At 69.8% G+C, this 57671-nt stretch carries 48 protein-coding genes, 1 pseudogene and 2 riboswitches (2 of these 51 cut by a window edge); of the genes and pseudogenes, 11 read left to right on the top strand and 38 right to left on the bottom strand.

The features are described 5' to 3' along the window. From P3H15_RS21930 to P3H15_RS55785, 26 genes are all read right to left on the bottom strand, one after another. On the bottom strand, window positions 1-233 hold the beginning of the coding sequence (locus P3H15_RS21930) for a 3-hydroxyacyl-CoA dehydrogenase family protein (RefSeq protein ID WP_276139186.1). It extends 625 nt beyond the left edge of the window; only the first 233 of its 858 coding nucleotides appear in the window; its start codon is at window positions 231-233; the stop codon falls past the left edge of the window. Further along, entirely contained in the window at window positions 230-4660 is a 4431-nt protein-coding gene (locus tag P3H15_RS21925; RefSeq protein ID WP_276139185.1) for a condensation domain-containing protein, read from the bottom strand. The genes P3H15_RS21930 and P3H15_RS21925 overlap by 4 nt, the downstream gene beginning before the upstream one ends. A 17-nt stretch (window positions 4661-4677) precedes the next feature. Then, a complete protein-coding gene (locus P3H15_RS21920) occupies window positions 4678-13812 on the bottom strand; it encodes a non-ribosomal peptide synthetase (protein WP_276139184.1) in 9135 nt (3044 codons plus the stop codon). Beyond that, on the bottom strand, window positions 13799-15373 hold the full coding sequence (locus P3H15_RS21915; RefSeq protein WP_276139183.1) for an amino acid adenylation domain-containing protein: 1575 nt from the start codon (window positions 15371-15373) through the stop codon (window positions 13799-13801). The genes P3H15_RS21920 and P3H15_RS21915 overlap by 14 nt, the downstream gene beginning before the upstream one ends. Next, window positions 15370-16422, bottom strand: a complete 1053-nt coding sequence (locus tag P3H15_RS21910; RefSeq protein ID WP_346348793.1) for an HAD-IIIC family phosphatase — start codon at window positions 16420-16422, stop codon at window positions 15370-15372. Before P3H15_RS21910 ends, P3H15_RS21915 begins: the two co-directional genes overlap by 4 nt. Then, on the bottom strand, window positions 16419-17429 hold the full coding sequence (locus P3H15_RS21905) for a 3-oxoacyl-ACP synthase (protein WP_276139181.1): 1011 nt from the start codon (window positions 17427-17429) through the stop codon (window positions 16419-16421). Before P3H15_RS21905 ends, P3H15_RS21910 begins: the two co-directional genes overlap by 4 nt. Next, window positions 17426-18523, bottom strand: coding sequence for an acyl-CoA dehydrogenase family protein (locus P3H15_RS21900; RefSeq protein ID WP_276139180.1), 1098 nt, complete (start codon window positions 18521-18523; stop codon window positions 17426-17428). Before P3H15_RS21900 ends, P3H15_RS21905 begins: the two co-directional genes overlap by 4 nt. Further along, the gene (locus P3H15_RS21895) at window positions 18520-18819 is read right to left on the bottom strand and encodes an acyl carrier protein (protein WP_072947118.1); all 300 of its coding nucleotides are present in this window, start codon (window positions 18817-18819) and stop codon (window positions 18520-18522) included. The genes P3H15_RS21900 and P3H15_RS21895 overlap by 4 nt, the downstream gene beginning before the upstream one ends. Before the next feature lie 45 nt (window positions 18820-18864). Next, window positions 18865-20007, bottom strand: a complete 1143-nt coding sequence (locus P3H15_RS21890) for an LLM class flavin-dependent oxidoreductase (RefSeq protein ID WP_276139179.1) — start codon at window positions 20005-20007, stop codon at window positions 18865-18867. Next, a complete protein-coding gene (locus P3H15_RS21885; RefSeq protein ID WP_276139178.1) occupies window positions 20004-20918 on the bottom strand; it encodes an LLM class flavin-dependent oxidoreductase in 915 nt (304 codons plus the stop codon). The genes P3H15_RS21890 and P3H15_RS21885 overlap by 4 nt, the downstream gene beginning before the upstream one ends. Window positions 20919-20920: 2 nt before the next feature. Beyond that, entirely contained in the window at window positions 20921-21718 is a 798-nt protein-coding gene (locus tag P3H15_RS21880; RefSeq protein ID WP_276139177.1) for a DUF1684 domain-containing protein, read from the bottom strand. After that, a complete protein-coding gene (locus P3H15_RS21875; RefSeq protein ID WP_276139176.1) occupies window positions 21715-23079 on the bottom strand; it encodes an NtaA/DmoA family FMN-dependent monooxygenase in 1365 nt (454 codons plus the stop codon). Before P3H15_RS21875 ends, P3H15_RS21880 begins: the two co-directional genes overlap by 4 nt. 4 nt (window positions 23080-23083) lie before the next feature. Further along, window positions 23084-24220 carry an LLM class flavin-dependent oxidoreductase gene (locus tag P3H15_RS21870; RefSeq protein ID WP_276139175.1) on the bottom strand — a complete coding sequence of 379 codons (1137 nt, stop codon included), beginning with the start codon at window positions 24218-24220 and terminating at the stop codon, window positions 23084-23086. Continuing rightward, entirely contained in the window at window positions 24213-25871 is a 1659-nt protein-coding gene (locus P3H15_RS21865) for an ABC transporter ATP-binding protein (RefSeq protein WP_276139174.1), read from the bottom strand. Before P3H15_RS21865 ends, P3H15_RS21870 begins: the two co-directional genes overlap by 8 nt. Then, entirely contained in the window at window positions 25868-26788 is a 921-nt protein-coding gene (locus P3H15_RS21860; RefSeq protein WP_276139173.1) for an ABC transporter permease, read from the bottom strand. Before P3H15_RS21860 ends, P3H15_RS21865 begins: the two co-directional genes overlap by 4 nt. After that, on the bottom strand, window positions 26781-27773 hold the full coding sequence (locus tag P3H15_RS21855; protein WP_276139172.1) for an ABC transporter permease: 993 nt from the start codon (window positions 27771-27773) through the stop codon (window positions 26781-26783). Before P3H15_RS21855 ends, P3H15_RS21860 begins: the two co-directional genes overlap by 8 nt. A 3-nt stretch (window positions 27774-27776) precedes the next feature. Next, entirely contained in the window at window positions 27777-29408 is a 1632-nt protein-coding gene (locus tag P3H15_RS21850) for an ABC transporter substrate-binding protein (protein WP_276139192.1), read from the bottom strand. 156 nt (window positions 29409-29564) lie between these two features. Continuing rightward, window positions 29565-29648 (bottom strand): putative leader peptide, encoded by an 84-nt coding sequence (locus P3H15_RS55530; protein ID WP_310794466.1) that lies wholly within the window; start codon window positions 29646-29648, stop codon window positions 29565-29567. A 4-nt stretch (window positions 29649-29652) separates the two neighbouring features. Then, window positions 29653-29746: riboswitch (SAM riboswitch) on the bottom strand. Window positions 29747-29792: 46 nt separating this feature from the next. Continuing rightward, complete coding sequence (locus tag P3H15_RS21845) at window positions 29793-31187, bottom strand: NtaA/DmoA family FMN-dependent monooxygenase (RefSeq protein WP_276139171.1); 1395 nt, start codon at window positions 31185-31187, stop codon at window positions 29793-29795. A gap of 15 nt (window positions 31188-31202) precedes the next feature. Then, complete coding sequence (locus tag P3H15_RS21840) at window positions 31203-32261, bottom strand: LLM class flavin-dependent oxidoreductase (RefSeq protein WP_276139170.1); 1059 nt, start codon at window positions 32259-32261, stop codon at window positions 31203-31205. Then, entirely contained in the window at window positions 32258-33319 is a 1062-nt protein-coding gene (locus P3H15_RS21835) for an LLM class flavin-dependent oxidoreductase (RefSeq protein ID WP_276139169.1), read from the bottom strand. Before P3H15_RS21835 ends, P3H15_RS21840 begins: the two co-directional genes overlap by 4 nt. After that, a complete protein-coding gene (locus P3H15_RS21830; protein ID WP_276139168.1) occupies window positions 33316-33852 on the bottom strand; it encodes a GNAT family N-acetyltransferase in 537 nt (178 codons plus the stop codon). The genes P3H15_RS21835 and P3H15_RS21830 overlap by 4 nt, the downstream gene beginning before the upstream one ends. Before the next feature lie 11 nt (window positions 33853-33863). Further along, window positions 33864-34832 carry an ABC transporter substrate-binding protein gene (locus P3H15_RS21825; RefSeq protein WP_276139167.1) on the bottom strand — a complete coding sequence of 323 codons (969 nt, stop codon included), beginning with the start codon at window positions 34830-34832 and terminating at the stop codon, window positions 33864-33866. 36 nt (window positions 34833-34868) lie between these two features. Beyond that, window positions 34869-35651, bottom strand: a complete 783-nt coding sequence (locus P3H15_RS21820) for an amino acid ABC transporter ATP-binding protein (protein ID WP_276139166.1) — start codon at window positions 35649-35651, stop codon at window positions 34869-34871. Beyond that, a complete protein-coding gene (locus tag P3H15_RS21815; protein WP_219459329.1) occupies window positions 35648-36640 on the bottom strand; it encodes an amino acid ABC transporter permease in 993 nt (330 codons plus the stop codon). Before P3H15_RS21815 ends, P3H15_RS21820 begins: the two co-directional genes overlap by 4 nt. 146 nt (window positions 36641-36786) lie before the next feature. Next, entirely contained in the window at window positions 36787-36861 is a 75-nt protein-coding gene (locus P3H15_RS55785; protein ID WP_369426197.1) for a putative leader peptide, read from the bottom strand. A gap of 7 nt (window positions 36862-36868) precedes the next feature. Beyond that, a riboswitch (SAM riboswitch) is annotated at window positions 36869-36965 on the bottom strand. A gap of 212 nt (window positions 36966-37177) precedes the next feature. On the opposite strand from P3H15_RS55785, the gene P3H15_RS21810 reads away from it, so the two are divergent. Beyond that, a complete protein-coding gene (locus P3H15_RS21810; RefSeq protein WP_276139165.1) occupies window positions 37178-37945 on the top strand; it encodes a sulfite exporter TauE/SafE family protein in 768 nt (255 codons plus the stop codon). A 37-nt stretch (window positions 37946-37982) separates the two neighbouring features. Beyond that, complete coding sequence (locus P3H15_RS21805; protein ID WP_276139164.1) at window positions 37983-38813, top strand: HAD-IIA family hydrolase; 831 nt, start codon at window positions 37983-37985, stop codon at window positions 38811-38813. Window positions 38814-38957: 144 nt separating this feature from the next. On the opposite strand, the gene P3H15_RS21800 is transcribed toward P3H15_RS21805, so the two are convergent. From P3H15_RS21800 to P3H15_RS21790, 3 genes and pseudogenes are all read right to left on the bottom strand, one after another. After that, a complete protein-coding gene (locus P3H15_RS21800; RefSeq protein WP_276139163.1) occupies window positions 38958-40358 on the bottom strand; it encodes an IS1380 family transposase in 1401 nt (466 codons plus the stop codon). Between the two features lie 145 nt (window positions 40359-40503). Continuing rightward, window positions 40504-41022, bottom strand: coding sequence for an LppA family lipoprotein (locus P3H15_RS21795; protein WP_276139162.1), 519 nt, complete (start codon window positions 41020-41022; stop codon window positions 40504-40506). Between the two features lie 11 nt (window positions 41023-41033). Beyond that, window positions 41034-42703, bottom strand: a pseudogene (locus tag P3H15_RS21790) (alpha/beta hydrolase). A 93-nt stretch (window positions 42704-42796) separates the two neighbouring features. On the opposite strand from P3H15_RS21790, the gene P3H15_RS21780 reads away from it, so the two are divergent. Next, window positions 42797-43117 carry a type VII secretion target gene (locus P3H15_RS21780; RefSeq protein WP_219459333.1) on the top strand — a complete coding sequence of 107 codons (321 nt, stop codon included), beginning with the start codon at window positions 42797-42799 and terminating at the stop codon, window positions 43115-43117. A gap of 11 nt (window positions 43118-43128) precedes the next feature. Here the strand turns inward: P3H15_RS21780 and P3H15_RS21775 are convergent, their stop codons facing one another. The 3 genes from P3H15_RS21775 to P3H15_RS21765 are packed head-to-tail and all read right to left on the bottom strand — an operon-like array spanning window position 43129 to window position 45269. Next, window positions 43129-44352 carry an O-succinylhomoserine sulfhydrylase gene (locus tag P3H15_RS21775; RefSeq protein WP_276139159.1) on the bottom strand — a complete coding sequence of 408 codons (1224 nt, stop codon included), beginning with the start codon at window positions 44350-44352 and terminating at the stop codon, window positions 43129-43131. Next, window positions 44349-44768 carry a rhodanese-like domain-containing protein gene (locus P3H15_RS21770; RefSeq protein WP_072947168.1) on the bottom strand — a complete coding sequence of 140 codons (420 nt, stop codon included), beginning with the start codon at window positions 44766-44768 and terminating at the stop codon, window positions 44349-44351. Before P3H15_RS21770 ends, P3H15_RS21775 begins: the two co-directional genes overlap by 4 nt. 48 nt (window positions 44769-44816) lie before the next feature. After that, on the bottom strand, window positions 44817-45269 hold the full coding sequence (locus tag P3H15_RS21765) for a hypothetical protein (protein ID WP_276139158.1): 453 nt from the start codon (window positions 45267-45269) through the stop codon (window positions 44817-44819). Window positions 45270-45482: 213 nt separating this feature from the next. Here P3H15_RS21765 and P3H15_RS21760 point away from each other — a divergent pair, with 213 nt between their 5' ends. Continuing rightward, window positions 45483-46874 (top strand): FAD-dependent oxidoreductase, encoded by a 1392-nt coding sequence (locus P3H15_RS21760; RefSeq protein WP_276139157.1) that lies wholly within the window; start codon window positions 45483-45485, stop codon window positions 46872-46874. A 145-nt stretch (window positions 46875-47019) separates the two neighbouring features. Further along, complete coding sequence (locus tag P3H15_RS21755) at window positions 47020-47775, top strand: amidohydrolase (protein WP_276139156.1); 756 nt, start codon at window positions 47020-47022, stop codon at window positions 47773-47775. A gap of 15 nt (window positions 47776-47790) precedes the next feature. Here P3H15_RS21755 and P3H15_RS21750 read toward each other — a convergent pair whose 3' ends face one another. The 5 genes from P3H15_RS21750 to cobF all read right to left on the bottom strand — a co-directional run bounded on the left by P3H15_RS21750 (window position 47791) and on the right by cobF (window position 52062). After that, window positions 47791-48555 (bottom strand): hypothetical protein, encoded by a 765-nt coding sequence (locus P3H15_RS21750; RefSeq protein WP_276139155.1) that lies wholly within the window; start codon window positions 48553-48555, stop codon window positions 47791-47793. A 96-nt stretch (window positions 48556-48651) separates the two neighbouring features. Then, window positions 48652-49134 (bottom strand): DUF456 domain-containing protein, encoded by a 483-nt coding sequence (locus tag P3H15_RS21745; protein ID WP_276139154.1) that lies wholly within the window; start codon window positions 49132-49134, stop codon window positions 48652-48654. Beyond that, entirely contained in the window at window positions 49131-50342 is a 1212-nt protein-coding gene (gene purT / locus P3H15_RS21740) for a formate-dependent phosphoribosylglycinamide formyltransferase (RefSeq protein WP_276139153.1), read from the bottom strand. The genes P3H15_RS21745 and purT overlap by 4 nt, the downstream gene beginning before the upstream one ends. Window positions 50343-50399: 57 nt before the next feature. Then, the gene (locus P3H15_RS21735) at window positions 50400-51266 is read right to left on the bottom strand and encodes an Fpg/Nei family DNA glycosylase (protein WP_276139152.1); all 867 of its coding nucleotides are present in this window, start codon (window positions 51264-51266) and stop codon (window positions 50400-50402) included. A 55-nt stretch (window positions 51267-51321) separates the two neighbouring features. Next, on the bottom strand, window positions 51322-52062 hold the full coding sequence (gene cobF, locus P3H15_RS21730) for a precorrin-6A synthase (deacetylating) (protein WP_072947156.1): 741 nt from the start codon (window positions 52060-52062) through the stop codon (window positions 51322-51324). Window positions 52063-52193: 131 nt separating this feature from the next. Here cobF and P3H15_RS21725 point away from each other — a divergent pair, with 131 nt between their 5' ends. The 5 genes from P3H15_RS21725 to P3H15_RS21705 all read left to right on the top strand — a co-directional run bounded on the left by P3H15_RS21725 (window position 52194) and on the right by P3H15_RS21705 (window position 55637). Continuing rightward, window positions 52194-52952, top strand: a complete 759-nt coding sequence (locus P3H15_RS21725; RefSeq protein WP_276139191.1) for a thymidylate synthase — start codon at window positions 52194-52196, stop codon at window positions 52950-52952. Continuing rightward, complete coding sequence (locus P3H15_RS21720) at window positions 52952-53443, top strand: dihydrofolate reductase (RefSeq protein ID WP_276139151.1); 492 nt, start codon at window positions 52952-52954, stop codon at window positions 53441-53443. The genes P3H15_RS21725 and P3H15_RS21720 overlap by 1 nt, the downstream gene beginning before the upstream one ends. 75 nt (window positions 53444-53518) lie before the next feature. Beyond that, window positions 53519-53845 (top strand): cupin domain-containing protein, encoded by a 327-nt coding sequence (locus tag P3H15_RS21715; protein ID WP_012689167.1) that lies wholly within the window; start codon window positions 53519-53521, stop codon window positions 53843-53845. Beyond that, the gene (locus P3H15_RS21710) at window positions 53842-54912 is read left to right on the top strand and encodes a tellurite resistance/C4-dicarboxylate transporter family protein (protein WP_276139150.1); all 1071 of its coding nucleotides are present in this window, start codon (window positions 53842-53844) and stop codon (window positions 54910-54912) included. Before P3H15_RS21715 ends, P3H15_RS21710 begins: the two co-directional genes overlap by 4 nt. Continuing rightward, on the top strand, window positions 54909-55637 hold the full coding sequence (locus P3H15_RS21705) for an SRPBCC domain-containing protein (RefSeq protein WP_276139149.1): 729 nt from the start codon (window positions 54909-54911) through the stop codon (window positions 55635-55637). The genes P3H15_RS21710 and P3H15_RS21705 overlap by 4 nt, the downstream gene beginning before the upstream one ends. 12 nt (window positions 55638-55649) lie before the next feature. Here P3H15_RS21705 and P3H15_RS21700 read toward each other — a convergent pair whose 3' ends face one another. Then, window positions 55650-56273, bottom strand: coding sequence for a Tat pathway signal protein (locus P3H15_RS21700; RefSeq protein ID WP_276139148.1), 624 nt, complete (start codon window positions 56271-56273; stop codon window positions 55650-55652). A gap of 117 nt (window positions 56274-56390) precedes the next feature. Here P3H15_RS21700 and P3H15_RS21695 point away from each other — a divergent pair, with 117 nt between their 5' ends. After that, window positions 56391-57671 carry the 5' portion of a GAF domain-containing sensor histidine kinase gene (locus P3H15_RS21695; RefSeq protein ID WP_276139147.1) on the top strand. Its footprint extends 366 nt past the window's final position, so 1281 of the gene's 1647 nt are visible here — the first part of the coding sequence; its start codon is at window positions 56391-56393; the stop codon falls past the right edge of the window.

The following is a 57671-nucleotide window of genomic DNA, read 5'->3' as shown; positions in this document are numbered from 1 at the left end:
TGCGCGGTCCACTGCACCCGCGCGGTGACCTCGGCGGGTTTCGGGCCGCCGGTCCGGCCGAGGAGTATCGCCAGCCGCAGTGAGTCGCGCATCCGGGAGCGGGCCTGTTCGACGGCCTGCTGGTCGGAGTCGACGACGGTGACGTCGTGGCCGGCCCGAGCCAGACTTTCGGCCACCCCGGCGCCCATGGTTCCCGCCCCCACCACACCGATGCTCAGCGCATTTCCGCTCATCGCACTGCCCCCGAGGTGAAGCCGGTGGTGAAGCCGGTGGTGAAGCCGGTGTCGTCCTGATGCACGTACTCCATTGCCACCTCCTGGGTGGGCAGGTCGGGGTGAGCCACCAGCCCGGCGTGCAGCCGGCGGAGGTCGGCGAGCATCGCCCCGGCGGTGCTCGCGTCGAACAGGTCGGTGGCGTAGTCGAGTTGGAGGGTGAGCGCCGAAGGACCACGGGTCCACGACAGCCCGAGTTCACCTTGTGACGGGCCCGCCGGGACGTCGCCGCCTGCGCGTTCGCCGTCGCAGCGCACCGGGAAGTGCTGCGCCGCCGGGTCTGCCGCGCCGCGGTCCGAAGACAACTCCCGGCGTACGGTCTCCACCAGTTCCGGGTAGGTGGGTTCCGCGGACAGGTCCACGGCCACGATCCGCGGCGCGGCCACCGCCACCTCGTCCTGGGCGGTGTACCAGGCGAGCAGCGTGAGCCAGGCGGCGAGCAGTTCCGGGAGGTCGGGGTGTCCGTCGAGTGTCGCCGTCACCCGTGCCACGGAATAGCTCGGCGGCCCGGCGTCGGCGGGCTGCCGGGGCCGGTCGGCCGGGACCAGTGGTGGCGCGACCGGAGAGGGTGCAGGCGCGGGCGCCGGTGACGAGCCGGTGAGAAACACCGAAATCGTCTGCGTGCTAGACGATCCCACGATGCCTTCCAGGATGCGGACGTATTCGTCGCACAGCCCGGCGGCGGTCTGCTCGGTGAACAGTTCCGTGCTGAATTCGAGTCCCGCGGCCATGTCGTCCTCCCCGCCCCGTTCCGTGGTGACGAGCGTGAGATCGAATTTGGCCGTGCCGGACGGCACCCCGCCGAACGCGATGGCGGCGGGGTCGTCCTGGTCGAACAGCGTCTCGGTGAGTCCGTGCTGCGACTGCAACGCCGGCAGTTCCTGGTGGACGTGGCAGACGTCGAACAGTGGAGTCCGGCTCAGATCCCGGTCGCCGGTGAGTGCGGTGACGACGCGGTCGAACGGGATCTCCTGGTGTTCGAGGGCGCCGAGCACGACGTCGCGCACCCGTCCGCACAGTTCCGCGATGCTCGGTTCCCCGGACAGGTCGGCGCGCAGGGCCACCGTGCTGTTGAAGTACCCGATCATGCCGGACAGTTCCGGCCGGTTGCGTCCGGTCGTCGGTGTCCCGACCACGAGGTCGCGCTGGCGGCTGCGGCTCGCCATGAGGAGGTAGAACGCGGACAGCAGCACCACGAACAGCGACACGGACTCCCGCCGCGCCACGTTCCGCAGGCTCCGGGTCAGTTTCTCGGAGACGGTGAACGTGTGGAACGCCCCGGTGAAGTTCTTCCGCTCCGGGCGCGGGAAGTCGGTGGGCAGCCGCAGCAGCGGAACGTCGTGCAGAACTGTTCTCCAGTAGTCGAGTTCGCCGTCGAGCGCGGCGCTCGCGATCAGTTCCCGCTGCCACAGGGCGTAGTCCCAGTACTGGACGGGGAGCGGCGCGAGGCCGGCGGGGCGACCGGCGCGGCGGGCCGCGTACAGGGCGGGCAGTTCCTGCTCGAAGATCCTCGGCGAACCCCCGTCGTTGACGGAGTGGTGGGTGGTGACCTGCAGGACGTGCTCGTCCGGGCCGAGCCTGATGAGCAGTGCCCGCACGAGCGGGTCGGTGGCCAGGTCGAACGGCGCCGCCGCGGCCTCGTGTACCAGTGCGCGGGCCGCGGCCACCGGATCCGGTTCGCCCGACACGTCGGCGGTGCGGAAGAAGTCGCCGAGACAGTCGCGGATCCGCAGTTCCGGCTCCCCGTCGATCTCGACGTAGTTGGACAGCAGCACCCGGTGCCGTGCGGCGAGGTCGTCCCACATTCCACGGACGGCGGATTCGTCGATCGGACCGTGGAGGTCGCTGACCATCGGGAGGTTGTAGATGGTGGTGGCGGCGTCGAGCTGATGATGGAACCACATGCGTATCTGGCCGAACGACATCACGTGCCGCCCCCGCGGTGTGATCGGAGGCAGCCCGCCGGCCGCGGATGTGCCGTCGGCGAGGAGGGCGGCGAAGTCCGACACCTTCGGCCGCTCGTAGAGGTCGATGAGTTTGGGCCGGACCCCGTACCGGTCCGACACCCGGTCGACGAGTTGCATGCCGATGAGCGAGTTTCCGCCGAGGTCGAAGTAGTCGTCTTCGGCATCGACGTCCCTCTCGGTGTGGAGGAGCTCGCGCAGCGTGGTCCGCAGCCAGTCGAGGCTGTCTTCCGGCGCCGGCGTCACCGGCTGCGGGCTCGGCTCCGCCGACGGAACATCGGGTGTGCCGGTCCAGTCGGGTCTGCCGGGAAGGTCGAACCAGCACCGCGAACCGCGCAACGGGTGACCGGGCAGGCGCACGCGCCGGGCGGACTCGTCGCTCGCGCCGACGGCCGCCCACACGAGGTCGACGCCACGCTCGTACAGACCGGCGAGGAGGTCTGTGACCGCGTCGGACGTGTCTGGCGCACGGAGTATGTCGGCGTCGCGGAGCGCGTCGGCGAGTAGTGCCCCGAGGCGCCCCGCCGGGCTCGGCTCGACGAAGACGACGGGCCCGTCCGCGAGCATTCCCTTCGCGACGGCGACGAGCCTGTCGGTGTCGATCGCGGGGTTCGCGGCCGCGGCGGCGAGGTCGGCCGCGTCCACCGCCGCCAGTGGATCCCGCAGATGCCGGACGGCGTAGCGGGACACTCCGCCGCTGAGGACGGCGTCGACGGTGACACCGGCGGCGCGGAGTTCCCCATGTACGGCGATCTGCCCGGCGAGGAGATCCGCCTCGTCGCCGGTGGCGGGAAGCTCCGGAGGCAGGTCACGGCCGCGCAATGCGGCAGGCATTCGGTCGGGCGACAGCAGCAACGCCACGGCCGGGCGCGGACGAGTGGCCGGTGCGGGGTTCTCGCCGCGGCCGCCGAGTTCGGCGGCACGTACGGCGAGTGACCGCGAGAGTTCGGCGGTGCTGCGCGCCCGCACGGCCACCCGGTGGTCGTGGTGCGGCCGGCCCCGGTTGAGGGTGAAGGCGACGTCGTCAAGGTCGTACGCGCGCACGGCCGTTGCCAATTCGGCGCACAGCGTCGCCAGCGCGCCCACGCTCTTCGCCGACACCCCCACCAGCCGCGTGGTGCCGGTGTCGGGTCGGACGGCGACGGCGCGCTCCGGTGGCTGTTCCACCACGCAGTGCGCGTTGATGCCGCCGAGGCTGAACGAACTCACTCCCGCCCGCCGCGGCCCGGTGTCGTCGCTCCACGTCCGAGACCCGGTGACCACCTCGATACCGCTGCCCGCCAGATCGACTCCGCCGGTGGGGTGTTCGAAGTGCAGCGACGGGTACAGCTCGCCGTGCTCGACGGCCAGGATCGCCTTCACGAGGCCGGACACCCCGGCCGCGTGGTCGAGGTGCCCGATGTTGGTCTTCACCGAACCGATCGGCAGGACGCCCGGGCGGTCCCGGAACGCGGCCGCGATCCCTTCGAGTTCGACGGCGTCGCCGAGCGGGGTTCCCGAACCGTGCGCCTCCAGGTACCCGGCGTCGCCGGGGGTGAGGCCCGCGTTCTGCCAGGCCCGGGAGATGACGGCCACCTGCGCCCGGGCGCTCGGGGAACTGATGGTCGCGGACGAATGGCCGCTGGACACCGTGGCGGTGCCGCGGATCACGGCGTGGACCGGGAGGCGGTCGGCGCGGGCGCGGGCCATCGTCGTGAGCAGAAGCGCCGCCCCGCCCTCCCCGACCGCGGTGCCGTCCGCGTCGGCGTCGAATGCGCGGCAGCGCGCGCCGGGTGACATCAGTTCCGCGGACCCCTCCGCCATGTCGGCGCGGATACCGTTCACGCGCAGGCTCACTCCGCCGGCGATGGCGAAGTCTGCGTCGCCCGACCGCAGCTCCCGGCAGCCGTGGTGCACCGCGATGAGCGATCCGTTGCATCCCGAATCGACGGCGTAGCAGGGGCCGGTGAGGCCGAGGTGGTACGCGATCCGGGCAGGGACGGCGAACGGAACGTTGCCGAGGGTGCTCAGCACACCCGGTTCCGCCCACATCGCCGGATATGTCGACGCGGCGGCACTGAACACCACCGCCGTCGCGCTGTCCCGGAAATCGGTCACCGAGTAGCCGGCGTCCTCGACCGCCTGATACGCGAGGACCAGCGCGAGCCGCTGCTGCGGATCGATCAGCGACGCTTCCCGTTTCGACAGGGTGAAGTAGGAGTAGTCGAACGTGGAGATGTCCTCGACGAAACCCATCGGGTGGTAGTGGGACGGAGGCCCCAGCCCGGTCGCCTCGGCCCGGGACCGCGACAGCGGACGCACCGAATCCCGGCCTGCCGCGAGATTGGCGCGGAACTCCGCCAGGTTCGCGGCCTCGGGGTAGCGCGCGGCGATACCGACCACGGCGATGTCGTCGTCACCCGCTGTGGAATGTCGCACCGTCACGGTTGCCTCCTTGCTGGTCAGAACTCGTAGGTGGCGGGCGCGGGCGCCTCGCTGTCGGTGGTATGTGTGAGCGCCTCGGCCTGCGCCGCCACGGTGACGAGGTCGAACAACTGGCCCACTCGCAGTGCGCCGGGCCACTGTCCGTCGAGACGCCGCTGCAGTTCCACGACGCGGTGAGAGTTGCCGCCGACGTCGAAGAATCCGTCTTCGGGACCGAAGTCGTCGTGCCCCAGCACGGCCGCCCAGTGTTCGGCCACCGACCGTTGCAGTGTCGTCCAGCGTGGCCGCATCGCCGGCTCCGCCTCGGACACGAGTGCACGCAGCGCGTTCTCGTCCACCTCGCCGCCCGCCGTTCGCGGGACGGCCCCGAGTGCGACGAACCGGGTGGGCACCGAGCGGGCGTCGAGCCGTCCGGCGCTGAACTCCCGCAGGTCCTCCGCCATCGGCAGCACGGCCGCCGCGGCCGCAGGCACCCAGAAGGCGGTGACACCGGCCGCGGTCGTGAGGACCACGGCCTCACGGACCGCCGGGTGACTCTCGACGACGTCCGCGACCGACCCTGCCGGGAATCCGGCGGCGTCGACCGTCAGCAGTCGTCCGGACCGGTTCCACCGGGCGAACGCGCCCGTGCGGACCATTCGGGAGCCCGGGGCCCCGAACGGGTTCGCCACGAACGTGGTGGCCGCCGCGCGCACCGACGTGTGGGGTTCCCGCGTGTCGGCGACATACACCTCGCCGCTCACGCCCTCGAGGGTGAGTTGCATCCGGGGGTCGAGCACGAACGTCCCGGCCGCCACGCTCCATTCGCGAATCCGGGCGTGCTCGTCCGGGGTCAGCAGGTCGACGTCGCCGACGGGGAAACTCGGATCCGCGACGAACGTGGCGAGGATCCGGGTGAACCGCCCGGCGAGGGCCTGCACGGTCGCCTCGTCGAAGAGGTCTGTGGTGTAGGTGAATCCGGCCGTCAACCCTTCCGGTGTTCCGCAGTCGTCGTACCGCTCCCGCACCGTCAGGTGCAGGTCGAAGAGGGAGACCTCGACGTCGGGTTCGAGGACCTGGGCTTCGAGGTGCGGGAGGGTGAGATCGGGGTGCTCGGTGTTCCGGAACTCGAGCAACACCTGGAACAGCGGTGAATGAGACTGGGAGCGAGGCGGGTTCAGCGCCTCCACCACCCGCTCGAACGGCACGTCGGCGTGAGCGTAGGCCGCGAGATCGGTCTCGCGGACCCGTGCGAGCAGAGTGTCGAACGTCCCCGACACGTGGGTCCGCAGCACGAGTGTGTTGACGAACATGCCCACCACGTCGTCGAGGACGGCCTCGCCCCGGCCGGCGACCGGTGACCCGATCACCACGTCGCCGGAACCACCCGAGCGAGACAGCAACACGGCGAGGGCCGTGTGCACGATCATGAACACGGTGCACCGCCGGGTCCGCGCCAACGCCACCGCCTCGCGGTGCAGGTCGGCGCCGATCGTGAAGGTCACCCGGTCGCCGGCGGCCGATCGGCGGGGCGGGCGGTCACGGTCGGTCGGCAAGTCGGTCACGGCGGGCGCATCGGCGAGTGCGGACCGCCAGTAGTCGAGTTGCCGGGAGAGCAGGGAGTGTGGGTCGTCCTGCGAGCCGAGGAGTTCCCGCTGCCACACCGTGTAGTCGGGGTACTGCACCGGCAACGGCTCCCATCCCGGCGCGCAGCCCTCGGACCGCGCGGTGTAGGCCGTCAGCACGTCGCGGGCGAGCGGGACCATCGAGAACCCGTCGGCCGCGATGTGGTGCACCACGACGACGAGGACGTGCTCTCGGTCGCCGAGTGTGAACAGCCGCGCCCGCATCGGCACTTCGGCGGCGACGTCGAATCCCGTCGACACGAGTTCCGAGATCTGGCCGGGTACCGGATCTTCGGACGTCGACACGGTGAGTTGCGCGACGTGCCCCGCGCCGACGATCACCTGGGTGGGTCCGGTGTCGCCGAACGGGTACCGGGTGCGCAGCGATTCGTGCCGCTCCACGACGTCGGCGAGGGCGGCGGTCAGCGCGTCGACGTCGAGGTCGCCCGACAGGCGGACGATCATCGCGACGTTGTACGCGGGCGAGGACGGGTCGAACTGATTGAGGAGCCACATCCGGTGCTGCGCCCACGACAGCGGCACCGGGTCGGGGCGCCGGGGCACCGCCACCGCGGGCCGGGCGTCGCCGCCCGCGGTCTCGCGGGCGATCCGCGCCGCAAGCGCCCGCACCGTCGGGGCCTCGAACACGTCCCGCACACCGACGTCCGCACCGAGCGCGGAGTTGATGCGCGCAACCACCTGTGTCGCGGTCAGCGAGTTGCCCCCGGACGCGAAGAAGTCGTCGTCGGCTCCGACGACGCCGGTCCCGAGAACCTCGGCGAACACGTCGGCCACCGCGGACTCGAACGGGGTGCCGGGCGCACGGAAGACGCGGGGGGCGAATTCGGGTTCGGGCAGCGCGTGCCGGTCGACCTTGCCGTTGGCGCCGAGCGGAAGCCGGTCGAGGACGGTCACCGAGGCAGGCACCATGAACGGGGCGAGCACCGATCCGGCGAACTGCAGCACCTCCGTGGTGTCGAGATCGGCGCCGTCCTCGGCCGTGACGTACCCGGCGAGGACCGCCTCGGCGGCGGGCGTGCGGCGCACCACGACCACCGCCTGCGCGACACCGGGGCAGCGGGTGAGCACCGCCTCCACCTCTCCCGGCTCGACCCGCTGGCCGCGCAGCTTGACCTGGAAGTCATTGCGGCCCAGATATTCCAGCCGCCCGTCCTTCGTCCACCGCATCAGATCCCCGGTGCGGTACATCCGCGAGCCCGGATGGTCGAACGGGTTCGCCACGAACGCGGCGGCGGTCGCGCCTGCCCGCCGGTGGTAGCCGCGTGCCAGACCGTCCCCCAGCACGTACAGCTCACCCACCACACCGACGGGCACCGGCCGCAACCACTCGTCGAGGACGAGTTCGCGGACGCCGCGCATCGGGTGGCCGATCCGCACGGGGTCGCCCGGGGTCATCGGGTCGCCGATGTTCGACATCACCGTCGTCTCCGTCGGGCCGTAGCCGACGAGCAGGGTGCGCCCGGCCGCCCAGCGGGCCAGCAACTCCGACGGGCAGCGCTCACCGCCGACGACGAGGGCGCGCAGTAACCGCAGACCGCGCGGGTCGATCGTGGCCAGGACCGCCGGGGTGGCGAATGCGTGGGTGATCCGTTCTGCCGCCAGCAGTTCCGTCAGCGCGGCACCGCCGTACACGTGCGGCGCGGCGATCACCAGTCGCGCGCCCGCGCCGAACGCCATCAGGTATTCGAGCATCGTCGCGTCGAACCCGGGCGACGCGAGATTCAGCACACGCGACGCGTTCGTCGTCGCATACCGGGTGCGCTGATCGATCGTGAAGTTCTGCAATCCCGCATGGGGGATCACGACGCCCTTCGGCGCGCCCGTCGACCCGGACGTGTACATCAGATACGCCGGGTGGTCCGGTCGCAGCGGCACGACCCGATCCTCGTCGGTGATCGACCGGGACTCCCATCTCCGCGTCGGACCCGGGTAGTCGAGGAGCAGCCATTCCACGCCGTCCGGCATCCGGTCGCGCTGTTCGGCGACGGTGAGTCCCACCACGGCGCCGCAGTCGGCGAGGATGTCGGTGATCCTCGCGGACGGCAGGCTCGGATCCACCGGCACGAACGACGCACCCGATTTCGCCACCGCCCACACCGCCACCACCAGTTCCACGGATCGGACGAGCCCGATCGCCACGTGATCCTCCGGCCCGATTCCGCAGCGGATCAGCACCCACGCCAGGCGGTTCGACCAGTCGTCGAGTTCGCGGTACGACATCACCGCGTTGCCGTACGACAGCGCGACGGCGTGCGGGTCGCGGGCGGCCGCGGCGGCGAGGATCTCCGGCAGCAGCCGGGTGGTGCCGGTGGGCCGCCCGCGCACGGGAACGAGCGCCTCGCGTTCGCCGGCGGACAGCAGATCGAACCGGGCCAGCGGAACGTCCGGGTCCGCGACCACCGTGTCGAGGAGCCGCACGTAGCGTTCGGCGAACTTCCGGACGGTCGCGGCGTCGAAGATGTCGGTGGCATAGGTGAATCCGGCGCTGATCCCGGCGGGCGCCCCGTTCTCCCCGAACCGCTCGGCCAGGGTCAGCTGCAGGTCGAACGTGGAGACGGAGACACCGAGGTCGATCTCGTCCACGTCCAGTTCCGGCAGGCTCGGGGTGGGCCGCTCGACGTCCTGGAACTCGAACAGCACCTGGAACAGCGGTGCGTGGGCGGTGGTGCGCGGGAGCGCGAGCGCCTCGACGACCCGCTCGAACGGCACCTCCGCGTGCGCGAACGCCTCCAGGTCGCGGTCCCGCACGACGGCGAGCACCTCGGCGAACGAGTCGGCGCCACGGACCGGGGTGCGCAGCGCCAGGGTGTTGACGAACATCCCGACCACGTCGTCGAGGACGGCCTCGCCACGCCCCGCCACCGCCGATCCGATCATCACGTCGGCGGTGCTCCCCAGGCGGGACACCAGGACCGCGAACGCCGCGTGGGTCACCATGAACACCGTCGCATCGTGTTCCCGCGCCAGGGCGACCACCTTCCGGTGCAGGCGGTCCCCGATGTCGAACGCCTCCCGCGCACCGGCGAGTGTCCGGTGCTCGGGGCGTGGGCGATCCATCGGCAGGTCCGTCACGATCGGCGCGTCGGCGAGCGCGGCACGCCAGTACCCGAGCTGGCGGGACATCAGCGAATCCGGATCGTCCTCCGCTCCGAGCAGCGTCCGCTGCCAGACGCTGTAGTCGGAGTACTGCACCGGGAGCGGCACCCAGTCCGGCGCGTGCCCCCGCACCCGCGCGGTGTACGCGGACGTCACGTCCCGGGCGAGCGGCCCCAGCGACAACGCGTCCGCCGCGATGTGGTGGACCACCAGGGCCAGGGCGTGATCACGCGGACCGAGCTCGAACAGGTGCGCCCGCAACGGAACCTGCGCGGTGACCTCGAAGCCCGCGGACAGCGCCGCGGCGAGCCGGTCCCGGAGTTCACTCTCCCCCGACACCGGGACCGCGCGGAGGCGGCGCACCGCGTCCGCCGCCGGAATCACCGACTGCACGGGCGTGTCGCCGCGCATCGGGAAGATCGTCCGCAGCGCCTCGTGCCGGTCCACGACGTCCGTCAGCGCCGCGTGCAGTGCATCGACGTCGAGGGGTCCGCGCAACCGGAAGGCCGCCGCGATGTTGTAGGCGGGCGACGTCGTGTCGAACTGGTCGAGGAACCACATCCGCGTCTGCGCCAGCGACACCGGCGCCGCCGCGGACCGGTCGGTGGCCACCAGCGGCGGCCTGCTCGCCGAATCCGCCCGCGCCACCCGGGCGGCGAGCGACCGCACCGTCCGCGCCTCGAAGACGTCGCGCACTCCCACGGCCGCACCGAGCACAGCCTGAATCCGCGCCACGATCTTCGCCGCGACCAGCGAGTTGCCGCCGAGCGCGAAGAAGTCGGCGTCGACGCCGACCGCGGGCACGCCGAGCAGCGCGGCGAACACGACCGCGATCGCCTCCTCGGCGGGGGTGCCCGGTGCCACGAAGTCGGCGCCGGAGTCGTCGGCGGGTACCGGAAGTGCCGCCCGGTCCAGTTTCCCGTTCACGGTGAGCGGCAGCCGCGCGAGGACCGTCACCGACGCCGGGACCATGTACGACGGCAGCGCGGTTGCCGCGAACTCCAGCACGGCCCCCGGGTCGACGACCGCACCCGCCTCGGGCACCACGTACGCGGCCGGCGCCGGGCCGGTCACCGGATCCTCGTGCAGCGTCACCACGGCCTGCGCGACACCGTCGCACCGGCCGAGCACCCACTCCACTTCGCCGAGTTCCACCCGGAATCCGCGGATCTCGACCTGCAGGTCGTCGCGCCCGAGGTAGTCGAGACTGCCGTCCCGCCGCCACCGCACCACGTCCCCGGTCCGGTACATCCGGTCCCCCGACGCATCCGCGACGAAGCGGGACGCGGTGAGCCCGGCGCGGCCGAGGTAGCCGCGTGCCACCTGCGGTCCCGCCACGTACAGTTCGCCCGCCACACCGACCGGCACCGGATGTAGCCGCGCGTCCAGCACCGACACCCGGAGCCCGGGAATCGCCCGCCCGATCCCGCTCGTCCACGCGGCGGCGGCGAGCCCGCGGTCGAGCGGGAGGTGGGTGACGTGCACCGTCGTCTCGGTGATGCCGTACATGTTCACGAGCACGGGCGCGTTCTCGCCGCGGCGGGAGTACCAGCGTTCCAACTGCCCGAAGTCGAGTGCCTCGCCGCCGAGCACGACGTAGCGCAGCGACGTCGGGCCTGCGGCGCCGTCGGCTTCGGTGGCCTCGATCAGCTGGGAGAACGCCGTCGGCGTCTGGCTCAGCACCGTCACCCGCTCGCGGCGCAGCAGCGCGAGGAACGCGGGGGGTGTCCGGGCGGTGTCGAGGTCGACGACGACGAGCGTTCCACCGTGCAGCAGCGCGCCCCACAACTCCCACACCGAGAAGTCGAATGCCGGGGAGTGGAACATCGTCCACACATCGGTGTCGTCGAACCGGAACAGGTCCCGGGTGCCGGTGAAGAGGGAGACCACGTTGCGGTGCGACACCGCAACACCTTTCGGCCGCCCCGTCGATCCCGACGTGTAGACGACGTAGGCCAGCGAATCCGGATCGGCCGGTGCCCGTTCCGTATCGGTCAGCGGGTCCGCGGAGCGGCCGTCGATTTCGGGGTCCGCCGAATCGAGGAGCAGGACCGGAACGTCCGGCACGGGCAGCGCGGCCGCGGTGTCCCGGGTCGCGAGCACGCACACCGGCCGGGCGTCGGCGACGACGAGCGCCGAACGCTCACCGGGGTGATCCGCGTCGACGGGCACGTACGCGGCCCCGGTCTTGACGACCGCCACGAGTGCGACGACGAGCGCTGCCGTCCGCGGCATCGCGACGGCGACCATCGACTCCGGGCCCGCCCCCAGCGAGAGGAGGTGCCGGGCAAGGCGGTTCGACCGGGCGTCGAGGTCGCCGTAGGTGATGCGCTCACCGCCCGACACGACGGCGGTCGCGCCGGGGTTCCGCGCGGCCCGGTCGGCGAACAGTGCGCCGAGCGTCGTTTCGCCGGCGGCGTCCGCCCGCCGGGTCGACCATTCCCGCAGCAGGGCGTGTTCGGCCGGATCGGCGAGGTCGATGTCGTCGACCACGACGGACGGATCCGCGACACCCGCCGCGGCGGTGCGCACGAACCGCTGAGCGAGCCCGTCCACGGTGGCGGCGTCGAACAGGTCCGTCGCGTAGGCGAAGCGGGCCGTCGTGTCCGACACCGTCACCCGCAGATCGAGGTCGCCGAGTTCCCCATCGGAGTCCGAGAATTCGAGCAGCACCTGGAAGAGCGGTGCGTGGGACGCGGACCGCGGCGGGTCGAGTGCCAGGGCGACGGCCTCCACCGGCACGCCGCGGTGGGCGAACGCCAGCGCGCCGGCGTTCCGGACCGTGTCGACGAAGTCGCCGAACCGGTCGGCGCCGCGCACCCGGGTCCGCGACACCACCACGTCGGCATCCCTCCGCGTGCCGAGGACGACGTCGTCGGTACGGGCCGATCGTGCCAGCACCAGTGCCAGCACCGCGTGCGTGACGGTGGCGGCGTCCGTGCGGTGCGCCTCGGCGAACGCTGCCAGCGCGCCCCGCAGTTCCGGTTCGAGTGCGACGTCGACGGCGGCGCTGCGCCGGGACGGCCGTGCGGGACGCGGACGGTCGGTGGGCAGATCCAGCAGCTGCGGCGCACCCGCCAGGGTGCGCGTCCAGAAGTCGAGCCGGGCCGTCTCCTCGTGGACGGTGCCGACGGGGGTGTCCGCGTCGGCCGCGAGGAATTCGCCGAGCAGTTCCACGAACCGCCGGTGATGGGCACCGACCTCACCGGCGTCGTACCGGTGGGGGTTGGCCAGGAAATGGACGACGGTCCGGACCGGGGAGCCGCTCTGATACACGTTGACGAGCAGGTCCTCGACCGGTCCGGACGTGACGATGTGGTACTCGCCGACGAGCGGCCCGAGGGCGAGTTCCTGATGGAAGAGCATCACGTTGACCATCGGCCCCGACAGCGACTCCGCGGCAGCGGCGCCCGCGTCGCGCCGGATGTCGCCGAGCCCGAAACGCTGGTGCCGCAACGCACCCATCACGTCCAGTTGCACCCGCTCGACCAGTTGTCCCACGGTGTCCTCGGGGCGAATCCGCACGGGAAGCGGCACGACACCCGCGACCATCCCGCCGGACCGTCGCAGGATCGCGGTGGTGCGCGCCGACACCGGGATCTTCACGAGCACGTCCCGGCGGCCCGTCATCCTCGACAGGTAGCAGGCGAACGCGGCGATGATCGCGGCGGTTCCGCGGGTGCCTGCTGCGCCCAGCGCTCGCTCCGCGGCCTCCGGGAGGGGCCCGGCGGCGTCGGTGCTCGTGGCGACCGAGGGCCCGGTACGACGCGCCAGTGTCGATCCGGGTCCGAGACCGCTGATCCGATCGGCCCAGTACTGCCGGTCCGCGGCGAACCGGTTCGACGACCGGTACTGCTGGTCGGCGTCGTACAGATGCCGGGGGTCCGCGGCCTCGCCCGGTGCCGGTTCCCGGCCGAGCACCTGCGCGGAGTACCGGGCCGCGATGCGGTTGAGCAGCGTCATCGCACCGTAGCCGTCCAGGGCCACGTGGTGAATCTTGCTGTACCACAGGTAGTGCGCGTCACCGACCCGGAGGATCGACGATTCGACGAGCCGGTCGCGGGTCGGATCGAGCGGGGTCTCGCAGTCGGCGCGCATCCACCGGCGGGCGGCGTCCACCGGTTCGGGGTCGTCGCGGAAGTCCACGAACCCGATCGAGCGGTCCGCGGCGGGGTCGACCATCTGGAACGGCTGACCGTCCCTGTCCATCAACCGGAGAAACGGCGATCCGAATTCGTCCGCGGTCGCGACGGTCGCCGCGCGCAGGACGTCGACGTCCAGGTCGCCGTGGACCTCGACGTACTGGGCGATGCACAGCGGCACGTCGGGAGCCAGTTGCTGCGCCAGCCACGCCTCGTATTGCGCGGAGGACAGTGGGAACGGTGTCTCGGCGTTACCGGCGGTCCCGGCACGGTGCTCAGGCAACGCCACCACCTCCGCCGGGGAGCAGCCGGCGCAACGCCGCCTCGTCCACCTTGCTGCTCGGAGCGAGCGGAAGCGCGCCGAGCGCGAGGAAACGGTCGGGCACGGCCTGCGCGACGAGGCGTTCGGCGCAGTGCGCGATCAGGTCGCGGGGTGTGGGCAGCACGGTCGCAGTGGCCGCGGGCACCCAGAACGCGGTCAGTGTGGTCTCCCCGTGTTCGTCGGCGGTCGCGAGGACCACGGCCTGGTGGATCGCGGGATGACTTTCCAGCGCGGCCTCCACCGCGTGCCTCTCGACGCGGGCACCCCGCACCTTCACCTGCCCGTCGAACCGGCCGCAGAATTCGATGTCGCCGTGCGGGTCGACGCGCGCGAGGTCGCCCGTGTGATACATCCGCGCGCCCGGCCGCTCCGCGAAGGGGTCGGCGACGAACCGGGCCGCGGTGGCGCCCGGGCGGGACGCGTAGCCCTCGGAGATCTGGGGACCGCCGATGTACAGGTCCCCGACCGCCCCGTACGGCACCTCGACCAGTTTCGCGTCGAGGACGTACGCCGTGCTCGCCCCCAGAGGTCTGCCGATCGGGGCGATCGAGGCGGGGACGTCGCGCACCGGATGGGCGAGACAGCTGACGGTGGTCTCGGTCGGACCGTACTCGTTGCTCAGCGGAACCCCCGGCAGTACCGCCCGGTGCTGGGCGACGAGCACCCCCGGAAGGGCTTCTCCCGCAAGCGTCACCAACCGCAGGCGCTCGCGCAGCGGGGCGAGGTGCGGCAGCAGCAGCCGGTAGAACGACGGGGTCGCCACCAGGTGGGTGGCCCGCCACGTCCGGGCGAGCGCGGCGACCGCCTCGGCGTCCATCAGTTCGTGCGCTGCCGGGAGGACGCTGGTACCGCCGGTGCACAGCGACCAGAGGGTCTTCAGCAGGGAGCCGTCCCACGTGAGGCGGAACGCGGAGAACGTGACCAGGTCGTCCTCGTCGTAGTCGTAGTTACGGCCGTCGACCATGCTCGCGAGGTTGGCGCGGCTCGCGACGACGGCCTTGGGGATGCCGGTGGAACCGGACGTCGTGATCACGTAGGCGGCGGTGGCCGCGGGCACGTCCGCGGGAAGTGCGACCGCCGGTTCGTCTCCGGGCGCCGGGCTCGCGTCCCGGTCGTGGAGTGCCGGAACACGTCCGCCCGCACTGTGGGCCAGTGCCCGGATTGCTTCCGGTGACGTCTTGGGATCCGCGGACCCGAAGACGACGGCGCCGCAGTCGATGTCGCCGAGGAGTGCGCGGAGCTGCCCCACCGGATGTCCGGGCTCGATCACGCACCACGCCGCGCCCAGCCGCAGCGCCGCGATCATCCCGACGACCGTCTCGACGCTCTGCCGCTGGTGGATCAGCACCACCTGGCCCGGTCGCACGCCGAGGGCCGCGAGCCTGCGCGCCAATGCCTCGCTCGCCGAGTCGAGTTCGCGGTACGTCAGCGCACGGTCGCCCACCACGACCGCGATCCGCCCGGGAACCCGCCTGCACTGGCGGAGGATCCCGGACGTCACTCCGCCGCTCGAGACCACGTCCGTCATGTCGTCACGTCTCCGGAGACGACCGTGACATGATCGGCGTTCGGTGCCGCCGCACTGCGGACGTCGTTGCACAGCAGCAGCATTCGCTCGGGATTCGGGTCGACGACGTCGAAGCCCGCGAATCGCAACGTCACCAGCATGACCCGGTTGACGTCGGTCGGCACGAACTCGGCGAGCGCCCGCCTGCCGTGGGCGCGGGCCCGCGCCACGACGTGCCGGATCAGCGCCGTCCCGACGCCCCGCGACATCACCCGGCACGACATCAGCAGCAGTTGCAGGACGGAATCGTCGCCGCGGATCTCCGAGACCGCGAGACCGATCGTGCCGTACCCGCCGAACCGGTCGGCGAGCGACGCGACGAGCACCTCGTGATCGTCGGAGGCGCACAGCCCGCGCAGTTCGTCGATCCCGAAAGTGCGTCCCGTCGTGTTGAGTTGATGGGACCGCACGGTCAGTTCGTGCGCGCGTTCGAGGTCCTCCTCGGTCGCCCGGCGGACCGTCATGACCAGGTCCAGCGAGGCCAGGAACTCGGTGTTCGACCCGCGGAACTCCTGTTCGCTCACCTGCCGGATCCGTTCGGCGCGGTACAGCGCCCTCCGCTGCCTCGCCTCCGCGGTGACGGCGGGCGGAGTCAACTCGGGAAGGTCGGGGAACGACGCGATCTGCTCGGCGGGATAGCACCGCACCGGGGGCAGCGCCTCGGACACCTCGGCGCGCTCGACGGGATCGTTGTCGACGAAGGCGATGGTGTCGAGGCCCAGGTTCAGGGTCTCGGCGATGCGGCGCACGGCCTCCGACTTCGGTCCCCATCCGACGTCGATGGCGCAGAACAGTTCCTCGATGCCGTGCATCCGCAGGTGCGCGGCGGCGGGTTCGAATTCGCCGCGGCTCGCCACGGCGTGCAGGATTCCGCGCCGATCGAGCACATCCAGGGCGCGGAGGGCGTCCGCGGTCGGCACCGGGGCGTCCTGTTCGAGGACGACACCGTCCCAGATGGTGTCATCGAGATCCCAGACCATGCACTTGACCGTCTGCGCCATCGCGATCACACCCCGCACCCGGGGTGGTCCGGCAGGCGCCGGAGCAGCGCACTGCTCCACGCCGCGACCGGACTGCTGTTCATGATCAGGCAGTAGTCGCCGGGCGCCTGCGCGGACGCCACGCGCTCGAGGTTCGCCACGACGTCGACGGAGCCGAGGTGGCCGTACCGGGCCAGGTTGTCGCGGCAGACGGGATCGATCGCGACGTCGAGCGCCTCCTGCCAGAACGCGAACGCACCGAGCGACAGGTTCTGCATGAGGAACACGCCGATCCCGTCCTGCTGCAGCCCGTTCCGGGCCAGCAGCTCCGCGTTGATCTCCGTGAACCGCTTCCTGCTCTCGACCGCCAGGCGAAACGAGTACGTGGGTTCGTCGGCGCATTCCTCGATCCAGTCGGCTTCGCGGACGTCGCGGTAGTCGATGTGGAACAGGTCGGCGTATTTTCCGTCGCTGCGGATCATCTGGTCGACGAGTTCGTACCGCCCCGTCCCCGACGTCGTCAGCAGGACCGCGGCGGCGCCGTCGCCGAGGAGCGTCATCGGCGGCCGGTACCGCGACCGGGTGGGTGTCTTCGCCGCCGCGACGACGAGCACGTTCTGGCAGCGGGGATCACCGCGGAGCATCGCCGACGCGAGGGTGAACGCCGCCGAGACGGACACGCACCCGAGGTCCCCCACCCCGGTCGTGAACGCCTGGGTCGCGCCGAGTCGGTGCTGCAGTCGCGTCGCCTCGGACGCGAGCAGGTACTGCGGAACCCGGCCCTGCACGAGCAGCAGTGCGTCGAGCTGGGTGGCGTCGAGGCCGGATGTGCGGAGCGCCTCCTCCGCCGCGGCCTGCGCCAGATCCACCTCGGCGAGACCGATTCCGATCCGCACCGTGTCGATGCCCAGTCCCAGCGCGTGCTCGCGCTGCGCGATCGGGAGTTCGTCGAGTTCCGGCAGTCCCGCCACGGTCACCTCGTCGTCGGGGAACCACAGCGCGACGGACTCGATCGTGATCGGCGGGTCTGCCGTCATCGCACACCTCCCCCGAGCACGTAGTCACCGATCTGGAGTTCGGCGACCTCGGTCGAGCCCTCGATGATCTGCATGACCTTCGCGTCACGGAAGAAGCGCCCCACCCTGCTGCCGGGGGCACACCCGGCGGCCCCGAGCACCTGGACCGCCTGCCGGCTCACCGATGCGGCGACGCGGGCGGCGGCGTACTTCGCGGCGATCGTCGTGAACAGCGCGCTCGGCTCACGCGCATCGCGTTGTTCGGCGGCCCGTTCGCACAGCGCGCGGGCGCCGGCCGCGTCGACCCAGCTGCGCCCGAGGATCGCACGGACCGAGTCGTGCTCGGACAACACGGCACTGCCCTGCACCCGGGTGGAGGCGTGCGCGACGGCGTCGGCGAGGCACCCGCGCGCCATCCCGGCGCACCCCCACGCCACGGTGTACCGGCCGTGGTCCAGGGCCGTTCCGACCACGTGGGACAGCCCGAATCCCGGCGGTGCGATCAGGTGGTCGGCGGGGACGACGACGCCGTCCAGCGCGATGTGCGCGATCCGGGCGCCGCGCATGCCCAGCTGACCGTGGAGCGGTTCGACGGTCACCCCCGGCGCGTCCGTCTCGACCAGTGCGGTGGTCAGCCCGGCTGGCGACCGGCCGAGGACGAGCAGCACGTCCGCCACCTCGCCGAACGTGACCCACAGTTTCCGCCCGGTGATCCGGTGGTCGGTGCCGTGCTCCTCGAAACTGGTAGTCACAGAGGAGAGGTCGCTGCCCGCCCCGGTTTCGGTGGCGGCGAATCCGGCGAGGAGCTCACCGGTCGTCAGGGCGGGCAGCCACCTCGCCCGCTGTTCGGCGGTGCCCCACCGATCGACGGCGGCGTTCACCATCCCCTGCACGGTCAGCAGCGACCGCAACGACGTGCAGACCGCCCCGAGTCTTTCTGCGACCGAGCCGAGTTCGGCGGCGTTCAGGCCCAGCCCCCGGCAGTCCGTCGTCCGGTCCAGCCCGAGGACACCCGCCTTCGCGGCGGCCTCGATGACCTCGACGGGCAGCCCGGTCTCGTCCCAGGTGCCGGCATCGGTCTCGGCGGAGGCGACCAGTGTGTCGATTCCGATCACGGCGACGCCCCGTCCGTCGCACGAAGCTGCTCGCCCCGCTTCCTCCGGATGAACCCCGCAACCCGGGCCGCAGTGCGGAAGTTGTCGAGGTCGAGATCCTCCACCTCGACCACGACGTCGTGGGAGCCTTCGATGTACGTGACGATCTCCAGTGCCCGCAACGAACTCACCAGCCCCAGGGTGAAGTAGTCGTCGTCGGGACCGAGTTCCGTCGACGTGATCGAGCTCAGGTACTGCCGTAGCTGCTCGACCAACTCGTCATGGGACTCGGGCACAGGTGCATTTGCTGTGTCCATGGGCCTGGGATTCCCAATTGGACCAGCGTTCAATCATCGCGGGTCTCAGGCGGCCAGCAACCCCGGCAGTCCCCACTCCGCCGCGAGCAGTTCGTAGGAGCGCAACCGGTCGGTGTGATCGTGGGTGACGCTGGTGATCACCAGTTCGTCGGCGTCGGTGAGCCTTCGCAGACTGTCGAGTTTGTCCGCGACGGTGGCCGGTGCCCCCACGAACTGGGTGATCAGCCGGTCCTCGACGAGCGCGCGTTCAGTGTCGCCCAGCGGGGCGGTGTGCGCGGGGTCGGGGTACGGGATCGCGCCGTGCCCACTACGGATGCTGTGCGTCCAGTGCCCGAACGTCGACGCCAGTTCCTGCGCGGTCGCATCGTCCTCCGCCACGACCGTGTCGGCGGAGACGACGACGTACGGCTTCGGCAGACTCGGCGACGGGCGGAACGCGGCGCGGTACGCCTCGACCGCGTCGAGGGTCGTCGACGGGCTCACGTGATAGTTCGCGCCGAACGGCAGCCCCAGCCTGCCTGCCAGTTCGGCACTCGGCCCCGCGCTGCTGCCGAACACCCACACCTCCACGTCCGCGCCCTCACCGGGACTCGCGTGCAGCTCGATCCCGTCCGGGGTGCGGTACGTGCCGCCGAGCAGTGCCAGGATGTCGTCGACCTGCTGGTCGAATGCGGGCGACAGCGCGCCGGGCTGCTGCAGGACCGACTGCGCCGCCGCGAGCCGCGGGGACAGCAGGAGCCCGGACGGGTCGAACGGCGCCGGGATCACCACGCCGTCGCGGATCTCGGTCTCCCGGCGGGGCGGGGCCGGCTGGTTGTTGCGTTCGGCAACCGCTTTCAACGCCTCGGCCCGCCGCTGACCCGACCGTCCGAGCCCGAGGTCCAGGCGACCCGGGTACAGCGCGTCGACCGTGCCGAACGCCTCGACGACGGCGGCCGCGGTGGTGTGCCCCAGCTGCACGGCTGCGGCACCGATCCGGAGCGTGCTGGTCGCCGCGGCCAGGATCCCGACGAGCACGGCCGGCGAGGAACTGGCGACACCGACGAAGTGGTGCTCGGCAACCCAGTACCGCTTGTATCCCCACGCCTCGGCGTGCCGGGCGAGGTCGACGGTGTTCCGCAGCGCCGTGCGGGCGGTGGCGCCCTCGCTGACGGGCGACAGATCGAGAACGGACAACGGAGTGGTCATGAGGGCACTTTCTGGAGAGAGCGGGGATTGACGGCACGATGGCTGGGCGGGGCACCGAGTCCGAGGTGCTGCCGCAGCGTGGCGGTGGTGTAGTCGGTGCGCAGAACACCACGGTCCTGCAGCAACGGCACCACCGTGTCGACGAACGGGTCGAGTCCGTCCGGGGTGGGAAGGGAGGGCAGGACGAAACCGTCCGCGGCGTCCTCGCGGACCCACCGGACGATCCGGTCCGCGACGGATGCGGCGGTGCCCGCGAACGTCGCGGTGAACAGGACCTTCACCGCACCGGCGGGCCTGCCTGCGTCGACCGTCCGGCGCGCGACGTCGGTGTAGGCAGCGCGAGCGGACTCGAACGTGCCCAGCGGAGCGAGGATCACGTCGCCGTGCCGGGCGGCGAGATCCCGGGCTTCCGGGCCGTCGCCGGACACGATCACCACCGGTTGCGCCTGCGGGCTGCGGGGGACGGTGAAGCGTCCGCCGATGTCGAAGTGCCTGCCCCGGTGATAGAACGCGCCTGCGGTGGGGTCCGACACGAACCGCCCCGCGCCGCGGTCGAGGGTCACGACGCCCTCGGCCCAGGAATCCCACAGGGTGCGGGCGGTGCCGACGAACTCGGCGGCCCGTCCGCCGGCAGGGGCCACGGTGTTCCACGCCGCCCTGCCGCCGGACAGGTGATCGAGCGAGGCGAACCGGCGGGCCACGTCGAACGGTTCGGCGGAGGTCGTGTCCAGCGTCGCCGCGAGCCCCACCGCGTCCGTGAATCCGGCCAGCGCGTTCGCCGCGGTGACGCCGTCGGCGAGGAAGATGTCGAACCGTCCTCGCTCCGCGGTGCGGGCGGCGTCCGCGAGGACGGCGAAATCCGTCCGGCCCGCGGGCGCCGCCGCCCCGAGCACGACCTGCTTGTCGGTCATGCCTACCGCGGGTTCTTCTCGCCGGCCTCGACCGCGAGCGTCAGCCGGTTCTCGGCGGGCGCGACCGGGCAGGTGGCGTAGTCGGTGAACGCGCACGGCAGGTTGGACGCCCGGTTGAAGTCGAGGATCACCCGGCCGTCCGCGGCGGGGGCGTCGACGGCCAGTGACCGTGCCGCGGGGTACGTGCTGACCCCGCTGGTGGCATCGGTGAACAGCACCTGCAGCCCACCGTCCTTGCCTGCGAACGCGACGAGTTCGTATGCGGCGCCGTCGTACTCGAAGGCGAGTGACCCCAGCGCCGTGTGGTGGTGCTCGAGCCCTTCGACGACGGCACCCGTCGTCACGACGCGGGACTGCGGGAACGGGGTGAACGTTGCGGGTACCGCCCACTGCCGCGCCGGGAGGAACGCCGGGATGCCGGTGAACGCGGCGAGGGTGGCGGCCTCGGGGTCGTGGATCCGCAGGGCGACGTCGCCGGTCCGGCGGATCACCTCGACAGTGCGATCACCGTGGCGCACGAGCAGACCGGGGGCGCCCTCCTGCGGTGCGAGCGTCGCCGTGCCGTCGACCGTCTCGCCGTCGATCTCGAGCCCGGCGTCGGCTGGGGCCGTGACGATCAGGCCGTCCGCGTCGGCCCGCCACTGGCCGGGCAGGTCGGGGAACGTGGTGTCGGTCTCGACGAGCCAGTGCAGCGCCGTGAGGCTCAGCCAGCCCAGCGGTTCGCGGAAGTAGTCCTCGCGCGCCGAATGCCAGTCCTGCCAGCCCTGCTCGAATGTCGCGTCTTCGGTGACTGCGGTCATGATGCCCGAACTCCTTCTGTCTGATGATGCGGATGGCGCAGTCCGAGATGGCTGCGCAGGGTCGTCCCCGAGTACTCGGAGCGGAAACTGCCGCGGTTCTGCAACTCCGGGACCACCTTCTCGACGAACTCGTCCAGCCCGGCCGGAGTGAGGTGCGGTACCAGGATGAAGCCGTCGCACGCGTCGGCCTGCACGTAGCGGTCGATCTCCTCGGCCACCTGGGTGGGAGTTCCGACGAACTGCTGGCGGGTGGTGACGGCGATGATCAGTTCCCGGATGCTGAGTTTCTCGGCTTCCGCCTTCGCCCGCCACTGGCCCGCGATCTCGCGCGGGTCCTTCGCGTGACGGACCCGGCCACGGGTGATGGTCGAGTCTTCCGCCGGTTCGACGTCCGGTAGCGGTCCGTCCGGGTCGTACCCGGAAAGATCACGCCCCCAGACCTGTTCGAGGAACGCGATCGCGGTCTGCGGTCCCACCTGCTGATGCCGGATGTGGTCGGCGCGTTCGGCCGCGTCCGCCGCCGAGTCGCCCAGTACGAACGTCGCGGCGGGCAGCACCTTGAGGTCGTCGTGGCCTCGCCCGTACTTCGCGAGTCTGCCCTTGACGTCCGAGTAGAACTTCCGGCCGTCCTCGAGTGACCCGTGGATGGTGAAGATCGCGTCGGCCTGAGCGGCGCCGAATTCGCGGCCCTCGTCGGAATCGCCGGCCTGCAGCAACACCGGGTGACCCTGTGGGCTCCGGGGAACGGTGAAGCGTCCCCGGATGTCGAACTGTGCGCCGGAGTGCGTGACCTCGCGGATCGACTGGTCCGGGGCGAACACTCCCCGGGCGCGGTCGATCTGCAGTGCGTCCCGATCCCAGCTGTCCCAGAACTTTCGGGCTCCCTGGATCACTTCGCCGGCGCGGACGTAGCGGTCGGCCTTGTCGAGATATCCTCCGCGCCGGAAGTTCTCCCCCGTGAACGCGTCCGAGGACGTCACCATGTTCCAGGCGGCCCGGCCACCGGACAGGTGGTCGAGGGAGGCGAATTGCCGTGCCAGCTCGTACGGTTCGTTGAACGTCGTGTTGATCGTCCCGGCCAGGCCCAGATGGGTGGTCGCTCCGGCGAGTGCGCCGAGCACCGTCAACGTGTCGGGGCGGCCCACCACGTCGAGGTCGTGGATCCGGCCCCGGTGCTCGCGCAGGCGCAGGCCCTCGGCGAGGAAGAAGAAGTCGAACAGGCCGCGTTCGGCGGTCTCCGCGAGGTGCACGAACGAGTCGAAGTCGATCTGACTCCTCGATGCGGGGTCGCTCCACACGGTGGTGTTGTTGACGCCGGGAAAGTGTGCGGCGAGATGAATCTGCTTGCGCTGGTTGCTCATGATGTCAGTCCTGTCCGGCGAAGCGGTTGGCGGGACGGGTGAAGCCGAGTCGTTCCCGGAGCAGTCCACCGCCCGGGGCCGGGTCGTGCGAGCGCAGCAGGGGCAGGACGCTGCCGGTGATGGCGTCCAGGCCGGACGGCAGCGCCAGCGGCCGCAGGGTGACGCCGTCGACGTCCCCGGTGGCCGTCACGTCCGTGATCAGCCGGGCCAGACCCGGCGCGTCGCCGCGGTAGAGAACCGACGCCGGCTCGTACCGGGCGCCGGACCAGTTCTCGAGTTGCGCGAGGTCACGTTCGGCGGCGTCGGCGGTCTCGGCGATCACCACCTCGACGTCGAGCAGGATCCGCAGCGTCGCGGGGTCGCGACCGGCCTCGGCCGCCGCGCGCCGCACCCGGACCGCGACGCCGCGCGCCGCGTCGACGGTGGGCGCGTCGATGCGGATCACGTCGGCGCGTGCGGCGGCGATTCGGGTGGAGTGCTCGTCCCGCGCACCGATCACGATCAGCGACTGCCCCTGCGGCGACCGCGGTGTGATCGACGGACCCTTGACGGAGAAGTGGTCTCCCTCGAAATCGATGTAGTGCAGCTTGTCCCGGTCGATGAAGCGGCCGGTGGCCACGTCGCGGATCTCGGCGTCGTCCTCCCAGCTGTCCCACAGCAGGCCGACCACCTCGATCGCGTCGGCCGCCTCCGCCCACAGACTCTCGGCGTCCTGCGCGTCCTTGCGCCCGAACAGATCCGCCTGGACCTGACCGGAGGACACGTCCACCTGCCACCCGGCCCGGCCGCCCAACGCGTGGTCGAGGCTGGCGATCGCCTTGGACACGTGGAACGGTTCGGTGTGCGTGACGGTCACCGTGGGGACGAGGCCGATGCGCTCGGTGGACGCGACGGCCCGGGCGGTGATCGCCACGGCGTCCAATTGCCCACGCTGATCGGCATGTCCGGTCGTGGCGATCGCGAACGAATCGCCCACGAGGGCGAGGTCGACTCCGGCCGAGTCGGCCTGCCCGATCAGGCCGGTCCAGTAGTCGGCGGTGAACAGGTCCTCGGCGCGCGAGTCCTGGCGCCGCCAGGACTGCGGATGAATCCCGGTGCCGTACAGATCGACGGCGACGATGCGGCGGTGTGGCTCAGGCATGAATCGATTCCTCCAGCTGTGCGGAACGTGGGCGCCCGACGGACCGTCCCGGGATGGCGTCGAGCAGTTGCCGGGTGTAGTCGTGGCGCGGGTTGTCGAAGATGTCGGCCGCGGTGCCCGATTCGACGATGCGGCCGGACCGCATCACCGCGACCGTGTCGCTGATCTGCCGGACCACGGCGAGGTCGTGCGAGATGAAGAGGTAGCTGAGCCCGAGGTCGCGCTGCAGGCTCTCGAGCAGTCCGAGGATCTGCGCCTGCACCGAGACGTCCAGGGCCGACACCGGTTCGTCCAGCACGACGAGTTCGGGGCGCAGAGCGAGCGCGCGGGCGATGGCGACCCGCTGGCGTTGCCCGCCGGACAGTTCGGCCGGCCGGCGTTCGAGGTAGGTGCGCGGCAACGCGACCTGTTCGAGTAGTTCGGCCACCCGCGCGGCCCGCTCCGCCCTGGTTCCGACACCGAACGCACCGAGCGGTTCCGCGACGATGTCCGCGATCGCCAGCTTGGGATCGAGGGAGGCGTACGGGTTCTGGTACACGATCTGCACCCGCCGGCGCAGTGCCCGCAGCGCGCCGCCGCGCAGAGCGGTGATGTCCCGGCCGTCGAACTCGACGCGGCCCGCGGTGGGAGACTCCAGCCGGATCGCGATCCGGGCCACCGTGGACTTGCCCGACCCGGACTCCCCCACCAGCGAGAGAGTGCGCCCGCGGGGAACCTCGAACGACACGTCCCGGACGGCGTCGATGGACGCGCGCCGGTCGATCCGGAACGTCCTGGACACCCCGGACACGCGCAGCAGGACGTCGGGGCCGCCGCTGCCCGCCTCCTCGCCGCGGGTGCGTTCCTGTCCCACCGACAGGCTCGGCGCCGCGGCCAGCAGGGTGCGGGTGTAGTCGTGTTGTGGGTTCTCGAGGATCTGACGGGTCGGGCCGGCTTCCACCACCTCGCCCTGGCTCATCACCACGATCCGGTCGGCCCGGTCGGCCGCGACACCCAGATCGTGCGTGATCAGCAGGACCGCGGTGCCGGATTCGGCGATCCGCGCGTCGAGATGATCGAGGATCCGGCGCTGCACGGTGACGTCGAGGGCGCTGGTCGGTTCGTCCGCGATCACGAGTTCGGGGCTGCACGCCAGCGCGATCCCGATCAGGACGCGCTGCCGTTGCCCGCCGGACAGGTCCTGCGGGTACTGCCGGGCCCGCACCTCGGGCTCGTCGATCCCGGCCTCGGCCAGAATGTGCACCGCCTCGATGCCTGCCGTCCGCCGGTCGGCGAGACCGTGGATCCGGAGCACCTCCGCCACCTGGGCGCCGACCCGCAGGACCGGGTTGAGCGACGTCGTCGGGTCCTGCGGAACGAGGCCGATCCGGGCGCCGCGGACGCGTTCGAGTGCGCGTTCCGACTTGGTGTCGAGACGCTCACCGTCGAACGTGACGGTGCCTGCGACGACCCGCCCCGATCCGCTGAGCAGTCCGAGAATGGCGTGCGCCGTGGTGGATTTTCCGGAGCCGGACTCGCCGACCACGGCCACCACTTCACCGCGCGCGACCGTGAGGTCGACGCCCTGCACGGCCACGACGGGTTCGCTCGCGCTCCCGTACGCCACCCGCAGTCCGGAGACCTGCAGCAGCGGAGTGTCGTTGGCGCTCATCGCACTTCTCTCTGTTCGAGTGCATGCCCGAGCCGGTGCGCCGACAGCACGACGGCCACGATCACCAGTCCGGGCAGGGTTGTCATCCACCACGCGGTGGCGAGGTAGTTCCGTCCCTCGGAGATCAGCGAGCCCCATTCCGGGGTGGGCGGCACCGCGCCGAATCCGAGGAAGCTCAGCGAAGACACCGCGAGAACCGCCATGCCGAATTCGACTGCTGCCAGCGCGACGACGGGTGCGTACGAGTTCCGCAGCACGTGGCGGCGCAGCACCGTGTGCCAGCGGACACCCGACGCGAACGCGGCCTCGACGTACAGCGACCGCCGCACCCGCAGCACCTCCGACCGCATCACGCGGGCGAAGTTCGCGATCAGCGACACGCCCACCGCGATCGCGACGTTGACCGTGCCGAATCCCAGTGCGGTCACCAGTGCCAGCGAGAGCAGCAGCGCGGGAATCGAGAGGAGGACGTCGACGACCCGCATCAGGACGGCGTCCAGTGTGCCGCCGAGGGCGCCGGACAGCAGTCCGATCAGCGAGCCGGATACCAGTGCGATGCCCACGGCCAGCAGTGTCGCGGTCAGTGACAATCCGGCTCCGTGCACCACCCGGGTGTAGACGTCGCGGCCGATGTTGTCGGTGCCGAACCAGTGTGCGGCACTGGGCGCCTGCAGTTTCTGGGCGGGCACCCCGACCAGCGGGTCGCCGCTCGCGAACACCGACGGCGCCACCGCGAACCCGACCGCGACGAGGAGCACCGCCGCCGAGGCGACGAGCACGAGGTTGCGACGCCACCACGCCACCACGCGGCGTCCGCGGCCGTGCGGACGGGGCGCGATCGCGGGAGGCGCTTCGACCGGCGGAGGGCCGAAACCCTCGGCCTCCTCGATCAGTTCTCTGGTGAGGATGTCAGACATGAACCTTCTCCTCCTCTTGCGCGACGCTCTCGCTGCGCTCGGAACTCCGTCTGCCCTCGACGATCCTGGGGTCGATCAGCGGGTAGAGCAGATCGACGGCGAGGTTGACGAGGACGTAGACGAGCGAGCTCAGCACCACGATGCCCTGGACCACCGGAATGTCCTGCGCCATCACGGAAGTCTGGGTGAGCCGCCCCACCCCGGCGCGGGAGAACACCGTCTCGACGACGACCGATCCCGCCAGCAGATTGCCGACGAGCACACCGGCGATGGTGAACGCGGGAATGCTCGACAGGCGCAGCGCGTGCCGGGTCTGGATCTGCCATCGCGACGCCCCCTTCGCCCGCGCGGCCTCGATGAACGGCTGCCGCCACGTGGTCTGCAGACTCGCCGCGAGCACCTGGGCGATCACCGCCCCGGTCGGGAGTGCGAGCGTCACCGCGGGCAGCACCAGCGTCGCGACCCCCTGGTCGCCGAACGCGGGGAAGGCCTTCAGCCGGAACGAGAACAGTTGCAGCAGAATCAGGCCCACCCAGAACGTCGGCACCGCGACACCGAGCGGGGGCAGGGAGAACAGCAGGTTCCGCACCCAGTGGACCCGCGTGTAGGTGGCGAGGAATGCGACCCCCGCCCCGAACACGACGGCGAGGACCAGCGCCGCGGACGCCAGCGCGAGAGTGCTGGGCACCGCGTTGCCGATGGCCTCGGTCACCGACTGCCCGGTGGCGATCGAGTACCCGAAGTCACCGCGGACGGCGTGGCTCAGCGAGTTCCAGTACTGCACCCACACCGGCTGGTCGAGTCCGTACCGCGCCTGCAGTTCCGCGACGGCCGCCGCGTCGACCGTCGTCCCGGTGGACGCCGAGTCGACGGCGATGCTCACCGGGTCGGACGGCAGGAGGAACAGCACGGCGAACGACACGGTGAACGTCGCCCACAGGACGGCGATCGCCTGCAGCACGCGGAGTCCGAGGTAGCGAATCATGGGTCAGCGTCCACTGATCCAGGTGTCGAAGAACTGGAGCCGGGCCGAGGCCTCGAACTTCAGGTCCTGCACGTTCGGGCCCGCGCCGATCGCCTGCGACAACTCCACCGTGGGGATCCACAGGCCGTTGTCGAGGACCTGCTGCTGGGCGTCGGCGACGAGCGCGCTCCGCGCGGCGGGATCGGTGGTGGCGAGCTGCTTCGCCAGCACGTCGTCGAGCGCGGGAATCGGGCCGCGGCTGTTCAGGTTGCGGCCTTCGAGCCCGAACTGGGTGCGCAGGATGTCGCCGTCGGCTCGGGTGCTGTTGTAGTAGGTGGCATCGAAGTCCTTGGAATTCTGGCGGGCGGTGGCCTCCGGGGTCGACACGAGGTCGAGCTGCAGGTCGACTCCGACCGCTCTGAGCTGCTGCTGCACCAGTTCGAGGATGGCCTGGTTGCCAGCGAACACGGAGCTGAACAGCACGGGGAAGGCGAGCTTCTGACCACCCTTCTCGCGGATGCCGTCGGCGCCGGGCACCCAGCCCGCCCGATCCAGGATCGACTTCGCCTTCTCCGGGTCGTACGTCACGTCCGGCAGTGCCACGTAGCCCGGGGTGCGGCTGGCCAGGGTGCTGGTGGCCGGCTTGAAGTTGGGGCCGAGCACGGTGTCGACCAGTTCCTGCCGGTTAATCGCCGGCACCAGCGCGCTGCGCACGACGGGGTCGACGAGCGGTCCGCGGGTCACGTTGGGCTGGAAGCCGAACGGGGTTCCTGGATTCGAGGTGGTGAGCACCTGCCCGCCCGCACCTTCGATCTGCGGGGCGTCCTGCGGCAGCGCGTCGCTGATCGCGTCCAGCTGTCCCGAGGACAGGCTGCCCGTGCGGACGCCGGATTCGGGGACGACGGTGAACTCGATGGTGTCGAGGTAGGCCTCGCCGTCGTGGGCGAACACGTCGGAGCCCCAGTTGTATCCGGCGCGCTTGGTGAGGGTGACCGACTTGTCCTGCTGGTAGTCGGCGTACGTGAACGGCCCGGTGCCCGAGATGTTGCCGGTGCACCGCTCTTCGGCGGACTTCGCGACGGACGCGTCGGACAGGATGCCGAGCTGCGGGGTGGACGACGCCTGGAGGAACTGCGCGTTGGGTGCGGCGAAGTCGACCTGCGCGGTCTGCGGGTCGATCACGGTGGTGCCGGTGTACCCGGTGAGGTAGCTGGCGCCCAGTGCGGCCTTGGCCCCGGTGAGGGTGTTCACGATGGCGTCGAGGTTCTTCTTCACCGACTCCGCGGTGAAAGGTGTTCCGTCACTGAACGTCACCCCCTCCTTCAGGTGGAACGTGAAGGAGGACGCGTCGGCGTCGGTGTCCCAGCTCTCGGCCAGCCACGGCTTCAGTTCGCCCGTCTCCGGGTCCTGGTCGGTGAGCGAGTCCACCACCTGCCGAGCCACGTAGATCGTCTGGTTGGTGCCCGACTGCGCGGGATCGGCGCACGTGGGCGCCTGGGACAGGCCGTAGCGGAGGGTGCCGCCGGGCTGCGGCGGGCCCGCGTCCGCGGAGGAACTGCTGGAGCCGCCACCGCAGGCGGTGAGCGCCGTGGCCAGCACGGCGGCGGCGCCGATACCTGCCGCGATGCGGCCGCGGTGGAACGAGGACAAAGGCACTGATGGCACCGAGAAACTCCGTGATCTCGAAGAAGTGCCGTGCGCGCTGCCCGTCGAGTGGGCAGCGCTCACGCGCACACAAAAGTGAGGGACACCGGATCCGACGCGGATGCGGTGTGTGGAGCAGGAACCCCGGGCACAGGCCGGGGTGTCAGGTCAGCTGTGACAGATCGAGGTGGACAGCCGGCAGAGATCGACGTGCAGGCGCCCCCAGGCGCTCACGAAGCCTTCGGTCAACATCGTTCCTCCATCGATCCCGGCGGTAGCACCCGCACCCGCAGGGCGGGGGGTTGCTGCGACGTCAACGAGCCAGGTCTCTCGGTCGCTCTGGATGGTCGTTACCGAGTGTAAGAGATCGCCGGTCGCCGCGCCACACGGCCCCCGCTACCCGACCGCCCGCCGGGGCGGGAGTTCCCGTCGCGACAGCGGCGGGCGGAGGCCGAGATGCTCACGCAGGGTCGAGCCTTCGTATTCCGTTCGGTACGAACCGCGCTCCTGCAGTTCGGGCACGAGCAGGTCGACGATCTCGTCGATTCCGGTGGGCACCAGATACGGAGAAATATTGAATCCGTCGGTGGCTCCGCTGCGAACCCACCGGGTGAGTTCGTCGGCGACCTGCCCGGGGGTGCCCGCGAATCCCGACCGTTGGGTCGTCGCGATCGCGACCTGCCGCAGCGACAGGTTCTGCGCCTCCGCCAGGGCCCGCCACTCGCGGGCGATGGCGAGCGGATCCTTGCCGTCGCGCGCGGCCCCGCGGGTGACGGAGATCGGCGCGGGCACCGGATCGAATTCGGGCAGTGGACCGTCCGGGTCGCGATCGGACAGATCACGGCCCCACACCTGCCCGACCAGCGACAGCGCTGTCTGGCCCGTGTACTGGCCTTCGAGGACCCAGCGGACCTTGTCCTCCACCTCGGACGCGTTCTCCGCGAGCACGATCTGGGTGCCGGGGAGAATCTTGACGTCGTCCTCGGGGCGTCCGGCTCGGCGCAGTCTCGCCCGGATGTCCTCGGCGAATGCGAAAGCGTCGTCGAAATGGGTTCCGTGCCGGGAGAAGATCACGTCGGCGTGCGCGGCCGCGAAGTCCCGGCCCGCCGGTGAGTCGCCGGCCTGGAAGATGACGGGATGGCCCTGGGCGCTGCGCGGCAGGGTGGGGGTGATCGTGACGTCGAACTGCGACGTGCGCCGCGTCACGTCCTGCACACCGCCCGCGGTGGTCCAGGACGGCGCCTCGGTGCTCGTCGCGACGGCGCCGTCGGCCCACGCGTCCCAGATCGCCCGCGCGGTGTCGAGGAACTGCCCGGCCCGCTCGTACCTGTCGGCGTGATCGAGGAAGCCGCCGCGCCGGAAGTTCTCACCGGTCCACGCGTTGTCCGTGGTGACGGCGTTCCAGCCGGCGCGTCCGCCGGACAGCAGGTCCAGCCCGGACAGTCGCCGGGCGAGGTCGGCCGGTTCGTTGTACGTGGTGTTCTGGGTGGCCACCAGCCCGATGTGCCGGGTGATGCCGGCCAGCGCCGAGAGCTGGGTGATCGCGTCCGGCCTGCCCACGATGTCGAGATCGAGGATCTTGCCTTCCTGTTCCCGCAGGCGCAGTCCCTCACCCAGGAAGAAGGCGTCGAACAGGCCCCGCTCGGCGGTGTGTGCCACCCGCCGGAACGTTTCGAAGTCGATCTGCGATCCGCTCGTCGGATCCGACCAGATCGTCGTGTGGTTGACACCCTGGAAGAAGACCCCGAAATGCACCTGGGCATCGGGCCGGGCGTACGAGTTGTCGGTCATGATCTCCACAACCTTTCAGCGAGAGGATTCTGCGAGGCGCTCGGCCCGGAATCGGTTGGCGGGGCGGTCGAGTCCGAGCGTGCTGCGCAGAGTCGAACCGGGAACGGGACGGTGGGCGACGCCGGCGCGCAGGAGTGCCGGGATCACGTACCGCGCCAGCACCGGGAGGTCCTCGTCGACCACGGCGGGATGCAGGCGCACACCGTCGACGTGCGAATCCATTGCGCGCAGCAGTTCCACCAGTCCGGTGGCCTCGCCGGCAAACGAGAGCCGCCCGCTCGGCGGGGCGGGAGTGGCTGCGCCGAGCGCCACGTCGAGTTCGGCGAACACGAGCGCCGCCCCGCGGTCCTTCGCCCGTCCTGCCGCATCGGCGATGTCACCGGGTGTCGCCCCGAACACCAGTACCACGTCGACCTGGGACGGATCGGACTGTCCGTCGACTCCGAACACCACCAGTTGCCCCTGCGGTGGTCGCGGCACGATCGCGGGCCCCTTGACCGAGTACGCCTCGCCCCGGAAGTCGATGTAGTGCAACCGGTCGCGGTCGACGAAACGGCCGGTGGCGTAGTCGCGGATCACCGCGTCGTCGTCCCAGGAATCCCACAGGTCCCGGACCACGGCGATCGCGTCCCGCTCCTCCCGTGCGAGGTCGGCGGGTGCGGTGACCTCGGACCGGCCCAGCGCCCTCGCGACCCGAGGGTCGGTGTCGCGGGCGGCGATCCAGCCGCCACGGCCCCGCGACGCGTAGTCGAGCGTCGCGAGCTGGGAAGACGTGTGAAACGGCTCGGCGTAGGTGGTGCCGACCACGGGTACCAGGCCGATCGTGCTGGTGGTCGCGGCGACGAACGCGGCGCGGTTCACGGCGTCGATCCGGCCGGCGGGTCCCCCGTCGGCGCCGGGCGGCAGCAGCGAATCGCCGAAGGAGGCGAACGTGAAACAGGCGTTCTCCGCCGCCGCGACCCGGTCCGCCACCGTCCGTCCGGTCAGCAACCGGTCGGGGGTGTGCGCGGCGCGCCGCCAGGCCTCGGGATGCGTTCCCTCGCCGTCGAGCTCGATGCCCAGATGCAGGCTCATGCCTGTCGCTCCTCTGTGTCGGCCGCGAGGGGGCGGCTCGGAATGGTCTCGCGCAGCGCAGGAGCCACGTCGGCCTGGAACAGCTCGAGGCTCTCGCGGTGCTGTTTGTCGCTGCCGACGCGGTCGGCGCTCAGGTGGATCACCTCGTGGCCGAACTGCTCGTGGTAGCGCTGCACCTTGTCGATCACCTGCTGCGGGCTGCCGATCAGTGCGGAGCTACGTTCGACGAAGTCCTCGAGGGTCTCGAATACCACCGGAAGTCCTGCCCGGCGGGCGAAGTCGAGCCGGGCGGCGTGAATCGGACGCCACACGTCGAGTGCGTCCTGCGAGTTCGGTGTGACGTAGAACCCGGCGGTGCCGGCGCCGACGAGGGCCTCGGCGGGATCGTGACCGTAATGGGCCCACCGTTCCCGGTAGTGCCGGACGAGTTCGGCGTAGGAATCGATCGGATACGTCACGTTCGCCGAGAAGATCGGATCCCCGTAGCGGGCCGCGAGATCCACCGACTCCCTGCTCGTCGCGCTGCCGTGCCAGATCCGGATCCGCGGCTGCAGTGGGCGGGGCAGCGCGACGGCGTGCTCGAGCGACGGCCGGAACGTGCCCTCCCAGGTGACGTCCTCGCTCTCCCACAACTTCCGGAACAGCTCGTACCCTTCGCGGTTGCGGTCCCACTGGTCGTCCGGTGTGACGTGGAACAGCTGTGCCTGCGCGGTGCCGTTTCCCTTGCCGATGATGAGTTGCAGCCGGCCACCCGACAGGTTGTCGAGCGTCGAGTAGTCCTCGAACGCACGAACCGGGTCGAGCAGACTCAGCGTGGTCACCGCGGTCCACAACTGCAGGGTGGTGGTCCGCGCCGCGATGGCGCTGAGCACCACGGGCGGCGACGAGGACAGGAAGGGATGTTCGTGGCGCTCGCCCACCGCGAAACCGTCGTACCCCAGTTGCTCGGCGAGGACGCCCGATTCCACGACCTCCCGCAGCCTGGCCGCGGTGCCGATTCTCTCCCCGGTCACCGGATCCGGGTGGTGAGTGATCAGGCTCATCAGCAGAAACTTCATACGGACTCGTACTCCTTTGCGGCGCAGTCGGAAGGCAGGGCGGTGTGCAGGAGCTTCTCGAATCCGTGGACCCCGATTTCCTGCGGTGGGAGTGAACGGTCGAACAGCGCCGTGTACCCCGCGGCCAGGTACAGGGCCACCGCCTCGGGCTGCCGCGGCCCGGTGGTGAGGAAGATGCGCGAGTAGCCGGCCCGGGCGATCTCGGCCTCGAGTTCCCGCAGCACGATGCGTCCGAGTCCGCGCCTGCGGTGCGAGGACGAGGTCCAGATCCGCTTGAGTTCCGCGGTCGTGTCGTCGTAGCGACGGAAGGCGCCGCCCGCCACCGACGTCCCGTCCTCGACCACGACGAGCAGCGCGCCCCCCGGTGCGGCGAACTCTTCCGCCGGATACGTGCTGAGGTCCTCGTACATCTGGTCGCGGGACCGCCCGTACCGAGTGCTGTATTCGGTCGCCAGTTCTTCGAGCAGCGGCGCAGCCAGTGGATCGGTCTGATCGACGAACACGGTCTGCACGGGGTCGGTCCTCTCGCTCACTGTTCCTCCTGTCAGCTGGTCTTCGGGAGCCCGGGCGGGTTGACGACCGACGTGTTCACGGCCTCGTTCGCGATGTTCCAGCGGTCGAGAACCTGTGCGTACGTGCCGTTCTCGATGACGTGGTTGATGGCCTCGTTGACGGCGGTGATCAGCCCGTTGTCCTTCTTGGTGAGCACGGCGATCTCACCCTGGAGTGCGTCGCCGGCGCCCGAGAACGTTCCGGCGATCTCGGTCTCCCCGGCCTGCGCCACGTGGAACGACGACGACGGGTTGGGGCCGAAGTAGGCGTCGATGCGACCCGACGCGAGCGGCAGGTAGTAGTCGGTGGTGTTCTGGTAGTACGTGATGTCAGTGGGTTCGAGACCGGCCGCCACGTTCTGCTCGCTCCACTTCACCAGCAGCGCTTCCTGATTGGTACCGGAGGACACCGCGATCTTCAGGCCCGCGACGTCCTTGGGTTCCTTGATCTGGATGCCGCTGTCCTTCTTCGTCTCGAACGCGACCGTGTCGAGGCGGTACGTCGAGAAGTCGTACTTCTCCTTCCGCTCCTCGGTGACGGTGACGTTGGAGATGAAGGCGTCGGCCTCCCCCGAGTCGATCCGGACGAAGTTCTGCGCCCAGTCCGCGGCCTGGAGATCGACCTTCAGGCCGAGGACGTCGCCGATCAGGTATGCGAAGTCGGTCTCCGAGCCGATGAGCGTCTTGTCGTCGTCGGCGTAGAACCGCAGCGGCGGGGCCGATCCGGCGCTGCCCGTGACGACGAGCGTGCCGCGGTCGCGGATCTGCTGGGGAACCTTCGCGGCGATCGACTCGACCTCGTCGGTGGTGATGCGATTCTGATCGGCGGTGAGGTTGTAGCCGGCGGCCGACGTGGGCCCCGATCCCTCGTCCTCGACGTCGCCGCCGCACGCGGCGGCGAGGAGCGCGACGGTGGTGAGGGCCGAGGCCAGAATTTTGTTGCGGAACCGTGCGGTGGACATGTGTGCCTTTCGGGGATCCACACCGGGGTGTGGAGGTCAGAGAACTCGGGAGAGGAAAGCTTTGGTGCGGTCGTGCTGCGGGTCGTCGATGACCTGCGCGGGCGGGCCTTGCTCCACGACGACGCCGCCGTCCATGAAGACCGCCGTGTCGGCGACCTCCCGCGCGAAACCCACCTCATGGGTGACGATGACGAGGGTGGCGCCGTCGCGTGCCAGTTGCTTGATGACGGCGAGGACCTCACCGACCAGTTCGGGGTCGAGGGCCGACGTGGGCTCGTCGAACAGGATCACCGCCGGGCGCAACGCGAGAGCGCGGGCGATCGCGACCCGCTGCTGCTGGCCGCCGGACAGTTGCCGCGGGTACTCGTGGGCCTTGTCACCCACCCCGACCCGTTCCAGGAGGGCGATCGCCTCGGCCTCGACCTCGGCCCGGTCACGGCCCTGCGCCGACACCGGTGCCTCGACCACGTTCTCCAGCACCGTGAGGTGGGGGAAGAGGTTGAAGTTCTGGAACACGAATCCGATCCGGGACCGCTGCTTCAGGATGTCGCGTTCCCGCAGTTCGTGGAGTTTGTTGCCCTTGCGCCGGTAGCCGATGAGGCCGCCGTCGATCCGAATGGTGCCCCGGTCGACCTTCTCCAGGTGGTTGAGCGTGCGGAGCAGCGTGGACTTGCCGGAACCCGACGGGCCCAGGATCACCGTCACCTCACCCTTGCGGACCAGCAGGTCCACACCCTGGAGGACGTCGAGTGCGCCGAAGGACTTGTGGACCCCGCGAACCTCCACCGCGAACTCCGCCTGCCGGGTGTCGGTCGTCATTTCGTGGCCCCTCTCGGTACGGAGACGCCGGCGTCGCGGATCTCGGCGAATTTCCGGGTGACCTTCTGCCACGGAGTCGGGGGCAGTGCCCGAGCCGATCCGCGGGCGTAGTGCCGCTCGACGTAGTACTGGCCGATCGACAACAGCGTGGTCAGGATGATGTACCAGATCGTCGCGACCATCAGCAGGGGCACGACGCGACCGTTGCGGCCGAAGATCACCTGAACCTGGTAGAACAGTTCCGCGATCGCCATCGTCGACACGATCGACGTGCCCTTGAACAGGCTGATCACCTCGTTCGCCGCGTTCGGCAGGATGCCGCGCATCGCCTGCGGCAGAACGATCTTGAAGAACTGGCGACGACGCGGAATGCCCAGCGACTGCGCCGCCTCGATCTGCCCGTGGTCCACCGAGATGATGCCGGAGCGGATGATCTCGGCGGAGTACGCGGCCTGGTGCAGTGCAAGCCCGATGACAGCGGCGGTGAAGCCGCTGATGACGCCGTTGACCTCGAAGGTGAAGAAGCCGGGCCCGAACGGAATACCCAGCGACAGAGTCTGATACAGGTACGTGATGTTGAACCAGAACAGGAGTTGCACGATCAGCGGGATCGACCGGAACGCCCAGATGTAGACCCAGGCGATCACCTGCAGCACCGGGTTGTGCGACAGGCGGCTGACCGCCAGCACCACACCGAGCGCGAATCCGAGGACCGTCCCCCAGAGGGTCAGCTTCACCGTCATCCACAGGGCCTGCAGCACGGAGCCGGCGGTGAAGTACTTGGCGAACGTCGCCCAGTCCCACCCCGGGTTGGTGGCGAGGCCGTGGACGAACTGGGCGAGCAGCACCAGCACGGCGGCGCTGACCACCCACCGCCACGGGTGCCACCGCCGTGCGACCTCCAGCGCGGCGTCCGCGGGCCGGTCACCATTGCCGGACGGTTCGGAATCGAGGGGCGCGGCCGAACGCGCCCGGACGGGGGCGCTCACGCTCGCTCACCACTGGGAACAGACATCACTGAGGCGGCCTTTCACCTGGAGACGGGTCGGGGAAGAGGGCGCGTCTTCCGCGGGATGCGGGCGCGCGTCAGGCGCTCACCTGGCGTTTTACCCGGTGAGCGTGCGGTGAGACCTCGTCAACAGTGGCAGGAGGTGGTCCGGCACAGGTCGATGTGCCGTCTGCGCCACGCAGGGCGCGCGGGGTAGTTCATGTGCTGCCTTCCATCGATCCCGGCGGTAGCACCCGCACCCGAAAAATTCGGAAGGGTTGCTGCGACGTCAACGAGCCAGGTCTCTCGGTCGCTCTGGATGGTTGAAACGAACACTAGCTGCATTCCCGGACGTCGTCAACACGGGGTATTTCCCTGCAACACAGGGGAAATGGCGTCGCGCGGACGCAAGAATCACCGTGCGCAGAAGTGCTGACATGCGGTCGAGGATGCGGTTGGATGGGACGCGCAGCCATGTATCGCGACCGCCGCGCGACCCGGCTGCCGGGCCGTCCGAGGCCCTTGTAACGTCGCCTCGGTGACACCACTCGAAGTCATCGCGATCCTGGTAGCCGGCGTCGGCGCGGGCGCGATCAACGCCATCGTCGGCAGCGGCACGCTCATCACCTTCCCCACCCTGGTGGCATTCGGGTTCCCTCCGGTGACCGCCACGATGTCGAACGCGATCGGCCTGGTCGCCGGCGGCGTGTCCGGCACGTGGGGGTACCGGCGGGAGCTGGCCGGGCAGGGGCCGCGGCTGCGGTGGCAGATCCCGGCGTCCCTGTGCGGTGCGATTCTCGGCTCGTGGCTGCTGCTGCACCTCCCCGAAACGGTGTTCGAACTCATCGTCCCGGTGCTGCTCATCCTCGCCCTGATCCTGGTGGTGCTGCAGCCGAAGATCCAGGCCTGGGCGAAGCAGCGTGGCAGCCACGAGGCGGGCCTGAGCACGGCGCGACTCACCCTGCTGACCGTCGGCACGTTCGCCGTCGGCGTGTACGGCGGATACTTCACCGCTGCGCAGGGCATTCTGCTGATGGGCGTGATGGGCGCGATCCTGCCGGAGAGCCTGCAACGGATGAACGGCGCGAAGAATCTGCTGTCGCTCATCGTCAATGTCGTCGCGGCGACCGCGTACACGCTCGTGGCGTTCGACCGGATCAGCTGGGCGGCCGCCGGCCTCATCGCGGTGGGATCGCTGCTCGGCGGCGTCCTCGGCGCCCGCTACGGCCGCCGCCTGTCCCCCACCGCACTGCGGGGAACCATCGTCGTCGTCGGTCTCATCGGCCTGTTCCGGCTGCTCGCATAGTCACGCATGCACCCTCCCGCTCCCCCATACTGAGTCGGTGAGCAACGAAGTAGAGCACCCGGGCTGGACCTATCTCATGGACATGGACGGCGTTCTCGTCCACGAAGAGCATCTGGTCCCCGGGGCCGACCTGTTCCTGGCCGAACTCCGGGAGTCCGGCACCCCGTTCATCGTCCTGACCAACAATTCCATCAGGACTCCGCGCGATCTCCGCGCCCGGCTGCTCCGCACCGGCCTGGACATTCCCGAGGAATCGATCTGGACGTCCGCCCTGGCCACCGCGACGTTCCTGGCGAACCAGCGCCCCGGCGGCAGCGCCTACGTCGTCGGCGAATCCGGGCTGACCACCGCGCTGCACGACATCGGATACGTCCTCACCGAGAACGATCCCGACTACGTGGTCCTCGGCGAGACCCGTACCTACTCCTTCGAGGCCATCACCACCGCAATTCGATTGGTGGAGAGAGGCGCTCGTTTCATCGCCACCAACCCGGACCCCACCGGACCGTCGCGTGAGGGCTCCCTTCCGGCCACGGGATCCGTTGCGGCACTGATCAGCCGGGCCACCGGCCGCGACCCGTACTACGTGGGCAAGCCGAACGCGCTGATGATGCGCTCGGCCCTGCGGGCCATCGGCGCGCACTCCGCGAACACGCTGATGATCGGTGACCGCATGGACACCGACATCGTCTGCGGGCTCGAGGCCGGGCTGCAGACCATCCTCGTCCTCACCGGAATCTCGACGCGGGACTCGGTGGAGTTGTTCCCCTACCGCCCCACCGCGGTGCTCAAATCGGTCGCCGACCTGGTCGGCCGCACGTCGGATCCGTTCGGCGATGCGGCTGCGCCACCCGTGAGTACTTCTTAACCCGGATCCACCGATAGGGACGGGTCGGGTGATGGATTCGGTTGCTGCCGTTAGTGGGCTGTCGGGGCGTGGGTGACCGCCCGACCTCGGTGCCGGTTTGTTCCACTGGGGTTTTCGGGTCGGGGCCGGAGGTGGCCGGGCGGACTAGGTGGCCTGCGGTTTTCGTCGCCGGGTGGAGGCGAACAGGCGTGTCCATTCGGATTCCCACGGCCAATCCCGGGGCAGGTGCAGGGTGAGGCGGCGGGCCGAGGACGCGATCCGGGCCGGCACCGAGATCAGGGTCCTGCGGATGGTGGCGGTCGTCGCCCGCACCAGGCGGGTCCCGGTCAGGGTGGCGGCGGCGCGGGTGAGATTGAACGCCATCACCGCGAGTACCAGCCAGGCACTGTTGGCGGCGAACCGCCCGGACGGCAGGTGCGCGAGCGCGGAGTTCTTCAGGTCGGCGTGGACCTGTTCGATGATCGCGTGCCCGCGGTGGACCTTGTCCGCGGCGACGGTGTCCAGCACATCCGGGTCGGTGGTGGTGAAGAAGGCGTGGAACCGCCAGGTGTCGAACAACGTGCCCTGCCCGTCGGTGTGTTCCCGCAGGTCCGGGATGCGGCGTACCACCAACCGGCCCGGTGTTCGTTGGGAGGCGAGGCGGGTGAAGGCGGTGAAGTCGATCTCGGCGACCTCGGCGCGGGAGATCCACCGGTCGGTCTGTTCGTCGTAGACGGCGTCGGTGTATTCGATCGGGGTCCACGCATCCTCGTCGATCGCGGTGATCGCCGCTTTCACCGTCGCGGTCATCCGCACCGTGACCGAGACGTCGGCGCCGGCCCGCAGTGCCGCGGACACGGTCGGGTGCCCGTAGAACGCGGAATCGGCGCGCACCAACACCGGTCCGGCCGCTGCATCGAGGCGGCGCACGGTGGCGAGGGCGTCGGTGACCATCCGGGATGCCCCGCGCGGGGACCCGCAGCCGCCGCGGCGCAGGCGTTGGCCGACGATGACCGGTGCGTGTCCGTCGGTGGTGGCGGTGGCGATCAACGCGTTGAGCCCGCGGATCCCGGTGTATCCGTAGCCCGAGCCCTGCTTGCGGTGTCCGTGCACCGGCACGATCGTGTCGTCGATATCGAGCAGCACCCGCCCACCCGGTCCGATGCCGGGGCCGGAGACGAGTGGGGTCTGTTCGGCGAGGGCGGTGAGGAATCGGGTGGCGATGGCGTCGATTTGGCGGACGTGCCCGAAGGTGAACGTCCGCAGAAAGGAGCCCAGCGTCGACGGGGCGTACGGGTGGTCGAACACCGTGGGCATGGCGCCGTGCCGCAGCAGCGCCATGTCGTCGATGCTGTCGGCGCCGGCGACCATGCCCGCCACCAGCGACGACACCTTCCGGCCCGCATGCGCGCCCTTGTCGGTGGGCAGAGTCAGATGCTCGTCTGCCAGGTCAGCGAGGCCGCAGTCCTGGGCCAACCCCAGTACCGGGATCAGTCCGGCCGTGGCGAGGAGATTGCGGTCGTCGAACGCCGCGGCCGTCACCGGCCGGGTGTGGGATAGTTGCACCCTAGAGATGCCCTTCGTGTCGATCGAACTGGTTCTGTGAGAAGTCCAATTCTTTCAGCACGCAAGGGCATCTCGTCGTTTCAACTCACCCAACCCCACCCCGCATCGGTGGATCCAGGCTTAACCGCCGGACGTTGACAAGTACTCACGGGTGGCGGCAGCCGGTGACGCCCCGGAGGGAGGCTGCCTTGTACGTCCCGAACGTGATCCGGTTCCCGTCTCCGCCGGCGAACGTCACATCGTGACGTCCGGGCTCGTCGACGTGGACGTCGAGCCGATCCATCCCGGCGTCGGCGGCGACCGCGCGGGCCGCCGCCAGCACCGCCGGCCAATTGTCGTCGCGGATCGGGTTGTCGGACAGTAGCGCTCGCGTGGTGACGGACTTCCCCTCCGTGTACGCATACGGTCCGGGGCATCCGCCGCCCTGGCTGCGTTCACGATGCCACCGCCACCGGACGTCCGGAGTGATCGCACCGACGGCTTCGCTGATCCGCACGAGCGCATCGGTGACGTGTCTCTCGGTGAGGGCGAGCGTCGGCCTGCCGCTCAGGCTCTCGGCCGCCGCCGCGATCTCCTCGTCGCCGAAGTTGTACGGGTTGTCCGTCATGCCACCACATCCGCTCGTCAGGATCGCCGCGCCGATCACGGCGACCGTCTTCGTCACCCACCGGATCGTCACCGGAGCGCCAGTTCCGGCAGACCCGCCGCGATCACGGCCATGTTGTAGCCCGACGCCCGGAGTTCGCCGTTGTCGCTCGGTCGTGGATACTCGCTGTGCCCGTTGGCATCTTCCCGCCGGACGCCGTCGGGCGTCGTCGCCGCACGCACCGACAGTTGCTCGAGATCGGTCTGCACCGGATCCGGTCCGAGCCGGCCGAACCCGTCCGCCACGGTGATCGGATCGTCGTGCGCGCGCATCACGAACCCGTGGCCGGGTGCCAGCCCGAGGTCCGATTCGTCGTTCGCATCGAAGCCGGGCGAACCGTAGAACACGGCGTCGTCCACCGGTTGCCGCGGTCCCGCTTCCTGCAGGGCCAGGCCCTGGGTGTACGAACCATACGAATGTCCGAGGGCGGTGATGTGCGGGTCGGGCCTCTGCGAGGCGACGTCGAGACCCTCGTAGAACGAGGCGAGCTTCGGGGCTCCCGCGGTCGCGCGGTCGGACTGCCATGCGTCGAGGAGCCATCCGCGCCCGAGGTTCTGGTCGATGAACGGGACGTCGTAATTGCCCGGGCCGGTGGTGGTCGGCGGCTGATACCCGAGCCACGCGATCGTCGACACCGTGTCGCCGGTGTGTCGGGACAAGTCCAGCTGCCGTTCGATTTCCGCCTTCAGCGCCCTCGCCTCGCCGGTCATTCCGGCGAGGGATCCGACGGTGGTGTCGATGCCCGGGGTGGTGACCGAGATGTGGTCGGCGGTGTCGGGGTCGCCGAGCGCGAACGCGGCCATCGTCCGTTCACCCGACTGCAGGTCGAGCAGCATCAGCCTGCCGTCCGGGTGGTCGCGGACGAGCGCCTCGAGGTGGTCGAGGTCCTGCAGCTTCTGCTCGGCATACCACAGGCGTGCATCGTCGTCGGTGAACGCACCGCCGAACACGTTGTGGTCCAGCCTCTCCCGGAGTCGGTCCCGTTCCCACTCCCACCGCGACCGCTCGTCGGCGAATCGGCTCACATTCGCCTCGTGCCGCACCGCGGACGGAATGCCGTCACGGCCGCCCACCCACTCGGGATGCCGCTCGATCACCTCGCGCCGCTGGGCTGCGGGCAGGGCATCCCAGTACTCGCGGTTGGCGAGCGGGGAGCCGTCTGGTGGCGGCGCGGGGGCGGACAGGCCGCGACCCACTTCACCGGGTTCGACACTGCCCTCCGCGGCCCGCGTCAGGACGGCAGCGGCGTCGGCGACGAGGTCCTCCGCCTGCAGGATCAGCGCCCGGGCCGCGGCACCCAGTTCGGCGCGCAGTTCCTCGCGCCCCGCCGCGTCCGGCTCGTCGACCGGCGGTCCCGGTGCGTCCGCGACGTCCCCGTTGTCCGACAGTGCCATACCGTGGGCGAGAGCAGTGTCCCGGACGCCGTCGAGTTCGGTCTGCAGGTGCGTGACCGCGTCGACCAACTCGCGGGTCAGCGATTCGACGACGGCGACCGACGCCGCCTCGCCACTCAGTTCATCCGCGGCGATCCGGAACCGCCGACGTGCAGCGTCCGCAGCCTCGTCCTGCCAACCGGCAACCGGCCGATGTCGGCGAGACCGTCCTGCACGAACGCGATGGCCGCCGCCCGCTCGGACAGCGACCGTTGCACGGCCTGCAGCGCGCGGGTGTCCCACTGGGCTATGTCCCTCAGATTCACGATCCCCCCCAGGATGCATAATGCCCGTACCCTAGCGGATCGATCGCGTCCGCGGGAGTCCGATCTCGTCTCGACCGACACGAAGGATCGAAAATGAGCGGTTCCACCCACGTCGACACCGGTACCCTGCGCGCAGCGGCCGGTCAGCTCGACGCCCTGTTCGACGAAGCACTCTCGCGGCTGAACCCCATCGACGTTGCCGTCGCCGACTCGGGGGCGGCGTGGCCGGAGGCGGCCGGCGCCGGGTTCGCCCGGTTCACGTCCTACCTGGACGGCAGGCGGGAGTCGTTGCAGCGCACCCTCGCCGAAATGTCCGCGACACTCGTCGAGTGCGCCCGCCGGTACGACACCCAGGACGCCGCGACCGCCGAGCGCCTCCACGCGGTCGCGCAGGCCACGAGCCTCGACCTCTAGGCCCTCCGGGCCTATCCCAGTGCCTGCTCCAGGTCGGTCAGGAGGTCGGCGGTGTCTTCGAGTCCGACGGACAGCCGGACGACACCGTCGGTGATGCCCACTGCCGCACGACCTTCCGGCCCCATCGCCCGGTGGGTGGTGGTGGCCGGGTGGGTGATGAGGGACTTGGAGTCGCCGAGGTTGTTGGAGATGTTGACCAGTCGCAGGGCGTCGAGAAGTTCGAACGCCCGCTTCTTCGCTTCACTCTCGGGCGCGTTCAGCGCGAAGGTGACGACGGTGCCGCCGCCGCTCATCTGCCGCTTGGCGAGGTCGTGCTGGGGGTGCGATTCGAGATACGGGTACTTGACCCAGTCGACGGCGGAGTGGCCCTCGAGGAACTGGGCGATCTCCAGTGCCGAGCCGACGGAGTGCCGCACCCGGATCGGCATCGTCTCGAGCCCCTTGAGGAGCGTCCACGCGTTGAACGGGCTCAGTGCCGGCCCGGTGTGGCGCATGAGGTTCTGGACGGGGCCCTCGATGTAGTCCTTCGGACCGAGGATCGCCCCGCCGAGCACGCGGCCCTGGCCGTCGATGTGCTTGGTGCCGGAGTAGACGACGATGTCGGCGCCCAGTTCCAGGCTGTGCTGCAGCAGCGGGGTCGCGAACACGTTGTCGAGCACGACCTTGGCGCCGGCGGCGTGTGCGAGTTCCGCCACCCGGGGGACGTCCACGAGTGTCTGCATCGGGTTCGACGGCGTCTCGAAGAACACCGCGGTGGTCGGCTCGGACAGAGCCTTCTCCCACTGGTCGAGGTCTTCACCGTCGACGAACACCGTCTCCACACCCCAGCGGGGCAGGATCTCGTTGCACACCACGAAGCAGGAGCCGAACAGGCTGCGGGCCGCGACGAGGCGATCGCCTGCCTTGAGCAGCGCGCCGAGTGCGGTGAACACCGCGGACATTCCGCTGGCGGTGCCGAAGCAGGCCTCCGCGCCCTCGATCAGGCGCAGCCGCTCCTCGAACATCTTCACGGTGGGGTTGCCGTACCGGGAGTACACGAAGTGGTCGATGTCGCCGGTGAACGACGCCTCGGCCGCCCCGGCGCTCTCGAACACGAAACCGGAGTTCAGGAAGATCGCTTCGGACGTCTCTTCGAAGCCGGAACGGAGGGTTCCTCCGCGCACGCTGATCGTGCCCTGGCCGATGTCGTCCGGCAGCGCCTTCTGAAACGCGCCGCCTTGAGGAATTGCACTCACCACTGCCTCCACGGCAGGCCCAGCGCCCGCCAGCCGACCGCCCCACGATGACCGTCGGCGTCCAGGCCGCCTTCGAAACCGTCGAGCACGTTGTACGACGGGCCGATGCCCGCCGCTGTCGCGGCTTCCGCCGCACCGATGGACCGCTGGCCGGAGCGACACAGGAAGATCACCGGGGCGTTGTCGCCGCCCGCGATCCCGGCCTCCTTCAGCTGGTCCACGAAGTTGTCGTTACGACTGCCCGTCGGGTAGCTGACCCATTCGATCAGCACGGTCTTCCGCCCGAGGGAGGTCGTGTCGGGGACTCCGACGTATTTCCACTCGGCGTCCGTCCGCACGTCCACCAGCACAGCGTCGGGATTGTCGCGGAGCAGCTCCCAGGCATGCTCCGGCGTTATGTCGCCTGCGTAACTCACCATGTCAGCTTTTCACAACCCTGTTCGGTGCGCCCTTCCGGGCAACGGTCAGTTGCAGACGACCCATGTGTCGCCGTCCCGCGTCAATTGCCAGGTATCCGTCGTCTCGCCCTTGCCGTCGTCGGCGCTGACCCGGACCTCGGCCCGGGCACGGTCGCCGTTGACCTCGGACGACTCGACGCCCTGCAGCGTGACGTCGCCTTCCCTGCCCCGGAGCACGGACCGGTCGTCGGACCACGTCGGGCAGACCAGCGTCTTCTGCAGATCGGCGTCGTCGTGGTTGTGGGCCTGGATGAAGTCGGCGACCGAACGGTTGATGCGGTCCGCTTCGGTGACGTTCTCGTCGGCGGGCGAGAGCATGCTGGACACCACGATGGCGACGAGGATGACGACGATGACGGTGACGGCGGCGATGAACGGCACCGCCGTGGTGCGCCGGGGATCCACCGGATCTTCCGCGCCTCCCGCGTCGCGCTGAGGCGATTCGCTCGAACCGGACATGACTTCCCTTCGATCTCGGCTGGCCACGAGTGTATAGAGCTGCCCCTACAAATCGTGTTTGTGACCCCCCAACGCGGAGGCGACTACCCTCTACAGGCGTGAGTCCCGAGAATGGGCTTTGCCCTGTCTGCCGCACCTCGGCCACCCGATTAGGCTGGGCTTAATTTAAGCTGAGGTTTCGTTGTCCGCCCTTCAGAAGGTAGTTCGCTCCAGATGACTGATCAGACACGTCCGTTGCGCGTTGCGATCGTGGGTGCCGGCCCCGCCGGTATCTACGCAGCCGACGCACTCATGAAATCCGATGCCGCGTCTGACGGCGGGATCAGCATCGACCTCTTCGAGCGGATGCCTGCCCCCTTCGGTCTGATCCGGTACGGCGTCGCCCCCGACCACCCGCGCATCAAGGGCATCATCACCGCCCTGCACAAGGTGCTCGACAAGCCGTCGGTCCGCCTGCTGGGCAACATCGACTACGGCAGCGACATCACCCTCGAAGACCTGCACAGCTTCTACGACGCGGTGATCTTCTCCACCGGCGCCAACGCCGACCGCGCCCTCAACATCCCGGGCATCGAATTCGACGGCAGCTACGGCGCCGCCGACTTCGTCTCCTGGTACGACGGCCACCCCGACGTCCCGCGCACCTGGCCCCTCGAGGCCGAGAAGGTCGCCGTCCTCGGTGTCGGCAACGTCGCCCTCGACATCGCGCGCGTCCTCGCCAAGACCGGCGACGAACTGCTGCCGACGGAGATCCCCGCCAACGTCTACGAGGGACTCAAGGCGAACAAGGCCGTCGAGGTCCACGTGTTCGGTCGTCGCGGACCGGCGCAGGCCAAGTTCACCCCCCTCGAGCTGCGTGAACTCGATCACTCGCCGACGATCGAGGTCATCGTCGATCCCGAGGACATCGACTACGACGAGGGCTCCGAGCAGGCGCGCCGCAACTCCAAGCAGGTCGACATGGTCGCCAACACCCTGCAGGACTGGGCCATCCGCGACGTGGGCAACCGCCCGCACAAGCTGTTCCTGCACTTCTTCGAGTCGCCCACCGAGGTGCTCGGCGAGGACGGCAAGGTCGTCGGTCTGCGCACCGAGCGCACCCAGCTCGACGGCACCGGCAACGTCAAGGGCACCGGCAAGTTCAACGACTGGGACGTCCAGGCCGTGTACCGCGCCGTGGGTTACCTGTCGCAGAACATCGCGAAGCTGCCGTTCGACGAGCAGGCGGGCACGGTCCCGAACGAGGCCGGACGCGTCATCGCCGACGACACCGCCGAGGGCAACGCCCGGTTCATGCCGGCCACCTACGTCACCGGCTGGATCAAGCGCGGCCCGGTCGGCCTGATCGGCCACACCAAGGGCGACGCCAACGAGACCGTCGCGAACCTGCTCGAGGACCGGACCGGCTTCCCCGAGCCCGCGAACCCGGGCGAGGACGCGATCATCGAGTTCCTCGAGGGCAAGCAGGTCCCCTACACCACGTGGCAGGGCTGGTACCGCCTCGACGCGCACGAGCGCAGCCTGGGCGAGCCCGAGGGCCGCGAGCGGATCAAGGTCGTCGAGCGTGAGGACATGCTCAAGGCCAGCGAGCCCGACAAGGCCTGATCTTCCGACTCGGTGCGAAGGGAACCTCCCGCGGGAGGTTCCCTTCCGTCGTCTCGGACCACGTGTGTCCAGACGGCGGCGAGGCTCACCCCGGGTGCCGGCGCGATGTTCCGGCAGTCCCCCCGCACAAGGCAGGATATGAGTCGTGTTTGACGCCCACGTTCACATCATCGATCCCCGGTTCCCGGTGGTCGAGAACCACGGCTATCTTCCGGAGCCGTTCACCATCGCCGACTACCGGGCACGCACGAAGGGCTTCGGCGTGGACGGCGGCGCCGTCGTCACGGCCTCGTATCAGGGCACCGACCAGAATTACCTGAAAGCTGCGCTCGAGGAGCTCGGCCCCAGCTGGGTGGGCGTCACCCAGATGGAACTCGACACCACGGACGAGAGCATCCTCGAACTCGACCGCGCCGGGGTCCGGGCCGTCCGGTTCAATCTTCGGCGCAGCGCGACCGACGTGAAGCTCCTCACCAAGCAGGCCCTGCGGGCGTACGAGCTGACCGGCTGGCACGCCGAGTTCTACGTGGACGCCACCCTGCTGCTGTCGCTCGAGCCGGTGTTCGCCAAACTGCCCGCCGTGTGCATCGACCACCTGGGGATGTCGACGCGGGGCCTGCCGTACCTCCTCGATCTCGTCGACCGGGGAGTCCGGGTGAAGGCCACCGGGTTCGGGCGGACCACCATCGAGAACGTCGGCGACGTGCTGCGCAAGATCCACGCCGTCAACCCCGAGGCGCTGATGTTCGGCACCGACCTACCGGGCAGCCGATCCCGAAGAGTGTTCCGGGACAGCGACATCGACATAGTGGCGGACGCGGTCGGCGACGACTTCGACAAGGTCATGGGCGGCAACGCGCGTGCGTGGTACCGCTGCGACACTCCGGACGGACGCTGCTAGCACGCACGCCCCTCGTCAGCAGCCTTCCATCTGCACGCTGTTCATCGACACCATCTCGGCCACCGGCGGCGTCTGCGGCTGCGACACCAGCCACGTGTTGTAGTTCTGCATCTGATCGCAGTCCAGCTGTTCGCGGCGTTCCTGCCGCCGCTCACGCTGCCGATCGTCCATCTGGTCTTCGTTCCGGTCGACGGCGATGCCACCGGTGGTCGATCCGTTGGCCTGCCGTTCCAGCCCGCGGACGCCGTCGGGGGTCATGATCCAGCCGAGGGTGTAGTCGGTGCCGTCGTGGTTGGTGGTCGCCCGGAACAGCCCGTCCTCCGCGGCGACAGGTTTGGCCGTGAACGCCTTGTCGGCCATGCCCGGCGCGCTGACCTGCCCCGTCACGGTGCCGTCGCTCATCGACGCCGTGAGCGTCGCTCCGTCCGGCGAAGACATCGACGCCGTGTCGCCGTCCATCGTGCCGGTCATCCACGTCCACATCTCGTCGCCGTCGCACAGGAAGGCGACCATGTCGTCACCCGACCTGGCCAGCGCGATGTACGCGTCGGTCCCGTCGACCGACCCGACGTACGTCGGGTCCATCTGCGGGGTCATCACGAAGGGTGACGGAATCTTCTCCATCATGTTCGACGCGGGCGCCGCTGCGCCGCTGCTCGTGGCCTCCGCGGCGCTGGTGGCGCTCGGCGCGGACGAGTCGGACGAGTCGTTGCCGCAGCCACTCAGTGCGAGGGTCGCGGCAGCGAGCGGGGCCAGGATCCAGGTCGTCTTCTTGTTCACGGCGCATTCCTCCGCTAGCCGGGAAGATCAACATCCGCGTTTCATCATCGCAGGTGGAGGTCGCTCCTGGATACCCCCGGCGACGATTTCGGCGACCTACGTCGCGACGACCGCGGTCAGCCACACCCCCGACGCGATCAGGGCGCCGAGCAGTTCGATCAGCATCGACAGTCCGACGGCCTTGCACGCGTGCCACGTCGACGCCCACGCCCGGTTGTGGGCACGCAACCGGTACAGCTCGGCCACATACGTTCCCGCGATGAACCCGAGAAACAGTCCCACCACGGGAACGACGAAGAACCCCACGATCCCGAGCAGCCCGCCGACGATCAGCGACATGTTGGGCACGCCGGCGCTGCGCATCCGCTTGCCGGGCCAGGTGTACTTGACGACACCGCTGATCATGAGGAACAGCGTGGCAACCGCGAACACCGTCCACGCCGTCGCACCGCCGGTCATGATGGCCCACACCAGGATTGCGGCGAAGATGAGGATCGTGCCGGGCAGGATCGGGATGACGATCCCGACGAGCCCGACCACGATGGCCAGGCCGACGAGGACTTCTGCGCCCGGACTCACGCGACGGGCACGACGCGGGACGCCGCCTCCCGCGCACGGCTGCGGGCGGTCTCGACGTCCGGCCCCGTGGACACGGCGACGCCCATCCGCCTCCGCGCGAAGCTCTCCGGCTTGCCGAACAGCCGCAGGTCGGTCTCGGGGACGGCCATCGCGTCGGCGACACCCTCGAAGCCGATTCCGGCGGCATCCAGTTTTCCGTAGATCACCGCGGACGCACCGGATGTCGTGAGGGTGGTGTCGACGGGCAACCCGAGGATCGCGCGGGCATGCAGTTCGAACTCCGAGAGTCGTTGCGTCCGAAGGGTGACCAGTCCCGTGTCGTGCGGGCGGGGGCTGACCTCCGAGAAGTACACGTCGTCGCCCTTCACGAACAGTTCCACCCCGAAGATCCCGCGGCCGCCCAGCGCCGACGTCACCTTCTCCGCCACCTCGCGCGACCGGGCGAGCGCCGTGCCGCTCATCGGCTGCGGCTGCCACGACTCCACGTAGTCACCCGAATCCTGCAGATGCCCGATCGGCTCGCAGAAGAACGTGCCCACCTCGCCGTCGGAGCCGATCGCCCGGACGGTGAGTTGGGTGATCTCGTAGTCGAAGTCGACGAACCCCTCCACGATGACGCGGCCGTAATTGACGCGGCCGCCCGCGAGCGCGTAGTCCCAGGCCTTCTCGACGTCGTCGGCGGCACGCACCGTGGACTGCCCCTTGCCGGACGAAGACATCACCGGCTTGATCACGCAGGGAAAGCCGATGCGTCCGGTGGCCGCCCGGACCTGCTCGAGCGATTCTGCGAACTCGTACGGCGACGTGGGCAGTCCCAGTTCCTCCGCGGCGAGGCGCCGGATTCCCTCCCGGTTCATGGTCAGCTGCGTCGCCCGCGCGGTGGGCACCACGACGGCAACGCCACGCTCCTCGACGGTCGCCAGCGCATCGGTGGCGATGGCCTCGATCTCGGGCACCACGAAATGCGGCTTCTCGGCGTCGACGAGCCGAAGCAGCGCCTCCGGGTCGCTCATGTCGATCGTGTGCGCGCGGTGCGCCACCTGGTGGCCCGGCGCGTTGTCGTAGCGGTCGACGGCGATCACCTCGACCCCCAGCCGCTGGAGGGCGATGATCACTTCCTTGCCCAGCTCACCCGACCCGAGCAGCATGACGCGGGTCGCGCCTGCCGTCAGAGGGGTACCGAACCGTCCGGGTGCCTGTTCACGCATGGTCACAACTATATGCGGGCACAGTTTCTCCATGCGGGCGCAGTTTCGCACCGGCGCCTACTTCAGCAGCCGCGACATCCGGCGGTCGGCGAGCACCTTGCCTCCGGTCTGACACGTCGCGCAGTACTGAAAAGACTTCTCCGCGAACGACACTTCCCGGACGGTGTCACCGCAGACGGGGCACGGCAGACCGGTTCGGGCATGGACGCGCATCCCGGATCGCTTCTCCCCCTTCAGCCGCGCCGCGTCCTGGCCGAGCGACCTGTCGACGGCATCGGTGAGCACGGAACGCATCGCGTCGTACAGCACGTGCACCTGGTCTTCCGGCAGGGTGCGTGCCGTCGCGAACGGGGAAATCTTTGCGGTGTGCAGGATTTCGTCGGAGTAGGCGTTGCCGACGCCGGCGAGCAGCGACTGGTCGACGAGTGCGTTCTTGATCCGCGCCGACGTGGTGGACAGCAGCGCCGCGAACTCGGGTTCGGTGACGGCGAGGGCGTCGGGCCCGAGCCGGGCTATCCCCTCCACCTCCTGCGGGTCGTGCACCAGCCACACCGCGAGCCGCTTCTTCGTGCCCGCCTCGGTCAGGTCGAACGCCGGCGTCGCCCCCTCCGGGGTGAAGAAATGCACCCGCAGCGCCAGCGGGCCCTTGCCCGGTTTCGGCGGCGCAACCGACGGATTGTCGGTCCAGCGCAGCCAGCCCCCACGCGACAGGTGGGTGACGAGCCACAACCCGGAGCAGTCGAGCGCGAGGTGCTTGCCGAACCGGGCGGCACCCGTGACGTCGCGGCCCTGCAGGGCGGTGATCGGGGGGTCGAACGTCTTCAGCACACTCAGGGCCGCCACGTCCACCCGGCCCACGACCGCTCCCACGGCGTGTTCACGCAGGAACTCGGCTAACGCCTCCACCTCGGGCAGCTCGGGCATGGTCCCAGGCTAACGGCATGTGAGCGAGAAAGTGTGCTCCTCCACACTTTCGCACTCACCTGCGGAGGAGGTAGGTGTCCATGATCCAGCCCTTGCGTTCCCGCAGTTCGGCGCGCACCCGCTGGATTTCGTCCTCGACGTCGCGCAGGCGACCGGAGATCAGCACCTCGTCGGGGGTGCCCAGGTAGGCGCCCCACCAGATCTGGACGTCGTCGCCGGGGACCTGCGTGAACGTGCAGTGGGCGTCGAGCATGACCACCGCGTTGTCGACGCCGTCGGGCAGCCCCTCGGCCAGTCGCCTGCCGGTGGTGACGTGGACGGGTTCGCCGATCCGGTTGAGCACGATCCGATGCTGGGCGGCCAGCGACTGCACGCTGGTGACGCCCGGGATCACCGAGTAGTCGAACGACACGTTGCCGCGGGCGAGCACCCGCTCGACGATCCGCAGCGTGCTGTCGTAGAGCGACGGGTCGCCCCACACGAGGATCGCCCCGACACCCGGCTCCGACGCGAACTCGGCCTCGAACAGCGCCGCCCGGCGCTCGTGCCAGTCGTCGACGACACCCTCGTAGTCGGACGGCGTGCGGTCGCGGGGCGGGTCGACGATGTCCACGACGCGGTACGGCCCGGCGACATGCTCCTCGAGGATGCCGGTGCGGAGATCGACGAGGTCCTGTTTCTCGTCGCCCTTGCCGATGACGAAGAACACGTCCGCCTTGTTCATCGCCTTGATCGCCTGGACCGTCACCTGGTCGGGGTCGCCGGCGCCGATGCCGATCACGAAGAGTTCACGCATGTGGCGAGGCTAACGCTCGTGCGCCTTTCTGGTTGCTCCAGCTACCGGAAAGGCGCACGGGTGGCGGAGCCGCCTATGCTCGTACAGTGACATCTGTGCCGACGCCGTACGAAGACCTGCTCCGACTCGTCATGGACACGGGCACCCCGAAGGCCGACCGCACCGGGACCGGCACGAAGAGCGTCTTCGGGCATCAGATGCGCTGGAACCTCGCGGACGGGTTTCCGCTGATCACCACGAAGAAGGTGCACCTCAAGTCGATCGTCTACGAACTGCTGTGGTTCCTGCGCGGCGATTCCAACGTGAAGTGGCTCCAGGACAACGGCGTCACGATCTGGGACGAGTGGGCCGACGCGGACGGCGAACTGGGCCCGGTCTACGGCGTGCAGTGGCGCAGCTGGCCGACCCCGTCGGGCGAGCATATCGACCAGATCAGCCAGACCATCGAGACGCTGAAGTCGAACCCGGATTCGCGTCGCATCATCGTGTCGGCGTGGAACGTCGGCGACATCCCGCAGATGGCGCTGGCGCCGTGCCACGCGTTCTTCCAGTTCTACGTCGCGGACGGCAAGCTGTCGTGCCAGTTGTACCAGCGCAGCGCCGACCTGTTCCTGGGCGTGCCGTTCAACATCGCCAGTTACGCGCTCCTCACCCACATGGTGGCGCAGCAGGCGGGGCTCGAACCGGGCGACTTCATCTGGACGGGTGGTGACTGCCACATCTACGACAACCACGTCGACCAGGTCACCGAGCAGTTGAGCCGGGAGCCGTTGCCGTACCCGACGCTGAAACTGAACCGGCGGGATTCGATCTTCGACTACACGTTCGAGGACGTGGAGATCGTCGACTACCGGCACCATCCGGCCATCAAGGCGCCGGTGGCCGTCTAGTGGCCCGCGAGGTCAAGCTGGTCTGGGCGCAGGGTGTCGGCGGCGTCATCGGCCGCGACAACACGATCCCGTGGCACGTCCCCGAGGACATGGCGTACTTCAAGAAGGTGACGCAGGGCCACCCCGTGATCATGGGCCGCAGGACGTGGGACTCGCTGCCCCCGCGATTCCGGCCCCTGCCGGGTCGGCGCAACATCGTGATCAGCCGTCAGCCCGACTGGGCTGCGGAGGGGGCGGAGTCCGCCGACGGCATCGCCGCGGCGCTCGCGCTCACCGACGAGGACGTCTGCGTCATCGGCGGCGGCCAGATCTACACGGCGGCAATGCCGTTCGCCACACAGCTGCTGGTCTCCGAGATCGACGTGACCATCGACGGCGACGCCTGGGCACCCCCCATCGACGAGTCCTGGCACGCACAGGACAGCGGCGAGTGGCTCACATCGGCGAAGGACGGCACCCGGTACCGCTGGATCACCTACACCCGGCGCTGACCGGCCACCTGTTTGCCACCGCACCGTTACCCCATTCGGCGGGTGACGATGGGCGCAGTGGTTCATACTCACACCATGGACAAGAAGTCACTGACCGCCCTTGCCCGTCAGCAACTGAAGTTGGCAGGCGGGACGTCCAGCGGCCGCAGTTCGCAGACCGTGTACGGCGGGCATCGGCGCAGCCTCCGGCAGACCGTCGTCGCCCTGGCCGCGGGTCAGAAGATGGCCGAACACGAGAGCCCGGGCGAGGCCACCCTGTTCATTCTCAGCGGCAAACTGAACCTCGTGGCCGGCGAGGACTCGTGGAAGGGTTCCACCGGCGACCTGCTGGTTCTCCCGACCGACCGGCACAGCGTCGAGGCCATCGAGGACGTCGCGTTCCTGCTCACCGTCGCCATGTGACGGTCGTGCGCGATCGTCTCGAGGATTCCGTTCGGAGCCTGAACCCGGGCTACTTCGCGATCGTCATGGCCAGCGGGATCATCTCGGTGGGCATGAAACTGGGCGGATTCGACGTGCTCTCGGTTCTGCTGTTCGGTGTCTGCGCCGCGGCCTACGTGACGCTGGTGATCCTCACGATCTGGCGGATCGCGGCGTATCGCCGTCAGGTGGTCGACGACCTGACGGACGCGAGCCGCGGATTCGGTTTCTTCACGTTCATCGCCGGGACCGACGTGTTCGGCGTGCGCCTGGCGATGGACGGCCACCACGCTGCCACCGCGGTGCTGCTCACCGTCGCCGGGCTGACCTGGATCGTGCTCGGCTACGTCGTCCCGTGGACCGCCGTCCTGGGCACGTCCGAACGTCCGGTGGTGGCACGTGCGAACGGAACCTGGTTCATCTGGGTGGTCGCCGCGCAGTCGGTCGCCGTGGCCGCCGCGACCCTCGAACCGGTGTACGACGGCGCCCGCCGGTTCCTGGCCGTGGTCGCCGTCTTCACCTGGTCGGTCGGGGTGTGCCTGTACGGCGCGGCGGGGATCTTCGTCGCCGCGCGGATGTTGCTGTATCCGCTGCGGCCGCGCGACCTCACGGCGCCGTACTGGGTGGCGATGGGTGCGTGTGCGATCACCGTCCTCGCCGGCGCCCGCATCGTCGAGATGGCGGACGCGCCGATGGTGAATGCCACGCGCGGGCTCATCGGCGGATTCGCGGTGGTGTTCTGGGCGTTCGCGACCTGGCTCATCCCGGTCCTGGTGGCCGCCGGATGGTGGCGTCACATCGCCAACAAGGTGCCGCTGCGCTACGACGCCACCGTGTGGAGCATCGTCTTCCCCCTCGGCATGTACGCGGTCGCCGGAATCTACCTGGGCCGGGCGGATCACATCCCGCTCGTCGGTATGGTCGGTAGTGCCGAACTGTGGTGTGCATTCACCGTGTGGTGCGTGGCGTTCGTCGTCATGGTGGTGCATCTCTGGCGGTCGGTGGTGCACGTCGGACCGGCAACAGTGGAGACGCAGGAGAGCGCATGACGGAAACCCCGCCCGTGATCGAGGTATCGGTGGCTGCGGCGCCGTCGGTCGTATGGCCTGCCCTGCGCGACCCGGAGTTGCTTCGCCGCTGGCACGGCTGGGACTGCGAGGGCCTGGACGACGAGATCAGGCAAATCTACTTCGGCGACGACGTGACGGAGGACGCCGAGGCCTTCATCCTCGCCCTCGGCGGCGCCGATCGGTTCAGCCTCCACGAGCACGACGGCACCACACTGGTGCGGATCACCCGGCCGCCCCGGGGCGCCGATCCCGCCGCCGACGACTGGTACGACGACGTCACCGAGGGCTGGACCACGTTTCTGCAGTTCCTCAAGTTCGGCATCGAACGGCACGGACTCGACGAGCGTCGCACACTGTTCCTCGAAGGCCCGGTCGCGGACGGAGATTCGGCGCGCCACCTGCTCGGCCTCGACAAGCTCGGCTACCTGACGGTGGGCGATCACTTCACCGCGGTCGCCGACACGGGCGACCTGCTGCACGGGGTGGTGTGTTTCGTCGGCGAGCACCAGACCGCGGTGAGCGTCGACGATCTCGGCCCAGGACTGTTGCAGTTCGGCGAGCAGCCCGTCAACGCGGCGCGTCCGAACGGCGGTGCGCAGATCCTCCTGGCCGCCTACGGCCTGGACGACGAGGAGTGGGCCGAACTCGAGCAGCGCTGGACGGAGTGGTGGCAGGCGCGGCCGGGGGCCGAACCTGCCACCTGAGTCCTCGACCGGTCAGGCGAGGACGGTGCCCAGGGTGGGCCACCAGATGGTGCTCTTGACGACGTTCGGCCCCACCTGGTGGTTCAGCGAGCCGTACACGGCCGCGACGACCAGGCCGCTGCCGAGTCCGGCGACCGGGGCGGTGGACACGACCGTGGGCACCGCGACGTTGTTCTGGTCCAGCTTCACGATGCCGCTGGCACCGGTGGCGAAGCTGTAGTACACGACGTCGAGTTCGGCGCCGGTCTGGTCGTTCGCGATGACGCCCGGCCCGCCGAAGAAGCCGAAGCGGAACTGGTTGCTCATGTTGGTCGCCACACCCGCTCCGTACAGCTGTCCGAGAACGGGACCGCCCTGCCCGGTGTCGGAGTACGCGGGGACCTGGAAGATCTGGCCCGGAAGGGCGATGTTCGTCGCCGCCGTGTCGGTCGGGGATGCGGCGAGTCGCTCGATGGCGGCCTCCGCCTCGGGGTTTCCGGCGGCCACGGTGCGCAGCTTCGCGATCGCGGTCGCCGGGTCGACGACGGGAGCGGAATCTGCGGGCTGCGCCGACACGACACCGGTGAACATCATCGTCGCTGCCACTGCAGCGGTCAGACCTGCCGCGACCCGTCGTGCGAAGTGCCGTCGATTCATTCTTCTTCTCCCTCGTCACGTCAATGGGTAAGCATTAGTTCGGATGAGTAAACACTCGAGCTGTTATCGACGCCGTGGTTCGCGGTGTTACGCCTCCCCCAGACCTATGCTGCTGGCATGGGATCGGATGGTGGGCACGAGTCGAGGATCAGTGAGTTCCGGGAGGGGCTCGCCGACGTGGTCCCCACCCGCCGGAGTCTGCAGCGCCTGTTCGAGGCGGTCCTCGTGGTCGGGTCGGGGCTCGAGCTGGATTCCACCCTGCAGCGCATCGTCACTTCGGCCACGTCCCTGCTCGGGGCCCGCTACGGCGCGCTCGGTGTCCACGCCCCCGACGGCGGGCTCTCGGAGTTCGTCTACGAGGGCATCACGCCGGAGGAGCGTGCGCGCATGGGCCACCTGCCCGAGGGCCGCGGGCTGCTGGGACTGCTGGTCCACGACCCCCGTCCGGTGCGCCTCGCCAACCTGGCCGATCACCCGGGGTCGATCGGCTTCCCGCCCAATCATCCACCGATGAAGAGCTTCCTGGGAATGCCGATCATGATGCGGGGCAAGGTTTTCGGAAGCATCTATCTGACCGAGAAACTCAGCGGACCCGAGTTCACCGACGAGGACGAGGTGATCCTGCGTGCGCTCGCGACCTCGGCCGGCGTGGCGGTGGAGAATGCCCGGCTGTTCGAGGAATCGCGGACGCGGGAGCGGTGGTTGACGGTCGTCGCGGCGATCACCTCCCGGCTGATGGTCGGCGGATCACTCGACGAAACACTGCACACGCTCGCCGCCGAGGTACGCGAACTGTCCAGCGGTGACGAGGTCTTCATCGTCGTCACGCTCGGCGAGGGCGCCGTGGTCGGGGCGGACAGCACGGTGCGGCCGCTGCGCACCAACTTCCGAAGCGCCACCCAGGCCGAACCGTTCGCCGAAGTGCTGCGCTCCCGCACCCCCGCACTGCTGACGGGGATCGACGATCTCGCACCGTTCTCCGCCGAGGCGGGCCGGGCCGCGGTGCTGCCGCTGTCGACGGCGTCGGGGGTCGGCGGGGTCCTGGTGGTCGCGGCGCGCGGCACCACTGCGTGGGATCCGGACGAGGTGGCCCGACTCGAATCGGTGGCCGACCTCGCCGCCGTCGCGGTGGAGTTCGCCGATCAGCAGAGCAAGCAACGTCTGCTGTCGGTGCTCGCCGACCGCGACCGGATCGCGCGCGACCTGCACGACAACGTGATTCAACGGTTGTTCGCCACCGGCATGAGCCTCCAGAGCACGCACGCGGTCGGGGACGTTCCGGACGGCGTGCGCTCCATCGTCGCCACGGCGGTCGAGCAACTCGATCGGACCGTGCGCGAGATCCGCACCACCATCTTCGATCTGCAGGCCACCGGCATCGCCTCGGCGACCAGTCTG

The organism is Rhodococcus sp. T2V, from assembly GCF_029269925.1.
Lineage (GTDB): Bacteria > Actinomycetota > Actinomycetes > Mycobacteriales > Mycobacteriaceae > Rhodococcus_F > Rhodococcus_F koreensis.
Note: the sequence above shows the minus strand (reverse complement) of the source record. Positions and strands in the feature narration are given on the sequence as shown.

Excerpts from the sequence above, each read along its gene's own strand:
- P3H15_RS21840 (WP_276139170.1), bottom strand. The coding sequence starts at position 32,261 with ATGAGCCTGCATCTGGGCATCGAGCTCGACGGCGAGGGAACGCATCCC.
- cobF (WP_072947156.1), bottom strand. The coding sequence starts at position 52,062 with ATGCGTGAACTCTTCGTGATCGGCATCGGCGCCGGCGACCCCGACCAG.
- P3H15_RS21875 (WP_276139176.1), bottom strand. The coding sequence starts at position 23,079 with ATGAGCAACCAGCGCAAGCAGATTCATCTCGCCGCACACTTTCCCGGC.
- P3H15_RS21725 (WP_276139191.1), top strand. The coding sequence starts at position 52,194 with ATGGACACGGGCACCCCGAAGGCCGACCGCACCGGGACCGGCACGAAG.
- P3H15_RS21855 (WP_276139172.1), bottom strand. The coding sequence starts at position 27,773 with ATGATTCGCTACCTCGGACTCCGCGTGCTGCAGGCGATCGCCGTCCTG.
- P3H15_RS21870 (WP_276139175.1), bottom strand. The coding sequence starts at position 24,220 with ATGCCTGAGCCACACCGCCGCATCGTCGCCGTCGATCTGTACGGCACC.
- P3H15_RS21735 (WP_276139152.1), bottom strand. The coding sequence starts at position 51,266 with ATGCCCGAGCTGCCCGAGGTGGAGGCGTTAGCCGAGTTCCTGCGTGAA.
- P3H15_RS21700 (WP_276139148.1), bottom strand. The coding sequence starts at position 56,273 with ATGAATCGACGGCACTTCGCACGACGGGTCGCGGCAGGTCTGACCGCT.
- P3H15_RS21915 (WP_276139183.1), bottom strand. The coding sequence starts at position 15,373 with ATGACGGACGTGGTCTCGAGCGGCGGAGTGACGTCCGGGATCCTCCGC.
- P3H15_RS21705 (WP_276139149.1), top strand. The coding sequence starts at position 54,909 with ATGACGGAAACCCCGCCCGTGATCGAGGTATCGGTGGCTGCGGCGCCG.
- purT (WP_276139153.1), bottom strand. The coding sequence starts at position 50,342 with ATGCGTGAACAGGCACCCGGACGGTTCGGTACCCCTCTGACGGCAGGC.
- P3H15_RS21825 (WP_276139167.1), bottom strand. The coding sequence starts at position 34,832 with ATGTCCACCGCACGGTTCCGCAACAAAATTCTGGCCTCGGCCCTCACC.
- P3H15_RS21890 (WP_276139179.1), bottom strand. The coding sequence starts at position 20,007 with ATGACCACTCCGTTGTCCGTTCTCGATCTGTCGCCCGTCAGCGAGGGC.
- P3H15_RS21865 (WP_276139174.1), bottom strand. The coding sequence starts at position 25,871 with ATGAGCGCCAACGACACTCCGCTGCTGCAGGTCTCCGGACTGCGGGTG.
- P3H15_RS21765 (WP_276139158.1), bottom strand. The coding sequence starts at position 45,269 with ATGTCCGGTTCGAGCGAATCGCCTCAGCGCGACGCGGGAGGCGCGGAA.
- P3H15_RS21820 (WP_276139166.1), bottom strand. The coding sequence starts at position 35,651 with ATGACGACCGACACCCGGCAGGCGGAGTTCGCGGTGGAGGTTCGCGGG.
- P3H15_RS21715 (WP_012689167.1), top strand. The coding sequence starts at position 53,519 with ATGGACAAGAAGTCACTGACCGCCCTTGCCCGTCAGCAACTGAAGTTG.
- P3H15_RS21760 (WP_276139157.1), top strand. The coding sequence starts at position 45,483 with ATGACTGATCAGACACGTCCGTTGCGCGTTGCGATCGTGGGTGCCGGC.
- P3H15_RS21860 (WP_276139173.1), bottom strand. The coding sequence starts at position 26,788 with ATGTCTGACATCCTCACCAGAGAACTGATCGAGGAGGCCGAGGGTTTC.
- P3H15_RS21880 (WP_276139177.1), bottom strand. The coding sequence starts at position 21,718 with ATGACCGCAGTCACCGAAGACGCGACATTCGAGCAGGGCTGGCAGGAC.
- P3H15_RS55530 (WP_310794466.1), bottom strand. The coding sequence starts at position 29,648 with ATGTTGACCGAAGGCTTCGTGAGCGCCTGGGGGCGCCTGCACGTCGAT.
- P3H15_RS21780 (WP_219459333.1), top strand. The coding sequence starts at position 42,797 with ATGAGCGGTTCCACCCACGTCGACACCGGTACCCTGCGCGCAGCGGCC.
- P3H15_RS21905 (WP_276139181.1), bottom strand. The coding sequence starts at position 17,429 with ATGACGGCAGACCCGCCGATCACGATCGAGTCCGTCGCGCTGTGGTTC.
- P3H15_RS21845 (WP_276139171.1), bottom strand. The coding sequence starts at position 31,187 with ATGACCGACAACTCGTACGCCCGGCCCGATGCCCAGGTGCATTTCGGG.
- P3H15_RS21885 (WP_276139178.1), bottom strand. The coding sequence starts at position 20,918 with ATGACCGACAAGCAGGTCGTGCTCGGGGCGGCGGCGCCCGCGGGCCGG.
- P3H15_RS21895 (WP_072947118.1), bottom strand. The coding sequence starts at position 18,819 with ATGGACACAGCAAATGCACCTGTGCCCGAGTCCCATGACGAGTTGGTC.
- P3H15_RS21835 (WP_276139169.1), bottom strand. The coding sequence starts at position 33,319 with ATGAAGTTTCTGCTGATGAGCCTGATCACTCACCACCCGGATCCGGTG.